Raw genomic sequence first — 57,671 nt, forward strand, 5'->3', positions numbered from 1 at the left:
TCAGCCCCGATGGCCTGAACGATCCCATCCCCCACGTCCCCGACGAGCTTGAGATCCTGACAAGACTGTCCCTGAGTGCCAATCCGGCTCCGGTGCCGGCCGCATCGCGCAGCAGGTGCGACGAGACGATGGACGCGATCAAGGCGTATATCCTGCGCGAACGCCTCCAGCCGGGCGACGTACTGCCCACGGAAACGCAGCTGTGCGACGCGATAGGCGCCTCCCGCTCCTCGGTGCGCGAGGCCGTGCGAAAGCTCGAGGCGCTCAACATCGTCAAGGTGGAGCATGGCAAGGGCACGTTCGTGGGTTCCCTGTCGCTGGATCCGATGGTGGAGACACTCGCCTTCCGATCCATGGTCTCCGTGGGCAGGAATTTCGCCGATCTGCAGGATGTAGTGCAATTGCGCCGGCTCCTGGATCTGGGTTGCGCCGACGAAGTGGTCGCCTCGCTGGCCGGCACCGAGCAGCCGCAGCTCATGGAACTGGCGGATGCGATGATCGCCAGCGCTGCGGAGGACCGGACATTTCTGGGACCGGACATCGACTTTCATCTGGGACTGCTCGATGCGCTGCACAACACGGTGGCCAAGCAGATGGTCCGATCCCTGTGGCTCGTGCACATGGCGGTGCTTCCCCAACTGGGACTGCCGGTGTCCGACGAACTCAATCGCACGGCCGACGCGCACAAGCGCATGCTGACCGCGGCGCTGGCGGGTGACGTGGACGGCTATCGCGAGGCCGTGATCGACCACTACGAGCCGATCGAATCGATTCTGCGACATCGCATCCAGGAGCAATAGTCCCCTCCGCTCAGCCCGAGCGTCCCTCCGTCATCCTGAGCGGAGCGGAGTGGAGTCGAAGGATCCTTAACCTTGTACACAAAGTCGCTTGCAACTATGCGCAGAATAGTAAGGATCCTTCGACTTCGCTCCGCTCCGCTCAGGATGACGGAGGGGCTCCATCACGCTGCGCCCAGGATGACGGTGAGGGCTCTCCGTTTCGCCAGCGACGTCACCGAAACAGCGACACCCCGCGGCGGGCCATGCAGAACGCGTTGCCCAGCCACGTGTGCCGGGAGTTCGGCCACACCGCCCCGAGTCTGGGCGCGTTCTGGCTCATCCAGATGCTCGGCACGCGGCCGTCGGCGCTGCGCGAGCCCAGCAGATTGAAACCGTTCTTCTCCTTGAGCCAGATGGGGTGCTGCGTGGCGATCGCCAGCCCCTCCTCCAGCGTGAGGGGGATGCGGCCGTCCGAATCGATCAGCTTGCGGGCCACATCGGGCTCGCGGTTGGTGTACTTGGTGCCCGTGTGTGGCTCGACCACGATGTAGAACGGGCCCTCGGGCGGCTCGAAACCATCCTGCGGCAGGAAGCTGGCGATGTCGCGCGGCGGCATGGTGGTGAAGCCGGCCATGCGGTTGATCGACGTGCGGGCGATCAGCGACTCCGGCGAGACCAGCTCACGCGTGGGCACCAGCAGGATCCGCTCGTCCAGATCGGTGTGCTCCAGCGCGGCGATCAGGGGACGGGCGAGCGATCGGAACGCGGCGGCGCTCATATCCGCCACGTCCGGGTATCCCAATGCCACAATGCGGTCCAGCTGGCGCTGCGCTTCCACGGATGCCTTCGACATGCCTCCAGTGTAGGACGGGCGGGTGCCGAAACGGACATTCCGGGCCGTCGTCGCGTCCATCCGGACACCGTCCATCCGGGCACCCGCCGCGCCTAGGGGTGCCCAATCGGACAAAAATCACCCGGGAATGTCCACAATGGCACCCATCCCCCGCGTCCGGGACGGTTTCCCCGTAGAATCGTTGGATACCGCGGTCGCCTGGAAAGGGGGCCGCCTGCGCACACCATCCCCCAAATCCAGAAGGTTGATATGTCCGAAAAGTTGAAGGTCGGCATCCTCGGCGCCACCGGCATGGTGGGCCAGCGCTTCGTGACGCTGCTCGAAAACCACCCGTGGTTCGAGGTGGTCACGCTCGCCGCGTCCGCGCACAGCGCCGGCAAGACGTACGAGGAGGCCGTGGGCGATCGTTGGAAGATCGAGACCCCCATGCCCGAATACGCCAGGCACATGGTCGTGGTCGATGGCGACGATGCCGAGAAGGTCGCCGCCGGCGTCGACTTCATGTTCTCCGCCGTGAACATGCCCAAGGACCAGATCCGCGCCATCGAGGAGCGCTACGCGAAGACCGAGACCCCGGTCGTCTCCAACAACAGCGCCCACCGCTGGACCCCGGACGTGCCGATGGTCGTCCCGGAGATCAACCCGGAGCATTTCGACGTGATCAAGTACCAGCGCCGCCGTCTGGGCACCACGCGCGGCTTCATCGCCGTCAAGCCCAACTGCTCCATCCAGGCCTACACCCCCGCACTCGCCGCGTGGAAGGAGTTCGAGCCGCGCGAGGTGGTGGTGAGCACCTACCAGGCCATCTCCGGCGCCGGCAAGACGTTCAGGGACTGGCCCGAGATGGTGGGCAACATCATCCCGTTCATCTCCGGCGAGGAGGCCAAGAGCGAAAAGGAGCCGCTCAAGGTGTTCGGCCACGTGGACGACGCCAAGGGCGAGATCGTGCCGTTCGAAGGCTCCTTGCGCATCACCTCGCAGTGCATCCGCGTGCCCGTGCTCAACGGCCACACCGCCACGGTGTTCATCAATTTCGGCAAGAACCCCACCAAGGAGGAGCTCGTCGACCGTCTGGTGAACTACACCTCCGAGGCCGCCCGTCTGGGTCTGCCGCACGCGCCGCAGCACTTCATCCAGTACCTCACCGAGGACGACCGCCCGCAGGTCAAGCTCGATGTGGACTACGAGGGCGGCATGGGCGTGTCGATCGGCCGCTTGCGCGAGGACTCCATCTTCGACTGGAAGTTCGTGGGCCTGGCCCACAACACCCTGCGCGGGGCCGCCGGCGGTGCGCTCGAATGCGCGGAGATGCTCAAGGCGCTGGGCTACATCGAGGCCAAGTGACTGGTTGCGCACCGATCAGCGCGCAACCGATCATCCTGAGCGAGCGGAGCGAGCCGAAGGATCCTTAACCGCCGCTCAACATCAACAAAGTGGGGCTTCCCGATGAACATCATCGGGAAGCCCCACTTGCGTATATGAAACGATGGAACCCGGTCCGCCGATCAGCGACCGGTGCCGCCGTACACCACGGCCTCCACCTGATCGGCGTCGAGACCATAGGCGGTATGCAGCGCGCGCACCGCGTCGTCCAGCTGGCTCAGCGGCACGAGCGCGGCGATGCGGATCTCCGAGGTGGAGATCATAAGCACGTTGATGCCCTTGTCGCTCAGCGCGTTGAAGAACTTCGCGGCCAGACCGGAATGGGTCTTCATACCCACGCCCACCACGGCCACCTTGCCCACGGTCTTGTCCACGTCGAACTCGCGGTAGTCCAGATCGTCGTGCGATTTCTGGAGCACCTCCTCGGTCTTCTTGCACGCGGTCTCCGGCACGGTGAAGGAGATGTCCGCGGTGCCGGTGGAGGCGCCGGCCTGCACGATCATGTCCACGTTGATGCCCGCATTGGCGAGTTCGGTGAACACCTTGGCCGCCATGCCCGGCTCGTTCGCCACGCCGCGCACGGTGACCAGCGCCTCGCTGCGGTCGTGCGCCACGCCGGAGATGACCGGGGCCTCGGGGCCGAGATCGGGGAACAGATCGCCCATGGACTTGTTGTTGTCGCTCATTGTTGGTTGCCTTTCAAAAGTTTCGTTTGCGGATCAGTCGAGGTTGGGCAGGGTGCGCGGGTCCACGCCTTCGGGCACGACCAGCGTGCCGGGACGGTGGGAGAACGAGGAGCGCACGTGCAGCGGCATGTCGAAGCGCTGGGCGTACTCCACGCAGCGCAGCGCCAGTACCTTGGAGCCGCAGGAGGCCATCTCGAGGATCGAGTCGTAGTCGATGAAGGGGATTCGGCGCGCGGTGGGCACAATGCGCGGATCGGCGGTGAAGATGCCGTCCACGTCGGTGTAGATCTCGCAGATGTCCGCGCCAAGGGCCACCGCGAGGGCCACCGCGGAGGTGTCCGAACCGCCGCGTCCCAGCGTGGTGGGGTCGCCGTCCTCGTTGATGCCCTGGAAGCCGGCCACGATCGCCACCTCGCCCTCGTCCAGCACCTGCTCGACGCGCTTGGGGCGCACGGCCTTGATGTGCGCGGCGCCGTAGCGGGCGTCGGTGAGGAAGCCGGCCTGCTGGCCGGTGAACGAGTGGGCCTTCGATCCGGCCGCGTGGATGGCCATGGCCAGCAGGCTCATGGAGATGCGCTCGCCCGCGGTCATGAGCATGTCCATCTCGCGCTCGGGCGGGTTGCCGTCGATGCTCATCGCCTGATCGATGAGGTCGTCCGTGGTGTCGCCCATGGCGGAGACCACCACGGCCACCTTGTTGCCCTTCTTTTTGGTTTCGATGATGCGCTTGGCCACGCGCTTGATCGAATCGGTATCGGCGACCGACGAGCCACCGTACTTCTGAACGATGAGAGCCACGACTTTCCAATCTTCTCCGGGATTTCGCCTGCGCCTACACTCCGCGCAAACGCCATAGATTATAAGGGATTGCGCCGTTTGCGGGCGAAACCGAGCCACCATTCGGACAACGAGCCCGCCATGCGCGGATGCCAGACGCCGAGCGCGGACGGCGGGCACAGCCCGCGCACACGCCGGGCGGATACCCGGTGCGATATGGTGGCGTCCCATGGATTCAGTGAAGAAGCAACGCGTGATCTTCGGCCTCCCGATGCTGTTCTGGGGCCTGTGGCTGGCCATCCTGTTCCTGTGGATGGGCCGGTTCGTCATTTCGTTCATGTCCATATACCTGGTCTCCACGATGCACGTGGACGCGGGGCTGGCGGGCACGATCGTGTCCATGTACGGCTTCGGCGGCATCTTCGGCTGCCTGTTCGGCGGGGCCCTGTCCGACCGGTTCGGCCGCGAGCCGATGATCGTGATCGGACAGCTCGGATCGGCCGCCATGCTGGTGATCCTCTCGTTCATCGACGATCCGATCGTCATGGGCGGCATGCTGCTGCTCTACGGGGTGATCTCGTCCCTGCCCACCCCGGCCGTGTCCGCATACATCGCGGACGTGGTGCCGGTCCCCATGCAGAAACGCGCCTACACACTGCAGACGTGGGCGCTGAATTTCGGCTTCGCCACGGGCCCGATCATCGCGAACCACCTGGTCAAGATCTCCTACACGCTCATGTTCTACACGGAGGCGGCCATGCTGACGGCCGTGAGCGTGATGCTGGTCGTCTTCTTCCACCGCATGGGCGTCGATCGGATGCCCTCACCCGCGACCGTCCGGGCGGCCGGGACCACCGGATTACCCGCCGGGGCCGACTCCGCCGCCGGGCCCGACCCCGCGCGCCCACGGAAGCGACCGGTCTCCATGGCGGCCAACTACCGCCGCGCGCTGACCGACTGGCCCCTCATGTCGATGGTCCTGCTCATGTTCGGCTACACGGTCGCCTACTTCCAGATGACCAGCGGCCTGCCGATCGCGATGACGCAGATAGGCCTCGGCACGGACGAGTACTCGCACGTGCTCACCATCAACGGCGGCATCCTGTGCCTGCTGCAGATCCCGGCGATCGCGGTGTTCAACCGCATGAGCAACACGCGCGTGCTGGTACTCGGCATGCTGGTGACCGCGGCGGGCTACATGCTCCAGATCGGCGCGACCTCATGGCACGCCTTCGCGATCGCCGCGGCCCTGTGGACGCTGGGCGAGCTAGGCACGTTCCCGATCGCCGCGACCACGGTGGCGGGTCTTTCCCCGGCCGACGCGCGCGGCACCTACCAGGGCATCTACAACCTCAGCGGCTCAATGTCCCAGGCCATCGCCCCACTGGTGGGAGGATGGGTGATCAGCGGCTTCGGCGCGCACTTCCTGTGGGAGGCATGCACGGCGATGTTCCTGCTGGTGGCGCTGGGACTGCGGCTCACCAAGGGAGCGCGCGAGCGCGCGATGGCGCGCAATCTGCAGGAGCGGCTGGCGTAGGAGCCCGCCGCGTCACACCTCGCGGCGGCCGGCGAGCGCGCGGCCCAGCGTGATCTCGTCAGCGTACTCCAGATCGCTGCCCACGGGCAGACCGCTGGCGAGCCGGGTGACCTTGACGCCCAGCGGCCCGAGCAGACGGCCCAAATACGTGGAGGTCGCCTCGCCCTCGATGTTCGGGTCGAGCGCGAGGATCACCTCGGTCACGCTTCCGTCCTTGAGCCGTTCGAGCAGCTGCGGGATGCGCAGGTCGGCCGGCCCCACGTTGGCCATGGGGTTGATCGCGCCGCCGAGCACGTGGTACATGCCGCGGAATTCGCGCGTGCGCTCGATGCTCATCACGTCCTTGGGCTCCTCCACCACGCAGATCACCGTGTGGTCGCGACGGGGGTCCACGCACACCGGGCAGGGGCTCGTCTCGCACACGTTGCCGCAGATCGCGCAGAACCGCACCTTGGACTTGACCTCGCTGATCGCGTCGGCCAGCGCGCGGGCCTCGTCGTCGGAAGCGCCGAGCAGGTAGAAGGCGATGCGCTGGGCGCCCTTGGGGCCAATGCCGGGCAGACGGGAGAACGCGTCAATCAGGTTCTGGATCGCTCCGTCGTATGCAAGGGCCATGGTTTACTCCTCCTCGCGGGTCTTGCGCTGGACGTTGTTGGGGTTGCGCGGGTCGTCGGCGGCGAATTCCTCCACCTTCTTGACCTCGAAGAGCTTCTTCAGGTCTTCGACGCCCATGGCCGTGGCCTGGCCGAGCACCTCGTCGTTCATCGAGTATTCGTCGTCGTCCGGGTCCACATCGGGACGCATCCCCTGCCCTGCGGCCGATTGCGGATCCGGCTGCCAGCCCGTCCGCTGCTCCGGCCCCGAGACCGGATGCCGGCCCGGATGCGTGGACGGCATCGGGGGCACGGTAGGCACGCTGATCGGCCGCGTCCATGGATCGTCCGGTTCCGGCTCATATGGCATCCCCGCGCCGTCGCCGTCGGGTTCGGGTTCGTACGGCAGCGCCGACGGGCCCTGCGCGGCGGAACCGGGTCCGCCGGCCGGACCGCCCGGGACCGGGTCGGTGGGCAGCGCAATGGGCGGAGCCGCCGGGACCGGATCCGTGGGCAATGCAAACGCATGATGCTGCGGCGGCTGGGCGGACGGCGCGAACGGATGGGTTTGCACGGCGGGGGCGGCGGGCGCATTGGGCGCAATGGGAGCAGCGGACGTCCCGGGCGTCGCCGGGGTTGCAACCGACTGCGTGGGCAGCGGCACCGGAGCCGCGACCGCCGGAGCAGGCGTGGCCCATGGATCGGTGTCGTCGCTCAGATCCGGCACGGCCACATGCTTATGGTGCTCGGGCTGGGGCGTCTCGTGGACGGGCTCGGCGGGCGCAGTCCGATGCTGCGGAGGCGTGGCCCACGGATCATCGTCGGCGTCGGAGGCTCCGGCCGCCGCGGTTCCCGACGCCGATCCCCACGCGACTCCCGCCGATGGACCGGCAGGACCTGATGCCCATGGATCGTCCGAGGGCAGAGCGGAAGAGCCGCCTCGGTGAACGTCGTCGGCGTCGGACGCCGCATGATCTTCAGCGGGTGCCGTGGCGGCATCATCCTTGCCGCGGGCCGCGCCGCCGCCCACCACCGCGGCCAATCCAGCCGCCGCGAGACCGGCGTTCATCATGGCGATCTGCGACTTGATGCGGCGCTGTTCGTCCGCCGGCAGATGGCTCAGGGGCGGGGCGACCTGGCCGTCGGCCATCTTCTCGGTGGGGGCCAGCCTCACCTGCTCGCCGAACATTTTGCGCGTCTCGGCACGCAGGATGTCCACCACCTTGCGCGATCCGTCCACCTCCTCGTCGGACATGGCGATCGCAAAGGCGTACTTGCTCAGCGGCGTGTCGAATTTGATCCACAGCTTGCCCGCACCGGTGTGCGGGTCCTGCCGCAGGTTGATGCGCGGCACCTTGGCGCGCGAGACGTACGCTGCCACATCGGACGGCAGTCCGGCCACCAGGGCGTCCCACTTCTCGTCCGGCGTGCGATTGTCCGGCGCGGCGGGCTGAGACTGAGCGGGCTGAGACTGGGCGGGCTGAGACTGGGCGGGCTGCTCCGGCTGCTCGAACTGGCCGACTTGCCCGGGCTGGGATACCGGACCGGATTGGCCGCCCATGCCAGCCTGACCGGGCTGGGCAAACGGCGCCGCCGGGGCGTTCCCGGGCACGGCGACGGACGCGGAGGCAGGCGCCGATCCGGCTGCGGAGGCATTGGCGTTTGTCTCCTGCTGCCGCGACGATCCGGCGAATCCCCCACGCGGTCTGCGCGAGGACCCCGCGAAACCGCCGCGCTGTGCCGGCACGGGGGCGGACGCACCGCCCGGCGCCGCGGAACCGGATACGCCGGCAGCCGGCCCGGCACCCACACCGGCGGCCGAGCCGCCAGCCTCCGGGGCAGCCGCCACGACCACCGGCCCGGCCAGCAGCCGCGCGGCCAGCAGTTCCAGCCTCATGCGCGGCGAGGTGGCCCCGCTCATAGCACCCAGCGCGGTGTTGATGGTCTCCGCCATGTCGGTGAGCCGCGCGAGGCCCAGCGCCTGCGACTGGCGCTTGAGATCGTCCATGTCCTCGGCCGCCGCATCGTCGCTCAACACGGATTCGGCCTTGGCGCCGCCCAGCGTGAGCACCAGCAGATCGCGCACGCGGGCCAGCAGGTCCTCCACGAACCGGCGCGGATCGAAGCCGCCCACGATCACCTTCTGCACCACTCCGTACAGCGCCTCGCCGTCGCGGCCGATCACCGCGTCCACGGCCTCTCCGATCAGCGCGTCCGGCGTGAAGCCGAGCAGCGCCACCGCGCTGTCCTGCGTGATCACGCCGTCCACAGCCCCGACCATGAGCTGGTCGAGCACAGAAAGCGTGTCTCGCACCGAACCGCCGCCGGCGCGCATGGTGAGCTTGAGCACGCCGGGTTCGGGTTTGATGCCCTCCTTGGCGCAGATGTCCTCCAAGTACGGCCCCATCACCTCGCTAGGCACCAGCCGGAACGGGTAGTGGTGGGTGCGCGAGCGGATGGTACCGATCACCTTGTCCGGCTCTGTGGTGGCGAAGATGAACATCACATGGTCCGGCGGCTCCTCCACGGTCTTGAGCAGCGCGTTGAAGCCCTGCGGGGTGACCATGTGGGCCTCGTCGAGGATGAAGATCTTGTAGCGGTCGCGCGCAGGCATGGCGGCCACGCGGTCGCGCAGCTCACGGGCGTCGTCCACGCCGTTATGGCTGGCCGCGTCGATCTCCACCACGTCGATCGATCCGGGGCCGCCGGTGGCCAGGTCGCGGCAGCTTTCGCATTCGCCGCACGGATGGGAGGTGGGGCCCTTCGCGCAGTTGACGCATCGGGCCAGGATGCGCGCGGAGCTGGTCTTGCCGCAGCCGCGCGGACCGGAGAACAGATAGGCGTGCGTGAGCTTGTTCTCGTCCAGGGCGCGCATGAGCGGCACGGTGACCTGGTCCTGCCCGATCACCCCCTCGAACGTGTCCGGCCTATACCGCCGATACAGCGCCAACGCCATGGAGTCCTCCCATAAGTTTCCGTCTTGCGAAATCCTACAAACACTACCCTCTAACCTACCGTCACCCGGCTATAGGGCGCGCATGTCCCGCCGAACGGTCCGTATGGGCCGCTCAGTCCCGCGTGAACGCGCCGGTGAACGGGTCCCGTCCGTCGCGCCGCAGCATCGCCTCCACGTCCCGATCCGTCCTGCGGGCCTCGGCCGCCGCCACCGCGGGCGGGACCAGCACCCTCAGGGCGCGGTCGCAGGCGGTCACCTTGACCGGCAGATGGCCCACGTACTCGCCGTCGGCCATGAGCACGGGCGGATCGGCACCCTCGGACGCCCGCGTGATCTCGATCTCGCGGATGCGCCGCCAGCTGAATATGCGACACCCGAGCAGCCGGTCGCCGTACGCCTTGGACACCGCCTGCGCGCATTCGGGCAGGTTCGGCATGTGGTTGATCCAGATCAGGTCCAGCTGGCCGTCCGCGAACAGCGAGTACGGGGAGACCTGGATGCCGCCGCCGATGTGACGCGAATTGGCCACGGTCAGCAGCGGCGTGACGATGTCCATCTCCTCAACCTCGCCGTCCACAGGCGTGACGCGCACATGGTACCCGTAGCTTTTGAGCCGGGTGAGTTCCACGAGCACGGCCGAAAGGTAGCGCAGGGTGCCGCTGGGCAGCCGCGAATGGTTGGCCCGGTCGTTGATGCTCGCGTCAAGCCCGCAGGACAGCATGCCGGCGTAGTACCGGTCGATCGGCGCCTCGGAATGCTCCACGGCGTCGATCTCCGCCCCCGTGCTGGGCTCCACGGCCCGGCCGCCCGGCATGGACACCACATGGCCCATGTCCACGTCGATGTGCGATCCGCGCACGATCGCGCCCACGATGCCCTCCACCGCCACCTCGACGCGGTCGATGGGCAGTCTGAGCCCGCGCGCGAAGTCGTTTCCGGATCCGATCGCCACAATGCCGAGTGGTTTGCCGCTGTTGCCCACCGCGTTGGCGCCGAGCGCGATCATGCCGTCGCCGCCCACCACCACCAGATGGTCGTAGCGGTCGGCCTCGGTCCGCGCGCGGTTCAGGGAGTCGTCGAAGCTGGTCCCGGTCAGGTCGATGACGCCGAATCCGTGGACCTCGCCGGCCCGTTCGAGCAGTTCGATCACCTGCGCGTCGATTTTGGCGCCGCGGCCCTTGTCCGAGGTCGGGTTGCCGATCACCGCCACTGTCCCGTGCTGTTGAGTCATACCGTTCAAGATAACCCAGCGGGCGCGGACCACGCCAGCCTCGCCGGATCACGCGCAGTTCTGCGGCCCGGCACGCGACTTGCCGAGCACCTCCGGCACGAAGGGGATGCCCGTGCGCGCGGAGACGGTCACCGTGGCGTCGCCGGAGGCGGCCACGTCGCATGCCGTCAACGCAACGTCCCCGTACGGCTCAAGCGCGTCCGCGGCCGCGGAACACGGATCCGCACGCCCTTCGTCCCAAGCCGTGGCCACGGCGATGGCGGCTCCCTCGGCTGCGGTTCCGGCGCGGGACCGGCACAGCAGCAGATGCCCGATCGCCGCGATCGCGCACAGCAGCACGGCGGCGAGCAGAATCAGCGCCGCGCCCACGATGGTCATTGAGCCCCGATCGGAGCGTTGCAGCGGATGCGCGCGATTCATTGCCGGAATCCGATCGCGAAACCCTCCACGGCGGCGGGGATCACGCCCAGCGGCCCCGGCAGCACGGGGCAGCGGGTGCGCACCTCGTATCGATCGCCAAGATCGTCGATCGTGAGCGTGGAGCCATCGGCGGCGGCCTGGACCAGGTCTTGCCAGTCACGGTCCGTCCCGCCGCCGGTGACGAGTTGGCGGGCAACCGTGCGGGCCGCCTCCTGGCAGTCCAGGGACACCGCGATGGTCCGGGTCAGCGCCAGCAGCAGCATGGCCATGACCATCACCGCCGGCAGCACGACCGCGAACTCCGCGGTGACCGACCCCCGATCGGACGGGTTCCGCACGGCGCCGTTCATCAGCCGACCTTCAGGGCGTTCTGGATGAGCTTGAGGAGGAGCTGCTTGATCTGGTCGGACTTGACGATGGTCAGCAGCACCACGGCGAAGGCGGCCGCGGCCACAATCACCACCGCGTATTCGGCGGTCACCGCGCCCTTCTCCGGCTCGGCGGCCACGGTCCTCAGACGGGCATCGAGCATGCATACGCGGCGATGCACGCCGTTGCGCAGACGGGTGAGGACTCCGGCCGATTGGACGGATCCGGAGGAGGTTTCGGGGGACATGGTTGCGAGGGTCATGGTTGGTCCTTTCATTGGGCTTGCCCCGGCCGGTCGACCGGAGCTACGGGCCACCATGCATGATTCGACGGTTGAATTAATTGGTTTTCGACCCATGTGGTCGAATGTGCCCCCCTATCGTGATTTCGGGCGTGTCGCGCCGGGGAAACGGTTACCAGCCGACGTCCTGATACACGTCATCCTGATAACCCACGGCCATGTTGCTGGCCACCTCGCACGCACGCACCTTCGGATCGCGCTTATTGTACGAGAACTCGTCACTCCGGCGCTCACGCTGAAAATCCTCGGCCGTATACGACTTCGGAACGACCTCGGCACGCTGCAGGCAATCGACGAATTGCACATACGGGTCCTGGTACAGGTTCGGATTGCCGATCTGCACGTTGTATACCATGGCGACATACAGCACCTCCGCCGTATGGCACGGCACGGAAACCGCGGAAAAGGCGCCCACCTTCTCACTGCTGCCGGTCAACCCTCGCTGGGCGTACAGGCCATTGGAATAGCGATCGAGCTCCGGCTCGGGCTGGCCCTTGTCCACCACGCACTGTCTGTAATTCGCCCATGTCTTCTCGTAATCGGACGCGGAAATGGAGCCAGCCTGCACGGACCGCTCAAGAATGGCGATTTGCCGATCGGAGACCCGCCCGGATTTCTTTGGCGAACCCGAGGTTCTTTTCAAGCCATTCCCGCTGCGTCGCAGCGAACCGTTCCGAGGTCTTCCGCGTGATGGTCTCCGAGCCGGACGCGGACGAAGGGGACTGACCAGCCGCGTCGCCGGCGGACGAACCGCCGGCGCAACCGGCCACGCACAGCAAGACGGCGGCAGACAACGCAGCAACTTTAACGGACTTCATTGCCGTTCCTTCCGCTTATGATCCACGAAATCGGGGTTCGCACGATCTTCATTGACGACTGACAATCCCGATGGCATCATCATAGGCGCACCGCCCATGGAGGCCGGAACCGGTATGCGCGTTTCGTTCACCAAACCCCCTCCTCCCCGGATTTCGCCATAAAATCCACACATTTGCAGGCGGCGCATCCCCACCGACTTCGCGGAAACACGGACTTGCGGCGCCGAAGCTATAGTGGATGCCAACAAAGGCGCAAAACTTGGGGAAAGGGGGTGCTATGAACACCGCAGATCGAACACGAACGGCTGCGACCCAGCGCCCAGCCACCCCGCGGCCGTTCACCATGGGCATCGTGAACGCGGACGCCCTGGCCATGCGGACCCTGCGCGAAATCATAGCGGACATGGTTGCCGAAGCGCATGTGCTGTGGACGGAAAGCAGCGGACGCGAAGCAGTGGAACATTGCCTCAGGGACCACAGAAAACCCGATCTGGTACTCATCGACCTGTTGCTTCAAGGGCTCAAAGGCGCGGACACATGCCTGCTGATCCGCCGCAAGTCGGCGCGGATCAAGCTGCTTGCCACGCAAACCTTCCCCATGGGGGATTCCCGGAGCATCGCCATACGGGCCGGCGCTCAGGGACTGGTATGCAAGGACGATGACGGTGTGATCGTAGGGGCCCTGCGAACGGTGGCCTCGGGCGGCGTGATGCCGGGCTTTCCCACCGCCGAAGAGGCGCATCATCGGGCCGTGGAGCGGCTGGGCATGGCCGACGGCCGGCTCACGGTCAAGGAGATGGAGATTCTGGACTTGATGGTGGACGACGTGGCGAGCGCGGGAATCTGCGCCTCCCTCGGCATCACCCCCGGCACATTGCGCCGGCATTTGCAGAGCATTCGCGGCAAACTGCACGCCGGCAACAACGTGCAGGCCGTTCTGACCTGGCTCAAGGGCGAATGATCCAACCGGCCCATCCCTCAGCCGAACAGTTCGAAGCCGAAGGAGGCGATGGCCGGGACGATGCCGATCAGAATGAACGAGGGCAGGAAGCACAGGCCGGTGGGCACCAGCATGCGCACGCCGAGCTTGGCCGCGGCCTCCTCGATGCGGCGGCGGGAGTCCTTGTCGATCTGCTCCGCCGCGGCCTCGATGTGCGGCAGGGGCGAGCTGCCATGGCGCCAGGAGGGCTCCAGCGTATCCGCCACCAGCATCATGAGCGGGCCGAACCGTTCGTCGCCGCAGGCCAGCGCCCACGCGTTGGGCCATCCGGCTCCCCTGTGCAGCGCCGCCGCGGTGCGGATCATGAGCCCGCCGCACTCCCCGCCCCATGCGGTTCCCACGGCGTCGAGCGCCCGCGGGATCGAGGCGCCCTGGCGGATCGACACCGCCAACATCTCCAGCAGCAGGGTGGCCGAGGGCGCCGTACGATCGCCATCATCCTGCGCGCGCTTGAGCCGCCCCGCCCCTCCATCGCCCGGCCACAGCCACATCGCGGCACCGGCGAGCGCCGCGGAGACGATCATCATGCCGTTCATCGCAACTCCCCCATGCTCGCCGCTGCCATGGCCGCAAGCAGCCGGCGCGTCCAGATCATGCCGGCCGCATAGAAGCCCAATCCCAGCCCCAGGCAGACCCACCCGAACACGGACGACGTCATCCACGCCAGCGGATGCGCGCCCATCGCCTCGCCCATGATCACGGTGAGCACCGGCAGACCGGTGAGCAACCGGACCGTGGATTCAGGCCCGGCCATCATCTCGCGGCGGCGATCGTCGAGCAGGCGGGTGCGCCGGTACGCCACGCCCACCGCCTCCAGGCATCGCGACGCCTCGCAGCCCAGTTCGTCGCTCAGCGTGCAGGCGGCCTCAAGCTGGCGGGCCGCGTCGCGGATGTGCGCCTCATCGTCATGATCGTCCGCGCGGCGGGACAGGGCTTCCCCGGCGCGGCGGGCGCTGATGCGGGGCGTCGCAAACCGGCGGCCGGCCTGTTCCTCGAACGCCTCGGTCACCGTGGCCCCGTTGCGCACGGATGCGACCATGGCGGCGATCGCCAGCGCGATTCCCAAGGCCATGGGCCGATGCCTGCCGTACCGGGCGAAGGTGTCCAGCCGGCCGGCCCTGCCGTCGCGGGCGGACAGCCACAGGCCGACCGCGAGGCCGGTCATCAGGGCCGCGAGCGCGATCATGGCCGGCGCCTTCCCGCAGCCGGCGGGGCGGGTACGGGTGCAACGGAGCGGCCGGACTGGGGCATGCCCACGCCCAGCCCCCACCGGGCGGCGAACGCGCGCCAGGACGGGTGGTATCGCGGCGTGCCCAGCCCGTCCCATGTGGCCAGCGGCACGCCCTTGAGCGCACCGGAGCCATCCGTTGCAAGGCAGCCGATGGACACCAGCCGGCGGCCCACATCCATGCGTTCCAGATGCAGCACCGCATCGAACGCACCCTCGGCGAACATGGCGAGCGTGCCCGGATCCAACCCGGCGAGCAGACCCAGCGCGGCCAATCTGGATGGTACACGGGCCACGCCGTCCGCGTGCAGGGTGGCCATGCCGCCGTGATGGCCGGAATTGAACGCGCGCAGCAGATCGGCGATCTCCTCGCCGCGGCACTCGCCGAGCACCACGCGGTCCGGTCTCATGCGCAGCGTGGCCTTGACGAGCGCGGGCAAGCCGATCGCGCCGGCGCCCTCCACATTCGCCTCGCGCGTGACCAGCGAGACATGATTGGGATGGTCGAATCCGCCCAGCTCGCGCACCTCCTCCACGGTGATGATGCGCTCGGTCTGCGGGCATTCGGCGAGCAGGGCCTTGAGCAGCGTGGTCTTGCCGGTTCCGGTGCCGCCGGTCACGAGCAGGCTTGCGCGGGCGCGGACCAGCCGGCGCAGCACGTTCATCCATGCGGCGGGCATGAGGCCGCCGGCGCACAGCTGCGTCAGATGGGCGGTGACGCGGTCGGGGAATCGGATGGAGATGGAGGCGCCCTGCGGCACGATCGGCGCGATGACCGCATGCACACGGATGCCGCCGGGGGTGGAGGCGTCGGCGATCGGGCAGGAGTCGTCCAGTCGGCGGCCCAGCTGGGAGCACAGCTGCACGGCGTATTCGCGGATCACCTGCGGGTCGCGCAATGGCAGGGCGACCTGCTCCTCGCGCATGCCGTCGCCGCGGTCCACCCACACGCCGCCATCGCAGGTGACCGCCACGTCAGTGACCTTGGGATCGTTCGCGAGCGCGGACAGCGGGCCGAAGTGCGGCAGATCGGACTCACGCCGTTCCGCGGGCATGACCGGTCTCCCGCTCAACCAGTTCGGCGAGCGCGTCATAGGTTTTCCGGTATTCGCGCGGAATCCGCTCAACGCCCATGCCGTCAAGCAGCGCGGCGCACAGGGATGGCTTGGGCTCGATCGCATCCTCCACGCGGTGATGCAGGTACGCCTCCGCCTGTCCGGCGTCCAGCCGCGGGGCCCGGCGAGGCATGCCGCGCGGGTGCACGCCCAGCAGCCACAGGGGGCCCGCCGTATCCCCCGTGCGGACGGGACCGCCGATTCCGCCGATCAGCGTGCGAGCGCGGGCCAGCCCCAGAACGGACATCTCCACCACCAGCAGTATGGCGGCGCGGGCGAGGGAGGGAACCTGCTCAAGGCCACGACCGTCGCCGCCGTCGACGACCACCAGATCGTGCACCTGCGACAGCGCGGCCACGGCGGCCTCCAACTCCCACCATTGCGCGGGCTCGCCATTCCACGGATCGGCGGCCAGCACGCTCACGTTCCCCCATTTGGGCAGCTCCTGCCTGAGCGCATCGCCTTCGAGCCTGCCCAACGGCGCCTCCACGTCGCTCATGCGCATGCCCTGCTCCCGCTCCAAGCCCAGCAGCACGTCCAGCCCACCGCGCGTGCGGTCGGCATCCATGAGCGCGCAGGCATGGCCACGTTCGGACAGAGCGAGCGCGAGCATGGAAGCGCACACGCTCAGTCCCACGCCTCCGCTGGCGGACAGGCACAGAATGATGTTGCCGTCGTCCGCCGTGTCGATAGCCGTTTCGGGCAGACGGGCGGGGTTGGCATCCGCCAGTCGCATAGGCGGGCGGACAGCGGCGGAATGGCGCGGGCCGGAGCTTCGCCCGGTTGCCGCGGATGGCGCGACAGGGTTCGCAACGGGCTGGAGGCCGGGCTGCGCGGCGCCGCGGGAGGTCTGGGATGCGCCGGACGACGGGTAATAGCGGGTCGGCGGTTTGGGGATGGAGGGGGAATCCGAGGGCTGCGGCTGTTGGCCGTACTGGGTGTATTGAGTGTTCATGCCCCGATGGAACGGCCGGGGCGACGTTGCGGGCAAGTCCGGCGGGCCTCTGTGCGCGGATGTACCCCCCGAAGGCCCTGTTTTCGGCGTGTCGCGAGACACATTCGCGCACAGAGGGGTGGTGTGGTCGAATGTGGGGCGCCGAGCAAATCGGGGCGGGAGCCGAGGTGCGGGCCAGGATCGCCTAAGCAGGATCGCCACATGAGACGCCACTTGAAACGCCACTTGAAACGAATGCCGGCAGAACGCCGGATGATTCGGGCACACTCGATTGGCCGACGTCACGACGGGATCCGCTGGATCCAACAAGTGGATCTGCCGAAGCCACCCAGTTCGCAGTACAAACTGGCATATCAGACTGGGCAGATCCAGTCATTCGATTTCCAAACTGGGCAAATCATGTCCGTTACGCGCCGAAATTGGGCCCCAGATGACCAGATCTGCCCAATTCGCAAATGTCGCGTTCCGATCTGCCCAGTTTGCGCCATGTTGGCACCCAGTCGGGGGCGCGAACTGGGCGGATCCGGCCATGTGCGCGGCCCTGCGCGGGACGGATGCGTCACGGGGTGCGGGCTGGGCGTCACCGGGAGCGAACTGCGTCACGCGGCGCGAGCGCACCCGGTGACGGGATCCGAAAACCGTTGCGGCACAAGGCCTCCCGGACGGCGTCACAGGGTGCGATCGCGCCGCGTGACGTCAATCGCGCCGCGTGACGCCCCGATCGCGCCCAGCGACGCCACGCTCGCACCGCGTGACGCCGCGACCGCCCCAGTGACGTCCGACCGCACCGCGTGACTCAAGTCGCGTCGCCCTCATCCGCACCGCGTGGGGCTCAAGTCACACCGCCCCGTCTGTCTGGCGCATGTCCAGCGCCCGCTCATGGATCGCGATAGCCGAGGCGATCATCCGCCCGCGTCCCACGCATGTCCTCACCTGCATCGCGCCACCTGCGCCCGCATCGCACCCGACCTGCGCCCGCAAAAGGACCGCGCTGTGCGATCGCACACGGCAGCGGATACGACACGCCGCTCCTCATCGGCCAATCCGCGCGCAATCGACCACAGCCGCACAGTCGCATTGGCGTCAATCGTTATATGCGCACATAAAACGATTGTCATACGATCAAAAACCACCCAATCGCACATGAAGCGGACAAGGAACGCGACGATCCGCGACTGACTTGCACATATGGCGGAGGGCGAATAATCTACCAACTACAAGGACAACTTCACAGAGCAGACCCACAAAGGTTATGGTCACGAGGACTGTTCCGTTGAGCGGGTATTGGATAGACTTACCGTTACGACGAGGATGTTGTGCAGAGATTCTGCTCATGAAAAGGGTTCTTGCATAAGAGGGCTCCCCTATCCGGGAGTCCTCTTTTTTTGTTATGCAAAGCGAGAAGCGGAAAGAGGAAAGAGGAAAGCCGTCGCATCCGATCCGCTCACTTTGCACGTCATCGGGCACGGAATGAGCAAATCCAATGTCCTACAGCCCAAAATCGGCCACAGGACAGCGAATCTGCTCACTCTACATCGAGCCGGAACCAGAATGAGCGGATCCGATGGGTGACGCACTCGATGCGCACTCACTGTGACCAGCGCACGTCAATGCGCTCCCCGCACATCCGATCCGCCCATCAGTTTTGCTCATTCCGCATGGATTCCGATGCGCAATGAGCGGATCCGATGATCGTCCTGGTCCTCGGGCTCCGCGATCCTCCGCCCAGCCCCGATCATCCAACCGCGATCTGCCCAGTTCATGGCGCAAACTGGGCAGATCGGGATCCCGGCCCAACAAACTGGGCAAATCCGGTCATCTGGACGTCGAATTGGGCCTCCAGATGGACAGATTTGCCCAGTTTGCGAAATCAGCGTTCCGATCTGCCCAGTTTGCACTGCCCAGTTTGCACTGCCCAGTTCCGGTCTGCCCAGTTCGTATGAGTATGAGCCCCAAACCCACCCACCAAACCCGCCGCCAACCGGCCGTAAGTTAAATGATGTTGAATTCTGCCGGCCCTCTGCCGTGTCACAGCCCCGAACCCCTAAAGTAAGATGTATGGCCCAAATATTCGATGCACCCTCCAAGGCGATTCTGCGATCCCAGATCGCGGAGCACATCGCCGAAACCGATAAAACCGACAAGCGCGAGTCGGACGCGGCCGAGCAGCCGCTGCCCGACAACCGCTTCTTCGACCGCGAGCTGAGCTGGCTGCTGTTCAACAAGCGCGTGCTGGAGCTCGCCGAGGACGAGACCCTGCCCACGCTGGAGCGCGCGAGCTTCGCCGCCATCTTCGCCAGCAACCTTGACGAGTTCTTCATGGTCCGCGTCGCCGGCCTCAAGCGCCGCATCGACACCGGCATCGCCGTGCCCTCCGCCGCCGGCCTGAGCCCGCGCCAGGAGCTGCGCGCGATCAGCGAGCAGGCCCATCGCCTGCAGGACGAGCACGCCCACTACGTGATCGACCACATCCTTCCGGACCTCGCCAAGGAGAACGTCGTCCTCCTGAGCTGGGACAAGCTCACCGGCCCCGAGCAGGAGCGCCTGTCGCGCTACTACCGCCAGCAGGTCTTCCCCGTGCTCACCCCGCTCGCCGTGGACCCGGCCCACCCGTTCCCGTACATCTCCGGCAACTCGCTGAACCTGGCCGTGATCGTGGAGAACCCCACCTCCGGCAAGTCGCACTTCGCCCGCGTCAAGATCCCCGGAAACCTCAACCGTCTGGTGCCGGTGGACGATCTGACGGATGAGGAGAGCCGCGAGGAGCGCTATGGCTTCATCACCATGGAGAACCTCATCATCGCGCACCTCGAATCCCTGTTCCCGGGCATGATCATCAAGGAGGCCCGCTCCTTCCGCGTCACCCGCAACGAGGACATCGACGTGGAGGAGGATGACGCCGAGAACCTGCTCAACGCCATGGAGAAGGAGCTGCTGCGCCGTCGCTTCGGACCGCCGATCCGTCTGGAGATCTCGGACAACGCGAGCCCGTTCCTCTCCCAGCTGCTGGCCGACCAGCTCGGCGTGACCGCAGACGAGGTCTACCGTCTGCCCGCCCCGCTCGACTTCACCGTGCTGTTCGAGCTCGGCGGCATCGACCGTCCGGACCTCAAGTACCGCCCGTTCATCCCGACCACGAACCGCCAGATCGCCGAGGTCGAGTCGAGCCGTGCGCAGGACATCTTCGCCGCCATCCGCGAGCACGACATCCTGCTGCACCACCCCTACGACTCCTTCTCCACCTCCGTGCAGGCGTTCCTGGCGCAGGCCGCGGCCGACCCGAACGTGCTGGCCATCAAGCAGACCCTGTACCGCACCAGCTCCAACTCCCCGATCGTGGACGCGCTGATCGACGCCGCCCACGCCGGCAAGCAGGTGCTGGCCCTGGTGGAGATCAAGGCCCGCTTCGACGAGGACGCCAACATCGCCTGGGCCCGCAAGCTCGAGCGCGCCGGCGTGCACGTGGTCTACGGCATCGTGGGCCTCAAGACCCACTGCAAGCTCATCGAGGTGGTTCGTCAGGAGGCGGACGGCCTTCGCCGCTACTGCCACGTGGGCACGGGCAACTACAACCCGAAGACCGCCCGCATCTACACCGATCTGGGTCTGCTGACCTGCGATCCGGTGGTGGGCCAGGATCTGACCCGTCTGTTCAACCAGCTGTCCGGCTACGCGCCGAAGTCCAGCTTCCACCGTCTGCTGGTCGCCCCGCGCACCATCCGCACTGGCCTGATCGCCCGCATCCGCCGCGAGGAGGATGCCGCGAAGGCCGGCAAGGAGGCCTGGATCAAGATCAAGGTCAACTCCCTGGTGGACGAGAAGACGATCGACGCCCTGTACCGCGCCAGCCAGGCCGGCGTGAAGATCGACGTGGTGGAGCGCGGCATCTGCGCCCTGAAGCCCGGCGTTCCCGGCCTGTCCGAGAACATCCGCGTGCGTTCGATCCTGGGCCGCTTCCTGGAGCACGCCCGCATCTACGCCTTCTGCAACTCCAACGGCCCGCAGATCGGCGAAGGCCCGATCTCCGGCCCCGAGGTGTGGATCGGCTCCGCGGACCTCATGCACCGCAACCTCGACCGTCGTGTGGAGGCGCTGGTGCGCGTGAGCGATCCGGAGCAGGTGGACGAGCTGATCAAGTACGTGGATCTGCAGATGGCGGACACCACGAGCTCCTGGCACATGCAGCCGGACGGCACCTACGTGCGCCACTCCACGGACGAGGAGGGCCACCCGCTGGTCGACGCGCAGGACTACCTGATCCGCAAGCACACGCGCGGTCCGCGCAGCAACCACTGATCCGACAGCGGATGCGTTCACGCCCACGTGGTCCCGTGGCTCAGCACGCACGGGCAAACCACGGCATGTGAACGCATCCGCTGAAAAAGCGCGTATCATCGGAAATACGTCAGCCTAAAGGCCGATGCCCGCAATGGGTATCGGCCTTTAGCGTACTTTGGGGCGAGGGGCAAAAACAACGTTGCTTTTCGTATAACCACGTATGTGATGAAGTAGCTGAAAGGATGATATGGCGCTGGTAGTAGAGGCGGCAGGGGGCATACTCTACCGATGGCGGGGGGATTTCCGCGGCTGGACGAAATTCGTCGATCATGATCAGACACCCGAGGGGGCATCTCCCCATGCGGTGCTGGATGAGATCGAGGTGTGCGTGGTGCACCGGCCGCGCTACGACGACTGGACATGGCCCAAGGGCAGAGTCGATCCAAACGAGACGCCGCTGCACGCGGCCGTGCGCGAGATCGGCGAGGAAACCGGTATGAACGTGGAGCTGGGCGCATACATCGGCGAGGTCGAATACGCGCTGGAGGACGAGGGCCGCAACGCCCGCCACGGCAAGGCCGCGAAACGGCTCGACACCAAGCACGTGCGCTACTGGATGGCCACGCCTCTGGACGACGAGGCCAAGCAGCGTCTGCGCACCGCATTCGGTCCCATCCGGCTCGCCGATCGCGAGGAGATCGACAGCGTGGTGTGGCTGCCCGTCTTCCGTGCGCGCCGCATCCTCACCCATCCGCTCGACCGTGACGTCCTCGACCAGTTCGTGGATCGCGTGGAGGAGGGCGCCGCATTCGCCCGCACGGTTCTGCTAGTCCGGCATGCCAAGGCCGAGGCCCGGAAGACCTGGAACGGCACCGACGCCGATCGTCCGATCACGCCACGCGGCGCGGCCGCCGCCTATGCGCTGGGACGCGAGCTCGCCTGCTACAACCCATCGCGGTTGGTCTCTTCGCCGTGGCGCCGCTGCCAAGAAACGCTCAAGATCCTCTCCTGGCAGACCGGCATGCCGCTGGAGAATGCCGATCCCCTGACTGAGGACGCCTTCGCCGCGGATCCGGACGCCGCCTGGGAGTGCTTTCTGGATCAGATCAAGCGCACCGTCGCCGACGGCCGCAACACGGCGATCTGCATGCACCGGCCGGTGATCGGCGGCATTTTCGCCCATCTGCGTACAATATGTGCCACGAAGGCCCTGGCCAAACGACTCATCTCCTCAACGCCGTACATGCCCACCGGCACCGCCATCATGTTCAGCGTCGTCGATGGGAAGGATGGCCCCGTAATCATCAACATTCAGAAAGTGACGCCGATTGTCTACTAGTTCCTCAGGTTCCGTGCACGCCGCGGGGTCGGGGTTCGCGCCCGCGCGTCTGGGCGCATCCCGTCCCGCACGACCCGCTCAACTCGACCCGGCGCTGGTCAACCAGATCGCCGGCGGGGTCGACCCCGAACAGCTCAGCGATCTGGCCCATTCCACCGCGGCCTCGCTGCTCGATCGCGTGCACCACACCGAGGATCCCGAGGTGGTGCGCCGCGTGCTCACCCTGGTGGATATGGAGGGCGTGGATCTGGTGGCCGAACTGTGGAGCCACGCCGAGCCCGATTCGCTGCCCGGCATCCTGTGGCGCCTGTACATGCTGCGCACGTGGATGACCCGCGACCGCGAATCGATCTCCCGCCTGTGGCGCATGGGCGAGCCGGTGGCCACCGCGGCCTCCGCCATCGCCGGCGTCGATCAAGCGCCCACCGAGGACGACATCGCACGCACCGCCGATTCGATCCTCTCCGGCGCGTTCACCGGCGACTTCGCGGTGGCGCTGGAGCGCGCAAGTGCGTTCTGCGACGTGATCGTGGCCGGGATCGCCGCCGAGGCCAAGCGCCGCAACGCCTATCTGGAGCACCGCACCGACGGCCATGCGCAGCGCGCCGCCATCGCCCGCATGCTCCACCACGCCGCCTCGCTGCGCCAGAGTGCCGAGGACTTCCGCCACGGGGCCATCCTGTGGAGGCGCGGCAAACTCGAATAGCACGGCGGGGCGATGCGGCTCGCCGATTCGCGCATCCGGGCGTCATGCCGTACACTATGAGGGCGCGTCGGGCCGTGCTTAAGCCCCGGGCTCCATTTTTTGCCGCTGCGAGCGGCCTTTGCGCCGACAGGCGCTTTCACGGTTCGGCGCGTTTCAACCTCATTCGTGGCTTACTCTTGAAGTATGGAACTTCATGTACTGAATCACCCGCTTGTTGAGCACAAGCTCACCGTTCTGCGCGACAAGAACACCCCGTCCAGCACCTTCCGCGAGCTCGTCTCCGAACTCGTCATGCTCGAGGCCTACGAGGCCACCCGCAACCTGTCCGTCGTGGCCAAGCCCATCGAAACCCCCGTGGCCCCCATGACCGGCAAGAAGCTGGCCGAGCCCCGTCCGATCATCGTCCCCGTCCTGCGCGCCGGCTTGGGCATGCTCGACGGCATGACCCGCCTCATCCCCACCGCCGAAGTCGGCTTCCTCGGCATGAAGCGCGACGAGGAGCATCCCACCCAGCAGATCACCTACGCCAACCGTCTGCCCGACGACCTCTCTGGCCGCCAGTGCTTCCTCATCGACCCAATGCTCGCCACCGGCGGCACTCTGGTCGCCGCCACCCACTATCTGGCCGATCGTGGCGCCAAGGACGTCACCGCCATCAACATCATCGCCGCCCCCGAAGGCATCAAGTATGTTGAGGAGCACATCGACCCCTCCATCGACTTCAAGGTCGTCGTCTGCGCCGTCGACGAGCGCCTGAACGACAAGTGCTACATCGTGCCGGGACTGGGCGACGCCGGCGATCGCCTCTATGGCGTCGTCGACTAACGGAGCGTCCCCTGCGCTGAGCCGTCAAGCGGACAGCCCGGCGGGCTGTCCGTAGACGAACACGTTGGTCGATTCCGCCGCCTTGATTTTGGCAGTGCGCATGGTCATTGCTGCGTAAAGGTTAAGGATCCTTCGCTGCGCTCAGGATGACCGGGGACGCGACTCAGGATGACGCAATGAAAATGGGGCTGCACTCGAAAGTGCAGCCCCAATCAGTTCCAGCGCCTGTTCAGTAGCGCCTCAATAGCGCCTCAGTAGCGCGAGGGGACGAACGCCTCGAAGATGAAGCGGTCGAAGTGCGGCGCGGACTCCTCCAGCTCGGCGGAGGAGCGCACAGTCCAGGAGACCGTGGTGGCGCCCATCGTGCGGGCCAGACGCACCTGCGGGGAGTCGCCGCCATGCCAGTCGTAGGCGATGAAATCGGGGCGGGACAGCCAATCGAAGGCCAGCAGGCCGGCCAGCCACTCGGTGGCGGCCTTCTTGTCCGTGCCGAAGGAGGCGGCGTCCGCGAGCTGGCCGCGGTTGACCTCCGGACGGTTCTGCTTGTACCAGTTCACCGCGCCCGGATGGAACGATTCGATCACGTACGGGCCATCGTAGGCACGCAGCAGGGCGTCGCCCTTCTCCATGAGCTCGTCGTCGCGGTCGGACCAGTCGAAGCCGTTGAACTTGTATTCCACGATCAGCGGCACATGGCCCCTGACCTCCTTGAGCACGTCGGAGAACAGCGGGACGTGCTGGTAGTAGCCATCCGGCGCGGAGGCGGCCGCGGCGTCCAGCGGCTTGGCCACCGCATCGCCGGGCTTGGCGGGGGCGGGGAACAGCGGGATCCGCGTGAGCTCGTCGTACGTGAGGTCCGCGATGCGGCGGGGATCGCCGGCCACGCGCTCCAGATCGGCGTCATGCACCACCACGACCTGACCATCGGCCGTCAGCTGCAGGTCCAGCTCGATGCCGTAGCCGGCCTCGCGCGCGGCGGCGAAGGAGGCCAGCGAGTTCTCGGGGGCGATGGAACCGGCGAAATCGGCGCTGCCGTAGCCGGCCTTCACCGCCATCTTGCGGGCGAGGGCCACGTAGTCGCCGCTCTCCTGCTCATAGCCGGCGACCAGGCCGGAGCCTGCGTCGTGCAGGCCGCGGTGGGCGTAGGGCACATCGAGGATGCCCGGCACGTTGTGCCTCGACTTGTCGAATCCCGGACGCGGGGCGATCGCCAGCACGCCGGCACCGGCGGCGACGGCGCCCGCCGCCAACAGCTTCTTGCCAAAACCCATGGTGGGCCTCCTTGGAAGACTTTGGTGCGACGGGATGATCCGCCGCAGTCATACACACCAAACTAGCACCCGCGTTGCCCCGGACGGCGGATAACCCGGCCGTCCGGGCGCGCAAACGGGCGCACGAACGGGCGCGCAGCCGGACACGCAAACGCGATCAGGCATCCACCCCTCGCGGCAGGGCCTCGGAGATGTCCATGACCTTCACGTCCTGGCGGCGCGACAGCCAGTTGGCGAAGCGCGAGATGGCCAAGTTCACGAGGATGTAGATCAGCGCGATCACCAGATACACCGGGATCAGGCTGGAGAAGTTCGCGATCAGCACCTTGGCGTTGACCATGAGCTCCGGATAGGTGACCACGTATCCGAAGGACGTGTCCTTGACCACCACCACGAGCTGCGTGACCAGCGTGGGCGTGACGATGCGGAACATCTGCGGCATGACCACATAGCGGAAGTTCTGCCAGTCGGTGAGGCCCAGCGAGACGCCGGCCTCCTTCTGCCCCTTGGGCACGGCGGCGGCGCCCGCGCGGTACACCTCCGCAAGCACGGCCGAGGCGTAGGCGGACACGGGGATCACGACCATCCAGTACGTGCTCACCTTGAGGCCCATCTGCGCGGGCACCAGGAACATGGCGTAGATGAACAGCAGGGTGGGCGTGCCGCGAAAGAATTCGATGAACGCGGTGGCCAGCCAGCTGACGGGCTTGAACTTCGAGGTGCGGCCCAGCATGAGGATGAGCCCCACCACCAGAGCGATCGCGCCGGCGCCCAGGGCCGCGCGCATGGTGCCCAACAGGCCCATGCCGATGAACTCCCAGACGTTGAGCTGGGCGAAGAAGTACCAGTACTGCGAGGCGAGCTGGCCCTTGATGTAGAAGCGGTAGACGATCCACGCCACCAGCGCCGCAAGGGCCGCGGCGGATAAGACGGTGCCGATCAGGATGCGCCGGCGGGCGCGGGGGCCGGTGGTCTCGAAGAGGGCGGCCTCGGTGGGTGTCATCGCCATATCGCGAGCCTCCTTTCAAGCCTGCGTCCCAGGAACGCAATGAGCAATCCGGTGAACACGTACATGAGGGCGGCCACAAGGAACGTGGTGACGCCCAGCGCCTCGGCGTTGTTGATCTCGGCAACCAGTCCGGTGAGCTCCTTGTGCGCGATGGGCACCAGCGAGCCGACCGAAGAGCTGATGACCACGGAGATGGCCAGCGTGACCATGGGCTGCACCACGGCTCTCAGGGCCTGCGGCAGGACGATCGAGCCGACGATCTGCCCGAACCCGAGGCCGAGCGAGCGGGCCGCCTGGATCTGGCCGGCGTCGATGGTGTTGATGCCGGTGCGCAGGTTCTCGCATGCGAAGGACGAAGAGACCAGCACCAGCGCGAGGATGGCGCTGGGCTCGTAGTCCGCCACGATGCCCAGATCCGGCAGCGCGTACACGATGAACACGAGCAGGCACAGGACCGGCATGTTGCGGAAGACCTCCACGTAGACGGTGACCGCGCCGCGCAGGGGCGGGATGGGGCTCACGCGGGCCACGGTGAGCAGGATGCTCACCAGGAAGCCGCCGACGAAGCCCAGCACCGCGATGCGCAGGGAAACCAGATACGCGGCTATGAACGATTGGCCGTATGTGGCGATGAGGTATTGGAAGTCGGCGAACACCGCGGCCTCCTTTCTGTGGGTCTGTTATGGGTTTCGGGGCGTGTGTTCCGATCGTTCCTGATCGTTCCGGTCGGTCCCGGAAACGGCCCCGAATATGGGTCGAAGGACCCTCGGGCCATTGGGCCAAGGATCCTTCGAGCTACTACGATTCGGCAAAGGGCTAAACGAGCTCACTGCTCGATTTCCGGCGGGGTGGGCACGGTGGTCACACCGGTGCGGTCGCCGATGGTGACCTTCCACAGCTTGGCCCAGGTGCCGTCGGCCTCGATCTTCTTGAGCCAGTCGTTCACGAACGCGGCGGCGTCGGAGTCCTTGGGCAGGCCGATGCCGTACGGATCCTTGTTGCCGAAGGGCTCGCCGACGATCTTGAAGTCGTTCGGGGACTTGACGAGGGTGCCCAGCTGCAGGGTCTGGTCGACCACGTAGGCGTCCACACGGCCCTGACGCAGGGCCTGGGTGGCCTCGGCGTCGGTCTGGAACTCCTGCACGGTGGCCTGCGGGGCCACGCCGGCCACGATCTGCGGGCCGGTGGAGCCGCCCTGAACGGCCACCTTCTTGCCGTTGAGCGAATCGACGCCGGTGATGTCCGTGTTGTTCTTGGAGACCAGGATGGCCTGCTGGGAGACGTAGTACGGGCCGGCGAAGGAGATCTTCTCCTTGCGCTTGTCGTTGATGGTGTAGGTGGCGAACACGCTGTTCACGGTGCCGTTCTGCAGCACGGACTCACGGGTGGAGGAGTCGACCACGGTCAGCTCGGTCTTGGCGTCGCCCAGGATGTAGCGGGCGAGCAGCTGGCTCAGGCCGGCGTCGAAGCCGCGCACCTTGTTGTCCGTGGTGGACTGCAGGGAGAACAGCTGGGAGGTCTTGGTGCCGCCCACCTTGAGGACGCCGGCCTCCTTGACGGACTTGGCCCAGGCGTTGGCCTCCACGGTGGCGGAATCGGCCACGGCGCCCGCGTTGATGATCGCGTCGTAGTCGGAGACGTTGAGATCCGTGCTGGCGGAGGAGCTGGACGAACCGCCGGAAGCGGGGGCGGAGGAGCTGTTGGCCGCGGTAGGGGCCTCGCCGCAGCCGGCCGCGAACAGCAGACCGGAGGCGACGGCGAGCGCCGCGATCTTGCGCAGCACGTTGGTCTTGAAAGTGGTCATGATGGATTCCTCTCTGTTGGTGGTCCCCACAATAGCGAATCCATATGGCGCGCGGGTTGCGGAATCCGCGATTTTCGCTCCCGGATGCTATCGCAATTTCTTATAGCGGGCTACCGCCGCCTGGCCTTGCGTCCCTTGAAGTAGATGTCGAACACGATCCATGCGGACAGCACGAAGGCCACCACATAACCCATGAAGCCCACGATCGGAATGCCGAACACCACCGGCTTGATGCCCGCGTAGTACACGATTGACGAGCCGATGAACAGGCCCACCACGATCAGGGCCATCGTCAGGCGGTTGACCATGTCGCTGAGCATGCGCATGGGCTCGTCGGCGCCCACCAGCTCGGCGTTGACGCGCAGCTGCCCGCGCGTGAGCATGCGCGTGGCCACCTTGGCCTCCCCCATCGTGGCGAGCAGGCCGTGCAGTGCCCTCATGCCCTCCACGCCCAGGGATCTGGCCTCGTCCTTGGCGAAGTCGCGCTTGGACTTGGACGCGGCGATGTGGTTCGAGATGATCTCGATCATGTTCACGTCCGGGATGAACTCGTCCAACAGGCCCTCAAGCGTCACGAGCGCGCGTCCCACCGTGGTCACCGAGCTCGGCACCTCGATGCGGTGGCGGGCGGCGAGCCCGGTGAGCGCGTTGAGCAGCGAGGCGATGTCCAGATCCTTGAGGTCGATCGTGCCGAATTCCTTGACGATCACGTCCAGATCGGCCAGCAGGGCCGGGTAGTCCTCCGGATCGGCCTCCCCGCCGGCAAAGCGCAGCAGGCCGTCGGCGAGCGCGGGCGAATCCTGCTTGGCCACGGCGAAGATCATCTCCTGCAGCACCGACCGGGTCTTGGCGTTGAGACGACCGGTCATGCCCAGATCGATCAGGACGATCTTGCCGCCGGAGACCATGATGTTGCCGGGATGCGGGTCGGCATGGAAGAAGCCGTCGTCCAGGATCTGCGTGGAATAGTTGTCCACCAGCTTCGTGCCGATCTCCTTGAGGTCGTAGCCGGCGTCGATGAGCTGGCGGGGATGGGAGACGGAGATGCCCTCGATGTAGTCCATCACCACCACGTGCTGCGTGCACAGGCGCATGTACGGTTTGGGGCAGTCCATGTAGGCGTAGGAGGCGCAGAACGCCTTGAAGTCGCGCAGGTTGCGGGCCTCCACGAGGAAGTCGGTCTCCGCCTCGAAGGTCTCCCACAGCTCCTCGACCACGCCCTGCAGGTCCACCACCTGGGCGGTGTGCACGAATTTGGTGGCGTAGCGGGCCACCGAGCGCATGATGTCCACGTCCTGGGCCATGACCGCGCGCACGCCGGGGCGCTGCACCTTGACGGCCACGTCCTCGCCGGTCACCAGCGTGGCGCGATGGACCTGCGCGAGGGACGCGGAGCCGAGCGGGGTGGGGTCGATGTGCCGGAAGATCTCCTTGATCGGCCGGCCGTACTCGTGCTCGAGGGTCTCCAGCACGGTGGCGTAGGGCATGGGATCGGCGTCGGCGCGCAGCTTGGACAGCTCGTCGCAGAACGATTGGGGCAGCATCTCCGATCGCATGGACAGGATCTGGCCCACCTTGACGAAGGTGGGGCCCAGGGCCTCGAACATGAGGCGCATCTTGACCGGGGTGAGGCCGTGCATCACGTCGAACTGCGTGCAGATCCTCCAGATCTGGCGCAGGCGCTTGAGCTTGCCGCGCCGGGTCAGGTGGTAGCGCGAGGAGAAGGAATCGTGCCGGTTCCCGAACAGTTCCAGGGTCTGCGGGGAGCGCGGGTCGTAGTCGGAAACGGGGATGTCGTTGTAGTAGCCGGCGTCCGACGGTTCGGCGCCGTTGCGATTGTGCAGGGGATCGTCCGGCATGGGCATGGTGGGGCCGAACTGGGTGGCGAGGCGTTCCGCGCCTTCGGGGAGCGTCCCTGCTGCCGTCTCGGTTGTTGTTTCGGTTGCCGCCCCATTCTGCGGATGGCCGTCCTGGGTACGACCGTCCTGGGTACGACCGTCCTGCGGGTACGACGAAACCCCGCCGGGCGCGTCGGACGTCTTCGCGGTCCCCGTCTTGGGATCGCGGACGTCCTTCGCCTTCCCGGCGGGGGTGTTGGTCCTGTGTTTCCGGTTGGAGGAGCTCACGCCTCAGGCTTGGCCTCGTCCTCATCGGCCGGGGTGGTGTCCACGACCTCCGGGGATTCGGCGGGCTTGGCCTCGCCGGCCTTGGCGACCGTCTCCTTGATGGTGTGCTTGAGCTCGGTGTTGAGGGCCTTGCCCTGCTCCACGGTCAGCTCACCCTTCTTGACCAGATCGTCGACGATCTCGCTGCCCTTCTCGTACGTGGTGGCCAGGGCGCCGACGCCCGCCAGAAAGACCTTGCGCAGGCCCTCGCCCAGATCCAGATTCGCCATGATGCGCCTCCTTGGCTTGTAGGTGACTCGTCTGTAGGTGCAGTTCCAAGCCTACCCACTCGCCGGGCGTTTGTCATTCCACACTTGGACCGATTCCGCTGATTTGGGGCTGATCTGGGGCTGATCTGGGCCGAATCGGACGTCACCGGGTGCGAGCTTGGCGTCACGCGGCGCGGATACCGTCACGCGGAGCGATCGCGCCCGGTGACGCACCCTGAAAACCCTTGAAAAACAAGGCCTCCCAGACAGCGTCACACGGAGCGGGCGCACCAAGTGACGCAATTCCGGACGGGTTGGCGGTGATCACGCGGCCCCAGTCCACCAGCACCACGCGGTCCCTGTGCCGTGGCGCGAACGCGAGGATCTCACGGTTGCTCTCCACGGCCCACGGCTCGCTGGGTGAATGGGTGCCGACGAGCACGAGGATGCGATCGGGGCCGATGATGTCGAGGACCCGGTCGAGCCTTGAACGGGAACCGCTCAGCGCGGGCGGGAGGCGGCCACGCGGCGGGCTTCGGCCGCGGCGACGTCGAGACGGGCGAGCTCGGCGCGCATGGCGTCGTCGCCTTGGTCCTCGAAGGAGCCGTAGCGGCGTTCGGCGGCCGTGCGGATGAGGAAGTCGGCGATGGCCGGGTTCTTGGGCAGCAGGGAGCCGTGCATGTAGGTGCCGATCACGTTGTTGACGCGCGCGCCCTCGGTGTGGTCCTCGCCGTTGTTGCCGCGGCCGTCCTGATCGACTCGCCCAAGGGGACTGACCCCTTCGCGCAGGAAGGTCTGGCCGGAGTGGTTCTCGTAGCCGATCACATCGCCGAAGTCGTCGGAATGCTCTACAAGGTTGCCGATCATGCGCACGTCCCGGCCCACTGTGTAGGCGCCGATCACGCCGATGCCGTCGAGCCGGGAGCCGTCCACGGTCTCGAAGTACTCGCCGAACAGCTGGTACAGGCCGCAGATCATGAGCATCGGCACGCCGTCCGAGGCAAGCGATCGCAGCAGCTCCGCGCGCTCGAAGAAGTCGCGGATGATCTTCTTCTGGCCGGTGTCCTGCCCGCCGCCGCCCAGGATCAGGTCCACATGGTCGGGCCATCGGTCGCCCTGGTTGTAGGCGTGGATGCGCGCCTCGTATCCGCGCAGCTCCAGCCGGCGGCGCACCACGAGCACGTTGCCGGAATCGCCGTAGATGTTCATGTCCTTGGGATACAGGGACACGATGTCAATGGGTTTCGCGTCGGTCATCTTCGTCTCCTTCCGTACTGATCGCCCTGATCATCCCGATCGTTCCGGCCGACCCGTCAGCGTCCCACGCCGACGTCGGCCACGTGGGCGATCTTCGCGAGCGCGGCGCGCACGTGGAGCATGGCCGTGTAGGTGCAGTAGATGTGCTTGGTGGCTCCGGGGTTCGCGGCCACGAAGGCGTTCAGCGCCGCGTCGATGTCCGGCTCCACGCGGGGCGCGGCCACCTGATCGTAGCCGAGGCGCAGGGCCATGTCCCAGGCACGCACGCCGGAGACCATCGCCACGCCGGTTTCACGCAGGGAGGTGAAGTCCACGTCCCACAGCCAGCTCATGTCGCGGCCGTCGGCGTATTCGTCGTTGATGACGATCATCGTGTCCGCGCCGGCGGGCGGGAAGCTGGCGAGCGAGAGGCGGAAGCCCATGGGGTTCTTGACCAGCAGGAGCTCCACCGGCGAGCCGTTCACGTCGATGATCTCCCCTCGGCCGAACGCCGGGGTGACGTGCGAAACGGCGGCGAGCAGCTCGTCGTCGGAGGCCTGGCGGGACGAGTCGCGCAGCACCGCGCGCACCACGGCGAGCGCGGCGGCCGCGTTGTACAGGTTGTACACACCCTCAAGGCGGACCTTGGTGGTCAGGTTCCGGCCGTCCATGAGGAAATCGGCCTCGTGGTCGCCCACGCGGGTCAGGGCCACGTCGGCCTGCAGCGGCGGATGGGCGGCGCTGACGAGGGGCGCGTGGGACGGCTCGGAGGGGATTGCGGGGACGGGCTGCGGCTCTTTGGGCTGCTCCGCGGGCTGCGGCTCCGATTCGACGGCGACCGTGGTGGCCATGTCGTCGTCCGAGGGGAAGGCCGACTTCAGATCGTCCGACAGGCCGAAGTAGCGCACACAGGTGTTCTTCGGGGCCAGAGTGGCAAGGGCGCTGATGCGCGGATCCTCGCGGTTGAGGACCACCGTGCCCGTGGTCGCGGCCGCCACATGGCCCAGCAGGCGCGCGGTGTTGTCGATCTCGCCGAAGCGGTCCAGCTGATCGCGCATCACGTTGAGCAGCAGGGCATAGCGCGGTCGGATCTGGCGGACGAAGTGCACGGCGTACGCCTCGTCGAGTTCGAGCACGGCGATGTCCGCGTCCAGGCCGTTCACCCCATGCACCTGGGTGAGCAGCGCGGAGACCACGCCGCGCGTGAAGTTCGATCCGGTGGGGTTGGTGAACACCCTGAACCCCAGTTCGGAGAGCATGGAGGCGACCATGCGCGTGGTGGTGGTCTTGCCGTTGGTGCCGGAGACCAGCACCACGCCGTACGGCAGGCGGGAGAGCGTGCGGGACAGGAAGCCCGGATCGATCCGCTCCACCACCCGGCCGGGCAGGGCCGAACCGCCGTGATGGGTCAGCCTGGACAGCGTGCGCACGGCGCGGCCGATGGCCGGCGTGGCGAAGGCGTACCACGGCGTGCGGAACACGGCCGTTTCGATGGACTGCTTGGAATCGGCGGACTGGCTGGATTCGGCAGACTGCTTGGAATCGCTGCCGGAAGCACTAGAAGCCATCTCACACCCCCTGGTTGTTGTAGTCCTGCGGCATGTCCTTGAACTTCGAGGTCGCGCCCAGGAACGCCAGATGGAAGGTCTCGGTGGGGCCGTTGCGGTGCTTGGCCATGATGATGTCGGCCTCGCCGGGACGGTCCTCCTTGTCGTAGAAGTCGGGGCGGTGGACCAGGAACACCACGTCGGCGTCCTGCTCGATCGAGCCCGATTCGCGCAGATCGGACAGCTGCGGCTTCTTGTCGTTGCGCATCTCCGGACCGCGGTTGAGCTGGGAGAGGGCCACCACGGGCACCTCGAGCTCCTTGGCGAGCAGCTTCAACGCGCGGGAGAACTCGGAGACCTCCTGCTGGCGGGACTCGACCTGCTTGCCCGAGCTCATGAGCTGCAGGTAGTCGATCACCACGAGCTTCAGGTCGTTGGTCTGCTTGAGGCGCCGGCATTTGGCGCGGATCTCCATCAGGGACATGTTCGGGCTGTCGTCGATGAACAGCGGGGCGTCGGAAAGCTTGCCCCAGAACTGGTTCAGCGTGTTCCAGCGCTCGGGGGTGATGTCGTCGGCGCGGCGCAGGGCCACGAGCGGGATGTTCGTTTCGGCGGAGATGATGCGCTGGGCGAGCTCCACCTTGCTCATCTCGAGGCTGAAGACGATCGACGTCATGCCGTGGTGCAGGGCCGCGGCGCGCGCGAAGTCGATGCCGAGCGTGGACTTGCCCATGGCCGGGCGTCCCGCGACGACGATCATCTGGCCGGGCTGCAGACCTTGGGTCAGATCGTCGATGTCGCGGAAGCCGGTGGGCACGCCGCGCTCCACATCGCCGTTCTGCAGCTTGTCGATCTGATCGAGCGCATCGTGCACCACCGGGCCGATGGCCGTGTAGTCCTGGCGGACCTTGCCCACGGACATCTCGTAGACCTCGGACTGGGCGAGATTGACCACGTCCTCGGCCTGCGAGCCCTCGGCGGTGTAGCCCAGCTGGGCGATCTTGGTGCCCGCGGCGATCACATTGCGCAGAATCGCGCGCTGGTGGACGATCTCCGCATAATACGTGGCGTTGGCCGCGGTGGGCACGGCGTTGATCAGGCTGTGCAGATAATCGGCGCCGCCCACCTTGTCCAGATCACCGCTTTTGAGCAGCTCGTTGGCCACGAGCACCGCATCCACCGGCTGGCTCTGTGAGAACAGGTTGATGATCGCCTCGTAGATGGTCTGATGCTTGGGCTGGTAGAAATCGGACACGTCGATCATCTGCGAGACCTCGCCGATCGCGTCCTTGCTCATGAGCATGCCGCCGAGCACGGCCATCTCCGCGTCGTCGTCATGCGGCGGGATGCGGTCGAACACCACATCGCCGACCGCCGACGCCGAGCCGCGCGACGCGTTTTCCGGGCGCGGGCCGCCCCAAGAAGTTCCATCTGCCATATCCACGAGTATAGGAGCAGGGTGCGGTCGGGCGGGTTGCGGGGCGCTGGTGGATGCGGCGGTGGGCGTCAGGGCGGGGCGGTCGGACAGTCAGCCGGGCGGACGGCCGGGCAGGCGGCCGGATATACAGCCCAGCGGGCATCCGGGCGTGCATCCGGGCGTGCGATGATGTGGGACGATTCGCACACCGATCATGTGCGGGTGAGCGTGCGCGACACGCGATCGAGACCCCTGTGGATAGAAAATCGAGTTATCCACATATCGGGGATATCTCGGTGGATATCCATCCGACTTATCCACCTTGTGGGGATAAATGAGTGTATAACGTGGGGATATCCACTGGCGTGCGTCAACGTTAATTTGCCGTTAGGTAAACAACGTGCTACGGGAACGTTCGTTGTGGAAAAACTACGGACTTTTCCACGATCGGACGAGGTGCCGGCGAGGGCCGAATCTGAGTTACCCACAGTCCCGCCCACATGCCGTGGATATCCTCACGGGACAAGCTCGATCCGGCCCCAAGGCCCAGCTGCGCGGGGCGCCAAAATGGACACTTTCGAGGCCCGGAATGACCATTCAGGCATCCGGCACGCGCATCGGGTGTCGAAATGGACGAATTCACCGCGAAAAGCGTCCATTTCGGCACCCCACACGCCCCGGTCACACGCCCGGTCACGGCCACTCCGCGTCGCCCTCTCATGTAGTAAAGCCGGACGATTTCGGGCTGATTTTCGTCCGGATTTACTACAGCCGCCACGTCAACAGCCGGATCTGCCCAGTTCGTGCTGGAAAACTGGGCAGATCCGGACGTCCCACCACACAAACTGGGCAGACTCGAACGCCCGCCACACAAACTGGGCAGAACAGGTCAGCTAGACCCTACAATCGGCCTCCAGATGACCGGATCTGCCCAGTTCGCAAATCCAACGGCCGGATCTGCCCAGTTCGCAAATCCAACGGCCGGATCTGCCCAGTTTGCGAGAGACGGGCTTGCGAGAGGATCGGCACCGGGCGGACACCAGGGCAGGCACCGGGCCGAAACAGCCGACACCGGGGACAGAGCATCGGAACAACCCACGCGGACAGGACATATGGGCTCGCGCAATGCGCTGATAAAGTGGCCGCGTGAGTACACAGCGCGCGCATCAGTCCCAACCCCAGCAGCCCCAATCCCAGCAGTCCCGGCAGCCCCAGCCCCAGCCCCAGCCAAACATCAATCGGCGCATCTTCGCGCTGGCCCTGCCCACCTTCGGCCAGCTCATCGCCGAGCCCACGTTCATCCTCATCGACACGGCGATCGTCGGCCACATCTCCAACGAGGCGCTGGCCGGCCTGTCGATCGGCTCCACGATCATCCTGACCGCCGTGGGCCTGTGCATCTTCCTCGCCTATTCCACCACCGCGCAAGTGGCCCATCTGCTCGGCGCGGGCAAACGGCGGGAGGGCCTGCAGGCCGGCGTCGACGGACTGTGGCTGGCCCTGGGCATCGGCACGCTGCTGGGCGTGGGACTGTTCGCGGCCGCGGAACCGCTGTGCCGGGCGCTCGGCGGGCAGGGGGCGGTGCTGGATCAGGCTGTCACCTACACGCGCGCGATCGTGCTGGGGGCTCCGGGCATGCTGTTGGTGTACGCGGCCAACGGCATCTTCCGCGGCCTGCAGAAGGTGCGCATCACGCTGATCGCGGCGGTGAGCGGCGCTGTGGTCAACACGGTGTTGGAAGTGCTGTTCGTGATCGTGTTTCGATGGGGAATCTTCGGTTCGGGCGCGGCCACGCTGATCGCGCAATGGTACATGGGGCTGTTTCTGGTGGTGCCGGCCGTGCTGTGGGCGCGCGCCGATGGGGCAAGCCTCAAGCCCAGCCTGTCCGGCATCGCGCAGGCGGGCGGCGATGGCCTGCCGCTGTTCATCCGCACGCTGGCGATCCGCGCGGCCATGGTGGTCACGGTGGCGAGCGCGGCGCGCATGGGGACCGATGTGCTGGCCGGGTTCCAGGCGGTCAACTCGTCGTGGAACTTCGCCATGAACATGCTCGATTCGGTGGGCATCGCCGGGCAGACGCTGGTGGGCACGGCGTTGGGCGCGGGGGCAATGGCCGAGGCGCGCACGCTCACGCGGGCGACCGGCAGGGCGGGTCTGGTCACGGGCGCGGTGATCGGTCTGGGCTTCGCGGTGGTGGGCCTGTTCGCCGGCCACTTCTTCTCCCCCAGCCCGGCCGTCCAGCTGCTCGTGGCGGCCGGCATGGTGACCATGGGCGTGTTCTTCCCGCTGCAGGGCTGGATGATGGCGCTGGACGGCATCCTGATCGGCGCGCGCGACTACCGCTATCTGGCCGTGAGCTGCACGGTCACCGCGGTGGTCTACATCGCGATGATCCTGCTGCTGGCGGACGGGCTCACGCCCCTGCTTCCGGGCGATGCGGCGCGCACGGTGGCTCTGTGGACGCTGTTCAACGTGGTGCTGATGGGCGGGCGCGGGGTCGCCAACGGCCTGCGCGCCCGCAGCGACCAGTGGATGAAGGCCTGATGAGGGCCTAGCGGATCGCCTCGCGCGCCGCCGCGTACATCTGTCCCACGATCGCGGCCCTCCACTTGCTCCACCCGTAGCGTTTGGTGATCGCCTCGCCCGGCGTGGCACCCAGCGACGATCCGTCCGCGCGCGTCAGATCGAACAGCATGTCGAGCAGCACCGGATCGCCGCCCACCACGGCCGCCAGTTCATGACCCACCGCCGGATCGTTGGGATCGCGGCCGGTGGCGTATTCGGACAGGGTCAGATGCTCGCGCACCAGCAGCGTGGCCCATTCGATGATCTGCGGCGCATACCCCATGCGTCTCAAAATGTACGGCACGTGACGGGCGCCCTCGGCCGCATGGTCCGTGACGCCCGGGCGCTTGCCCAGATCGTGCAGGATGCCGGCGAGCAGCAGGGCCGCATAGTGGTCGTCGTCATACCGGCCGCCGCTCGGGCTTTCCCGGCCAAGGCGCGAAACCGCCTCGACCATGTGGCGGTCGATCGTGTAGCGGTGTGCGGCGGAGGCGGATGGGCGGTTGCGGATGCCCAGCCATTCGGGCATCCAGCGGCCGGGCAGATTGACGTAGTCGAGCTCCTCCCACGTGTTCAGGAGCGCCGGACCGGTGGCGAGCAGGCGGATGAACAGCGACCGGGCCTCGTCGTCCCACACCGAGTCGCGGATCGGGCAGCGCTTGAGGTTGAGCAGGGTGCCGGGGTTCACGGGCAGCTCGAACTCGCCGGCCGCCACGCCCGCGCGCAGGGCCAGATTCGGGTCCTTCGTAGGATCGGCGCCAGGCGCGAGCACGATCTCCCCTTCATGCTTGGCGATGCCCGGCGCGATCACGTCGAACTGCGGGGCCTCGCGCTTGCCGCCGGCGCGCGGCTGGAACATCTGGAAGAAGGCGAAGCGCGGCTTCTCATGCACCAGCGAGTGCTCGGCGCGGGATGCCGTGGAATCGAGCGCGAAGGCGATGCGCCGGCCCAGTCCGGCCAGCGTGGTCTGCAGATCGTCGATCGCCTTGGCGTCGCGCTCGGCCTGCGGCCAGGTGGGATCGGCCAGGCCCATCATGGTGGCCACCTGCGGCTGATAGGGGGCGAGCAGCAGGTTGGTGTCCTTCCTGGCTGTCAGATGGATGGCGTCGCGCACATCGAGCAGGCGCTCCACGGCATCGTCATAGGTGCCGTGCGGGCGATCGGCCAGCCAGGACGTGGCGAGCGCGGAGACGAGCACCGAATCGCGCAGGCCACCGCGGGCCTCCTTGATGTCCGGCTGGTTGACGTAGGCCATCAGGCCGAACTCGTCGAAGCGCGATTTGGCCGAATCGAGCAGCTCCGGCAGGCGTTTGCGCGCGGCCTTGCGCCATCGGGTGAGGATCGAGTTGGACGTCTCCTCGATCAGCCCGGTGTCGCCGGCGAGCGGAAGCACGTCAAGCCAGCCCATCGCGGCGGGCAGATCGGAGTCGGTGACGGCCTCGCACTGCGCGCGCGTGCGGATGGAGTGGTCGAGGTCGAGCCCGGAGTCCCACAGCGGATACCAGAGCTTGTTGGCGAGCATGTTGAGCTGCTCGTCGTTGAGGGCGTGGGAATCGTAGATGACCACCAGATCCAGATCGGAGCTCGGCCCCACCTGTCCGCGGGCCAGCGAGCCGACCGCCGCCAAGCCGATGCCCCCGTCCGGCACGCGGAAGGGCACGGCGTCCAGCGCCTGTCCCCACAGTTCTTTGAGGCACGACACGGCGAGATCGGTGCGCGCCTTGCGCTTGGCCGGACCGTTACGGTACACGCCGTCCGCATCGGGCTGGCTCATGTCCATGAATCGTTGCTTAAGACCGTCGACCGCACTGGCCACGGCGTCCCCTTTCCTATAACGGCAAATCGTCGCAATGCGCTGCAACAACAACGCTGCAACAACAACGCTGCAAAACGACAGAATCCCCGTGCACAACCGAGCGCACGGGGATTCCTGTCTCATTTACCCATTCCACGTTTCCGGATCATCCGGGGACCGGGAACGGGCGTCTGGTCAGATCGCGGCGGAACCGGTCTCGCCGGTGCGCACGCGGGTCACGGAATCGAGCGGGGCGACCCAGATCTTGCCGTCGCCGATGGTGCCGGTGCCCGCCGCCTTGGCGATCACACCCACCAGGGTTTCGGCGTCGGCGTCGTCGGAGAGTACCTCCACGCGAATCTTCGGGATCAGGTCGACGGTGTACTCGGCGCCGCGGTAGACCTCGGTGTGTCCGCGCTGGCGGCCGTAGCCGTTGGCCTCGGAGACGGTCAGACCGTGCACGCCGGCGGCCGCGAGGGCCTCCTTGACGTCGTCGAGCTTATGGGGCTGGATGATGGCGGTAATGAGCTTCATCTCACTTCACTTCCTTGAGAACGGAGCTGGCGGTGCCAGCGAAATCGTATGCACGCTCGCCCTGATCGGCCAGATCGATGCCGCCGACCTCCTGGGCCTCGGTGACGCGCCAGCCGAGGGTCTTCTCGAGGGCGAAGGCGATGATCGCGGTGATCACGCCGGAGTAGAGGATGGCCACGAGCGCGATGACGATCTGGACCACCAGCTGGTGCCAGTCGCCGCCCGCGAACAGGCCGGTGTCCTGGGCGAAGAAGCCGATCAGGACGGTGCCGGTGAGGCCGCCGACGCCGTGGACGCCCACCACGTCGAGCGAATCATCGTAGCCGAGCTTGAACTTGAGGCTGCAGGCGAGGCAGGTCAGGATGCCGGCGATGCCGCCCAGCACCATGGCCCACAGCGGGGAGACCACATCGGCGGCCGGGGTGATCGCGACCAGGCCGGCGACGATGCCCGAAGCGGCGCCCATCGCGGTGAAGTGGCCGGTGCGGATCTTCTCGGTGAAGCCCCAGGTGAGCATCGCGGCGCCGGTCGCGGCGGTGGTGGACATCCAGGTGTAGCCGGCGGTGCCGTTGGCGGCGAAGGCGGAACCGGCGTTGAAGCCGAACCAGCCGAACCACAGCAGGAAGGCGCCGAGCATGACGAACGGGACGTTGTGCGGGCGGATCGGGGAGACGCCGAAGCCCTTGCGCTTGCCGATGATCAGGACGATCACGAGCGCGGCCATTGCGGCGTTGATGTGGACGACGGTACCACCTGCGAAATCATGCGCGGCGGCGCCGAGGGCGGTGGAGATCGCGCCGTCCGGGCTCAGCAGGCCGTGGTTCCAGACCATGTGGGCCATCGGCGCGTAGTCGAAGGTGATCCACAGGGCCACGAACAGCATCCAGGTGCTGTACTTGATGCGCTCGGCCAGGGCGCCGGAGATCAGGGCCACGGTGATCATGGCGAAGGTGACCTGGAAGGCGACGTCGATGGAGCCCGGGTAGCTGGGCATGTCGTCCGAGACGCTGGTGAAGTTCGCCGGATCGTTGACCGCGGTGAACACACCGTCCTTGGCGACCATGGAGTCCTTCAGCAGGAATCCGGTGGCCGGGTCTCCGAAGATGCCGCCGATGCTGTTACCCGCGTAGGCGATGGACCAGCCCCAGAGGGTCCAGACCACGGCCGTGACGGACAGGGCCGCCGCGGAAAGCATCAGCATGTTCAGCACGGACTTGGCACGGACCATGCCACCATAGAAAAACGCCACGCCGGGCGTCATGAGGAAAACCAAGGAAGCGGACGTAAGCATCCATGCGGCATTGCCGTACGTTGCTGCGACTTCGGGCAACATGGCTACCTCCCTCTCTCTGTATCAGGCGCCGGATGGGTTCCGGCGAATTCACTTCTGCGACTTCCATTGCGGGAGCCAACACCGCAATGAAACGACCGCCGGGTTTCCGAGTTTGTTACATCCTGTTACGGGGTTGTTAAAGGGCTTGGGGCGACTGGGATTCGGGGCGCGTCGATTTCGGACGCCGAATATGAAACGCGGGTCCCGGCGCATGGTGCGCACTGGGACCCGCGTGCGGGGTTGTTCGGAACGCCGCGCGCCGATCGGCTGATCGAGTGATGGCCGAACAGCCGGCACACGATCGACCGGACGACGAGCGACGGGCCGCGAACTCAGGCGAGGATGCCGTCCACGAAGCCCTCCGGATCGAACGGGGCCAGATCGTCCGGTCCCTCGCCGAGTCCGACGAGCTTGACCGGCACGCCGAGCTCCTTCTGCACGGCGATCACGATGCCGCCGCGCGCCGAACCGTCGAGCTTGGAAAGCACGATGCCGGTGATGCCGATCGCCTCGGCGAACACTTTGGCCTGGGCCATGCCGTTCTGGCCCGTGGTGGCGTCCAGCACGAGCAGCACCTCGTCCACGGGCAGGTTCTTTTCGGTGACGCGACGGATCTTGCCCAGCTCGTCCATGAGGTTGGCCTTGTTCTGCAGACGGCCGGCGGTGTCGATGATCAGCACATCGGCGTCCGACTCCTTGGCGCGGGAGGCCGCGTCGAAGGCCACGGAGGCCGGATCGGCGCCATCCTTGTCCGATCGGACCACGGGCACGTTCACGCGGGCGCCCCAGGTCTCAAGCTGGTCGGCGGCGGCGGCGCGGAAGGTGTCCGCCGCGCCCAGGACCACCGACTTGCCGTCGGCCACGAACAGGCGGGCGAGCTTGCCGGCGGTGGTGGTCTTGCCGGTACCGTTGACGCCCACCATCATGATGACGGACGGCTTGTTGGCGCCGGGCTTGCTGACGTTGAGGCGGCGGTCGGTGTCCCGGCCCACCAGATCCAGCAGCTTGCCGCGCAGCATCTCGCGCACGGCGGCCGGATCCTTCTCACCGGTCACGCGAGCGTCGGCGCGCAGTTCGTCCACCAGCTGCTCGCTGGCCTCGGCGCCCACGTCGGCCATCAGGAGGGTGTCCTCCACATCCTCCCAGTCGGACTCGCTCAGATTGTCCTTGGTGAGGATGGAGAACAGGGCCTTGCCGAAGGGGTTGGCGCTTTTGGCGAGCTTGGCCTTGAGGCGGGTGAGGCGGGAGCCCACGGATTCGGGGGCTTCAGGTTTGGGGGCGGGCTTGGGCTCGGCCGGCTGCTGGACGGCCGGTTCAGTTGACTTGGTGGGCGCGGCGGGTTTGGCGGGTTTGGCGGGCTCGGACGACTCGGCAGGTTTGGCGGATTTGGCGGGCTCGCCGGGCTTGGCCGCCGCAGGCTTGGGCTGGGCCGCGGACTGAGATTTGGGCTGCGGCTTGGATGGTGCCGCGGCGGTCGTTGCGGCGCTTGGACGGGCCGCATCCTGACTCTTGCGCGAACGGTTCCAGAAGTATCCGGCGACGATCGCCACAACGAGCACGACGGCGACGGCGACAATCGCGATAAGGGTGTTGGTATCCATGCTTAAAGCCTATGGACGCCAAGGGACAGGCCGGATCGCGGGCTATCGCATTCCCGGCAGAGGTCATCACATGGGCCCGTCACAGGGCGCGGCTGTCGCGTCACGCGGCGCGGGTGAGACATCACCGGGTGCGAATCGCGTCACGCGGCGCGACCGCTCCCCGTGATGCCGATCGAAAAGCCTTGTGCCACAACGGTTTGCGAACCCCGTCACCCGGCGCGATCGCACCATGTGACGCAGTTCGCTCCCCGTGACGAGTCTTTCGCTCCCCGTGACGTTCTTCCCGGATTTCCGCGCATGCTCCGGCCGGATCGCGGACCGAGTCAGCCCGAACCGGATGGCGGCTCAGAGATTGGGATCGATGCCTGCGGGATGGTCCTCGGACGAACCGGACGAACCGGACGAATTAGACGAACCGGATGCGGCCGGGAAGGAAGGCGATGCGGCACGATCGGCGGAGGCCCCCACGGTACCCACCACGCCACCCGATCGCGCGGGATCGTCCACGGCATGCTTGGGCTTGCGCATCGAGCGCATCTCCACCACCGTGCTGTTGGTGATGTAGACCGGATTCTCCATGGTGCGTTCCATCGGATCCTCCGGCGGCACATCGCCCACCGGACGCGTGAGCACGGACTGCGGGGCGAAGGAGGGGACCATGCCGGCCGAACGCGGCGTACGCTCGTCCTGGGCGGGCTTGGGATCGGAGCGCTTCTTCAGGGATTCGGTGAACGCCCCGCTGTGCGACTCGCCACGCGCAAGACGCAACACGAACACCACGGCGCCGATCACCAACGCCAACCACAGAAGAATCGCCAAGAGCATACGTGATATTCTGCCAACACCCCATTACCGATCGACACCGGCGTTCCGCACTGCAACACGGCCTCCTTTGTCCCCGATTCCTGGCGTTCACATCGGCATTCCCGTCGAAAAATCACTGCGAAATCGGCATGGTCCGGGCATGCGGACGTGAAACAATGGAACGCATGGGTAATTCTTCGAGGATGACGTCGTTCCAGCGCCGGGAGCAGCTGATCGAGGTCGGTCGCGCGCTGTTCGCGGCCAAGGGCTTCGAGGCGACGAGCGTGGAGGAGATCGCCACGAACGCCAAGGTGTCCAAGCCGATCGTGTACGAGCACTTCGGCGGCAAGGAGGGCCTGTACGCCGTGGTGGTGGATCGCGAGATGCAGACGCTGACCAACGCCCTGGCCACGGCGCTGGCCGAGCCGAGCGAACACCCGAGGCAGATCGTGGAGCGCGCGGCGCTGACCCTGCTCACCTATATAGAGGAGCACACCGATGGCTTCCAGGTCCTGGTGCGCGATTCGCCGAGCACCGACCCGGCCGGATCGTTCTACTCGCTGCTGGGCGATGTGAGCATCCGCGTGGAGGACCTGCTCACCGAGGCGTTCAAGAAGCAGCACCTGCCCGCGCGTGGCGTGCCGTACTACGCGCAGATGTTGGTGGGCATGACCGTATTCACCGGCCAGTACTGGGCGGACCGCCGCAAGGTGGGCAAGGAGCAGCTGGCCGCCTACATTGTGGATCTGGCGTGGCACGGCCTTTCGCGGCTCTCCCCCAGGCCCGAACTGCGATACGAGAGCGAAAAGGCCCGCCGCGAGGCTTCCCGAGCCGCCGAGCGTGCGGCGAAGGAGACGGCACGGGATGCAACCCGGGAAGCACAGCGCAACGGGGTCGCGGACGCGGGTGCGGGCACGGCCGGCACGACGGCGGCTGCGTTCTCTGACGGCCCGGCAGCGGATGATGCCTCCGCGGCCATCTCCACCGTTTCCATCGTTTCCACGAAGCCGGTCCAGCCGTCGCAACCGGCCTCGCGAACGGCCAAGGACACGGCCGGCAAGGTCCGTCATACCGAAGGCCTTACGGATTCCGATCTGCTGTAACCGGGTCGGCCGGGCGGCCCGATGATCGGGTATCCGGATTGGATCGCCCGATGATCGGCCATCCAATCCGACGTCTCAGTCCTACCGTGCGACCAGCCAGTCGCGGATCCGATCGGCCGAGCCATAGGATGCCTGCGCACCCTGACCCGTGGCCGCATAGGCGGACACCGCGGAGGCGAGCCGGACCGCATCGCGCAGATCGAACTCGGCGGCGAGGCCCGCGAGCACCGTGCCCATGAAGGCATCGCCGCATCCGGTGGTGTCCACGGCATCCACCGCCACCGGATCGACATGCGATGCCACGCCGGAATCGGCGTCGAGCACCACCGAGCCCTCCGCACCCAGCGTGACGATCGCGCGCGGGAAACCCAGGGCGGCCATGCCGGCGAGCGCCTCCTGCCAATCGAACGCGATCCAACGGCCGTTGGCGGGCTCCTCCACGTCCAGCATCATGGCCATCTCGTGCTCGTTGACGAGCAGGATGTCCGTGGCAGCCACCAGATCGGCGGGCAGATCGTGCGCGGGCACGAACGGCGAGTTGTTGAGCAGCACGGTCACGCCGGCGTCATGGCACAGGCGGGCGGCGGCGGTCACCGTGTCGATCGGGCTTTCCAAGCATAGGCCGAGCACGCGCGCGCCGGTGAGGGCATCGCGCCGGGAGACAACGTAGTCGGCGCTCACCAAGGCGTTGGAGCCGGGCGAGTAGACGATCGTGTTCTCCCCGTGCGCATCCACGGTGATCACGGTGGTGCCGCTCGCGCCCTGCGCCCGCAGCACGTTGCACGTATCCACGCCGGCCTTGCCCAGTTCGCCGAGCAGGAAGTCGGCGTTGGCGTCGGATCCCACCGCGCCGAACATGCGCACATCGGCGCCGAGCCGAGCGGCGGAGGCGGCCTGATTGCCTGACTTGCCTCCGGGCAGAACGCGAAGGGGTCCGGCGGTCACGGTCTCGCCCGGTCGGGGCAGGCGTTCGGTGACGACCGTGTAGTCGGCGTTCATGGAGCCGATCACGGCCACGGGCGCGGAAGGTTTGCCGGCTGCGGCGTCCGCGGGGGTTGCGGCGGTAAGGCGATCGAGCAGGGCGATGAGCTCCGGGGCGTTCGCGGGCATCAGACGGCCTTCGGTGCGGGGTGGGCTTCGGCGGTGGCGGAGGCGGCGGACTGCGCGGTGCCAGCGGACAGTGACGTTCCGGCGACCAGGGCAGTCCCGGCGGCCAGGGCGGTGATGCGGCGCATGAACTCGTCCAGGAAACGCGGCACGTCCACGCCCACGGCCACCCGCGCGGTCTTGACCGGGTCGTTGAGCCGTGTGTTGTCGCCGATCGTGCGGCCGCGCGTGGGGCCTTCCAGATCGACCATCATGTTGATCGGCAGCGTGGTGGCCAGCGAGGGGTCGATCGCCGCGGCCACGGCGAGCGGATCGTGCAGGCCGCAGCCGCCCAGATGCGGGGCGATCCGTCCGTACGCGCCGATGTAGTAGTCGGTCATGTCCGCCAGGAATCGGCCGGCGGACGTATCCAAGGCGCGCCACTTCGCGGTTTCGCGCTTGGTGAGCAGCGTCTGCAGGGTCACGTCGAGGCCGATCATCGTCACCTGAGCGCCGGAGCGGAACAGCGCATCCGCGGCTTCCGGGTCCTGGGAGATGTTCGCCTCGGTCCACGCGTTCACGTTGCCGGGCACGGTGAGCGCGCCGCCCATGATCGTGATGTCGCCGATCCGCTTCACCGCCTGCGGGTCCCGGGCGAGCACGGCGGCGATGTTGGTCAGGGCGCCGGTGGGCACGTAGATCAGGTCGTCGCCATAGGTGTTGGCCGCGTCAATGATGAAGTCGACGGCCGATTCGCTTTGCAGGGCGCGGGAGGCGTCCGGAATCTCCACCTCGCCGATGCCGTTGTACCCGTGGATGCGGGCCGTGGAGTCGCTCACCGCGAACCCGTCGCGCGTGGTCGGATGGGACAGTCCCGGATAGACGGGCACTTCGGGGTGCCCGAGCAGTTCGGTGACGGCGAGGGAGTTGCGCACGCCCAGATCGACGGTCACATTGCCGTACGTTCCGGTGATGCCGATGAGCTCCACCTCGGGGCTGCCCAGCGCGTAGGCGATGGCCAGCGAGTCGTCGATGCCGGTGTCCAAGTCCAGAATGAGTTTCTTCGTCATATCAGTTCACGATACCGTGATTCGGGCGCGGCACGGCCGATGGCAGGGCATCCGTCCGCTTCCGTTCGCCGGACGTTCGTGCGGCGTTTGATTTCGGCGGGTGCGGCGGGTGCCGCGGGTGCTGCGCTGGGGCGATGGAACGGGGCGCTGCGCTGGGGCGCCAGGGCGGTACTGCTGGCTGGGCGGGAGGCACAGAACGCGAGCTAGACGGGCAACCCAACCGGGCTGATTGGGCGACTTCGCCGGCGATGGTACCAATTCTGCCAGCAACCGCCTCCCGTTCCGGGTTTGCTGGCAGATCTTGCACCCTACAGCCCTCGATGGCCCTCTAAGATGCAAGATCTGCCAGCAAGACGGCAACGCGGTTGACTTCCGGGCGGATTTTGCAGAAGATCGTGCGGCCGATCGTGCGGCCAAAGCGCTCAAGGCACCCCACCCGGATCACCCGCTGCAGCCGGTATTCCCCGCTGCAGCCGGGGCAGCCGATGTTGCCGATGCCGTCTCGGGGAAGTACCCGAGATTGGCCGCCGGAACGATGTCCAAACGGCCGACGAAATGATGTCGGAACAGCCAAGGCGTCCGGCGCGTGTCCGAAGTCGCATCCCATATGGAGTTTGGTGGTGATTTCGGACTGCGACAGCCCCTCCTGTGTCCGAATTCGCAACCACTTTCGGGAATGGATGCGATTTCGGACACGAGGCACCTCGATTGCACCTCGATTGCGTCTGAAGTCGCACCCATTTTCGGGAATGGTTGTGATTTCGGACGCATGGGGGTACAAGAGCATCCGCGCTCATGTTGTCTAATGTGCTTCTCCGAAGATGACTAGCGGCTACGAGAAAACCCTTGGAATCGGCTTGATTCCAAGGGTTTCGAGGTGCCCCCTGTGGGATTCGAACCCACAACCCACGACTTAAAAGGACGCTGCTCTAACCGTTGAGCTAAAGGGGCAACATACTTAAGATACACGCGATTGCCGGACATTCCAAATCGGCACGGGCAGAAGCCCGGGCGATGCGCAAGCAAATCATGCACAAACAAAGAGAAACCCGGCGGTGGGAAGCCGCCGGGCCAGAGAAAGGAAAGGAGAGAAGAAGAAAGGTTAAGTTGTTGCGGCTTCTGCGGCCGTGATTACATATAACCGCACGAATCGCAAAGCAACATGCGGGTTGACTGGGAATAAGCTGGGAATCCGGCGGCGGCGCATAGGATGCCCACCAACGCGGGCCGCAACGGGGAGCGCACACCGGACCACATCGCGGGTGCCGTGACGTGGTGTGTGACGCGGTGCGGGTTTGTGACCGGGAGTGTGACCTGGTGCGCCCACACCCGGTCACAGCCGCCCAGAAACGTTGGAAAATGGCCGATTCCAAGTCCCCGTGACGCGGGGTGTGCACACCTTGTCACGTGGCCACACACCAAGTCACACGCCCGGTCACGCCACACGCCAAGTCATACGCCACGTCACGGTCCGCATCATAACGGGCGTCAAAACGGGCATTTTCGTGGCTCAAACGTCCATTTCGACACCCAATCCACACACCACGCACCCGCCGCGCAGCTCAGAGCCGGCTGTCGTAGTAACGCCGGGCAAGCACCGAGATCACGCAGTAGAGCACCACCGCGCCCAGGAATCCCAGACCAACGTACATGAGCGGGGAGGAATCAAGGGCAGCGGACAGCGAGAACAGCAGGATCTCCATCGCCAGACATGCGACATACATGATCAAACCGGCGGCTTCACCGGCCTTGAGCTTGACGAGCCGCTCGCGCTCATCGTCGCGCGGCACGGGGATGGCGTATTTGCCCCTGCCGGACAGCAACCCGGCGATGATCATGAACGCCGCCGCCACAAGAGCCCACACCCCGGTGGCCGCCCAGCTGCGGAATTCCGCGCTCGTCCAGCCGTACCGGATGCCGCCGCCAATGGCCCACGACACACCCCACACCAGCAGCAACCCGGCAGCGGCGAAGAACTTCAATCGGGCGCGGAACCGCTCCTTCGCCGTGGCCTTTGCGGTGAGTTTGCCGGCGCGTTCGATCGCACGGCGCTCGTCATCGGTCAGCGGCCTGGGCCAGACGAAACCCGCGACGATCAGCGCGACGCCCGCCACGGCCAGTGCCGCGCAGATCGCGATCATCGCACCCCAGCCCCAAGGGAAGACCGAAGGGCGATCCATCAGGATGCCGAAGATCGTCACGGCCGCCATGAACAGCACGAAACCGCCGATGACCGGAACCGCACGCGCCACACCGCGCGCACCGGCCGCGGCACCGGAGACGGATCCACCGGGACCACCAGAGCCACCGGCATGATCGGGATTGACATTGTAGTTACGCATATCCATTCTCCTCATCGTCGATGCGTTTGTTCTCCTCGAGCTGGCACAGGTCCTCGACGGTGGTGCCGAACACCCGCGCCATGCGGTAGGCAAGCATGAGCGAGGGGTTGTACTGACCCTTTTCGATGGAGATGATGGTGCGCGACGATATGTACACCGCGTCCGCCAGCTCCTGTTGGGTGAGCCCCGCCGCCCTGCGATATTCACGGACCCTGGTCTTCATCGACCCGCATCACCGCCTTTCGTTTCAATGCCGGAATCTGAAGTTTGCTTCATGTGAAGTTAACTTCATAATATCGCACGGGACGATCGACGCGCAACCGCACATGCCCACTCGGTCCGCAAATGGCGTGACCGGGAGCGTGACGTGGCGTGTGACGCGGAGTGCGCGCGTGACCGGGAGTGTGACCGGGTGCGCCCACACCCGGTCACAGCCGCCCAGGAACGTTGGAAAATGGCCGATTTGAAACCGGTGTGACAGGGCATGGGCACACCCGGTCACAGGGCCGCACGCCGGGTCACACACCACGTCACGGCCCACGCCGCGTCACACACCCAGCCACACGCCACGTCACACCCCGCGTCGCAATGGGTGCCGAAACGGACACTTTTGGGCCCGAAAACGTCCATTTGGACACCCGGCATCAGGCCCGGGCACCCCGGCACCCGTCCCAGGCAAAGGAAAAGCCCGGTGGGAAGCCGGGCTTTGGAGAGAAGAGAGAGGAAGGGATTCAATTATTCGGGCTTTTTGCGGCCGTGACTTCATATAACCGCATGAACCGCAAAGCAACGTACGATTTACCTGAGAAACGTATGTGAATCCGCACCTCCGCACGCGCCCAATGGGAGTACTGTGGAACCAATCGGCGCAATGCCATCGAACCATGCAGGATCAACACGAGGAGCCATGCCATGATCAACGAGGAATACAAGGCGATGCTGGGCGGCAAGTCCGTCATCCGCGAACTGAGCGAGTACGCCACCGCGCGCGGCGCCCAGATCGGCTACGAGAACGTGTACGACTACAGCCTGGGCAACCCGTCCGTCCCCGCGCCCGAAGCGTTCACCAAGACCATGGTCGATCTGTACGAGCACGGCGATCCGGTGACGATCCACGGCTACTCCCCCTCGCTCGGCATCCCGGCCGTCAAGGAGGCGATCGCCGCCAACCTCAACGAGCGCTTCGGCATGGATTACACCGGCAACCACATCTTCCCCACCACGGGCGCGGCCGGCGCGCTGGCCCACGCGATGCGCGCGGTGACCAAGCCGGGCGACGAGATCATCACCTTCGCCCCGTACTTCCCCGAATACCAGCCGTACGTCAAGGGCACCGGCGCGAAGCTCACCATCATCCCGGCCGACACCGCGAACTTCCAGATCAACTTCGAGGCCTTCGAGGCCGCCCTGAACCCGAACGTCATGGCCGTGCTCATCAACACGCCGAACAACCCGTCGGGCGCGGTCTACTCGGCCGAGACCCTCACCCGCCTGGCCGCGCTTCTGACCGCCAAGCAGGCCGAATACGGGCACGACATCTTCCTGATCAGCGACGAGCCGTACCGCGAGATCGTGTTCGACGGCGGCACGCAGCCCTACCCGTCGACGTTCTATGCGAACACGCTCAGCTGCTACTCGTGGTCGAAGTCGCTGAGTCTGCCGGGCGAGCGCATCGGCTACGTGGCGGTGAATCCGGCGGCCACGGACGCGGATCTGCTGGTGCCGATGATGGGCCAAATCTCCCGCGGCACCGGCCACAACTGCCCGCCGAGCTCCATCCAGCTGGGTGTGGCCAAGGTGCTGGACAGGACCGCGGACCTCTCCGTGTACGAGACGAACATGAACCTGCTGTACGACGCGCTCACGTCCATCGGCTTCGAGGTGGTGCGCCCCGGCGGCACGTTCTACATCTTCCCGAAGGCGCTGGAGGACGACGCGGTGGCGTTCTGCATGAAGGCCAAGGAGCACGATCTGATCCTGGTGCCCTCGGACAGCTTCGGCGTGCCGGGCTACTTCCGCATGGCGTACTGCATCGACACCGAGAAGGTGAAGCGGTCCATCCCGGTGTTCGAAAAGTTCGCGCGCGAAGTGTACGGACTGTAGGCATCAGAACTTGGTGAGCCCCGACCTGCGGATGTGATCCTCCCACGCATCGGGCCTGGGCAGGGTGACGAGCTCCTTCATCGTCACGGCCGGCAGCGCGGACGCGACGATGCACAGCCCAAGTCCCAGGGCGGCGGGCATGTAGCCCCACCGCTGCATGATCACGCCGGACAGGAACGTGATCACCGGGGCGACGACCATCTGGATCATGCCCATGCCGGCGAGCATGCGACCCATATGCTCCTGGCTGATCAGCAGCGCCTGAAACCCATTGAGCACCGCATTGCCCGCCGGGAACGCCAGCACGGAAACCGCCAGAAACGCCATGCGCACGGGAATCCACGGGGTCAGGGCCGCACCGAGCGCCCCGATCCCCATAAGCGCGTAGAACAGGATGGCGATCACGCCGCCACGCACGCGCTCGATCACCGCCGAGGCGATCAGCGACCCGACAAGCACGCCCACCGACACCGACATGTTCATGAAGCCGGCCGACACCACGTGCGATGGATCGGAGCCGATCGACAGCACCGTGATCAGCAGGAACGAGTTGAAGCACGCGAACGCCAGCGCGCTCGACAGGATCAGGCGGCGCTCGAACCGTTCGCCCAGCAGCCAGCGGAACCCGGCAAGCATCCCACGCCAGTAATGCGGCGTGGACGATGCGGACTGCGACCGGGCGGCATCGGCTTCATCATCGGCAGGGGCGCGACCCTGCGCGTCGGTTTCGTCGCCGCGATGCCAGTACCGCGTGATCCGCAGCGACGCCACGGCCTCCAGCGCATTCAGCAGCGCGTTGGCGACGAACGGCACCCACAGACCACCTCCGATCAGCACACCTCCAACCGGGGCGCCGACCATATCGAGGGCCGCATCACGTCCATTGTTCAGACTCTGTGCCTTCGGCAGCAGCTTGTCCGGCACGATGCCGCGCAGCATCGCGTTGCTCGTGCCGCCCAACAGTCCCGTGCGCACACCCAGACACACCGCCAGCACCACCAAAACCGGATAAGCCAGCAGACCGGCCCATCCCAAGGCCGCGCATGCGCCGAACAGGATGACTCCGATCAGGCCGAATGCGACCATCAGCTTCCTGCGATCGTACTTGTCCTGCACCACGCCGCCCGGCAGCTTCAGCGCCGCGGACGCCATGCTCATGATCGAATCCAGCAGCGTCGCCCGAGCCGGCGACCCGGTCAGCGCCTGGGCGATCAGCGGCAATGCGAAATCCTGAATGCTCGTGGACAGCGACGTGCACGAATCCGCCACAAACCACTTGCCGTAATCGGTGCCCCGCCACAGTGAACCGGCGTCGTCTCCATCGTTCTTCACCGCGCTGTGACCTTCATTCTCCTTGGAGGCGTCACTCATACGTCATCATCTCCCACTCCGCGTTATACCCCCCACACGACGCAGCTCAGGGGGCGGGCTCAAACTGGGCAGATCGGGACGATTGGGGGATATGGAGCGACGTGGGCCGTGACGTGGGCCGATCGTGCCGGGTCACGGACAAGTCACGGGTCACCGGATCTGGGAGCAGGCCCTTCCCGATCATCCCGAGCACGCCCCTCATCCTGAGAGGAGCGAAGGATCCTTGACTTTGTGTGCAAATTAAGGATCCTTCGACTCCGCTACGCTCGCTCAGGATGACGGAAGGGAACCTCGTCATCCTGAGCGAAGCCCGTCAGGGCGGAGTCGAAGGATCCTTGGCATTACGCACAAAGCCATAGTGCAGAAGGCTAAGGATCCTTCGCTCCGCTCAGGATGACGGGAGGGGACTGCATCTGACGGAGTAGGAAGGCCGCATCCACCCAGGACGACGGGCAAAGGCCTACACGCGCCCTGCGTTTCCGGGCTGCATGGTCATACCGGGGAACCGGGCCTGCATGAACGCGTCGCCGTAGTGGCGCTCGAAGAAGCGCGCGGCCGGGGAGTCCTGCGGCAGACCGATCGCGCGGGTGTACCAGCAATCGTACGCCATGAGGGTCATGAGCCCGTCCACGAACAGGAACGCGAACAGCACCAGAGTGGCGGAATACCGCCATTTCCAGGGGATTCTGTTGATGAGCCGCAGCAGGGGCGGCAGCGCGACCTTGATCCACAGGAGTCCCAGCAAGCCCCAGAACATCATGTACTTACCGCTGGTGCGTCCGCCGATGGACAGCCACTGGCCGGTGTAGTCCCACGAGACGATGCCGAACGCCACCTCCAGAAACCAGCTGGAGCAGTATTCGAATGCGCCGCCGATCACCGCCGAGGCCAGATAGATGAGCACGGGGTTCATGCGGTACAGCCGATTGAGGCAGATGGTGAGGATGCACGCGCCGAAGCCGTAGATGGGCGACAGCGGGCCGTAGAGCATGCCCGCGCGGTTCATCCACGTGCCGGTTTTGAGACCCACGTAGAAGAATTCGATCACCCAGCCGGCCAAGCAACCCACGAAGAAGATCCAGATGATGTTGAAGAAGTCGAGCGCCGCATAGCCGCGCCCGCTCATGTCGCGGCCCACCATGCCACGGGCGAGGGCCCGTTCGTATTCGTCCCGCTCGTCCATGAGCCGCAGGGTGAGCTGCAGCCGCCGCTCCTCGCGCAGGCCCGGATCGGCGGTCACGGAGATCACCACCAGCAGCGCCTGCTGGGCCAGCGGGATGAGCAGCTGGGGGCCAAGACCCACCAGCGCAAGATCAAGCAGCCCGTTGAGGAAGGTCGGGACCATGAGCGCATATGCCCACCGGGCCACGTGACGACGGCGGTTGGTGAGGATGAACACGCCGAAGATCACCAGTCCCACCGCGTTCGCGAAGGTCACGATCGCCTGCACGATGGCGAGGATGAACGTGAGCGATGCCGGTTCGATATCCGGCAGCCAATCCAGACCGACCTTGATGCCGACCAGCACGATCATCACAATCGTCAGCGCGAACAGCAGCACGGTGATCACGCCATCAATGAGCACGAGCACGCCGTAGACGCGCGCGAGCAGGGGCAGGCGCTGGGCGTCCAGATTATCGGAAGCGTTGTTGGACGGACCGGCGTGCGGATCGTCCGGAGCGTTGCCGGACGGGCCGCCGGACGTGCCGATCGCCGCGTCGGCTGGCGTGTTGGTCACCGCGTTGGTCATGATTCCTCCCCTCGGACTCCAGCCATTCTATCGGGCACCGCATCCCTCAGCCGGCCCCCGAAGCCTGAGCCCGAAGCCAGAATGAGTAAATCGGATGCGGAGCGACAAATCCAAGCAGCGAATCACCCCATCACACATCCAATCCGCTCACTTTGCGCACCTCCGCGATCAGAATGAGCAAATCCGATGGCCTACAGCCGAAAAACCGCCGCAGGACAGCGAATCCGCTCATTCTGCTCCGAACCGGAATCAAAGTGAGCAGATCGAATGCGGAGCGACAAAAGCAGACAGCGAATCACCCCCGCCAGGCATCCGATCCGCTCACTTTGCGAATTCACACGGCCAGAATGAGCAGATCCGATGGGTAACCACGAACCCGAGCAGCGAATCACCCCATCACACATCCAATCCGCTCACTTTGCGCACCTCCGCGATCAGAATGAGCAAATCCGATGGCATAGAACCCAAAATCGGCCGCAGAACATCCGATCTGCTCAATCTGCGATTCCGCGGACGCAGAATGAGCAAATCCGATGGGTGGCACCCCGATGCACCCCGATGCACCCCGATGCAGCCCGGCGCAACCCGACGCGCACCCCACGCACCCACGCGCTCCGCCCCGCACCAAACCCCGCGCAACCAGACAATCCGCCCGATTCTGTCGCTTACCCCACAGCCGCCCGCATGATACGCTACACACGGCGTAGCGCTACGGATCACGTAGCGCCAAACTGTGCCCAACGGTACCAAACAGTGCCAAATGGCACCAAACAGCACGCCGGCATCATATCGGCTTTATCGCAAGGGGTTACGGCATGTACAACGTGTGGCGGATCGTCAGACGCGATGTTCTGCGCATACTGAAGGTGCCCGTCTCATGGGTGATCGTCTTCGGTCTGATCGGCATCCCGGCGCTGTACGCGTGGGTGAACATCGTCGGCTTCTGGAACCCGTACAACAACACGCGGGCGATCACCGTGGCCGTGGCCAACGAGGACGAGGGCGCCACGAACGCGGTGATGGGCGAGCTGCATCTGGGCGACCAGATCGTCGATCAGCTCAAGGCCAACGACCAGCTCGGATGGACGTTCATGAACGAGACCGAGGCGATGCATGCGGTGCGCGCGGCGGACGCCTATGCGGCCATCGTGATCCCCAAAGACTTCAGCAGGAACATCAGCGACCTGGTCACCGGCGGCGGCGAACGCCCGCAGATCCAGTACTACGTCAACGAGAAGGCGAACGCGGTGGCCCCCAAGGTCACGGATGTGGGCGCGACCACGCTCGACCAGACCATCAATTCCACTTTTGTCTCCACGGTGAGCCAGACGATCGCGGGGCTCGCCAACAATGCGATCACGCAGGCCGGCCAGACCGCGGACGAGGCGCAGCAGTCGATCGCCCAGGACACCGATCAGGCCCGCGAAAAGGTCACGGGACTCAGAACCAGCCTGGCCGAACTAAACGAGAAGCTGGGCAAGACGCCGGCCAAGATCGAATCGGCCCGCCAGTCCATCGCCACGGCCGGGCAGGTGGCCAACGAGGCCGCGGACGCTCTGAACGGCGGATCCGATCTGATCGTCAACGCGCAGGGTTCGGTGGGCTCGTTCGCCGCCAACCTGGGCACCACGCTCGACCACGGCTCGCTGCTGCTCTCCCAGGCCTCCTCCGGGGCAAATCTGGGCGTCAATGCGATCAGCGGCGGGCTGGTGGAGGCCCAGCACCACATCGGCTTCGCCATCACCACCGGGCAGGCGGTCACCAAGGCCAACAGCGAGCTATTGTCCCAGCTCGAGGCGCTGAACCGCCCGGAGCTGGCGGGGCTGATCGCCAAGCTCAAGACGGAGAACAGCCAGGCCGCCGGCACGCTCAACGATCTCAACACGCTCAACAACGACGCGACCGCCGTGACCACGAATGTGTCCAACACCGCGAACGCGCTCAACACCGCCACGCAGACCACGCTGGCGGCCATGGGCGGCTCGCGCGACACCCTGTACGCCTCCGTGCTGCCGCAGCTGTCCGAGGGGCTGATCGGGCTGGCCGGCGCGGGCAGCGGGCTTTCGGCCACCATCTCCAGCCAGCAGTCGCTGATCGCGCAGACCACCACTGTGCTCGACCAGCTCGACCGGACGATCGCCACCACGCGCGAGGCCTTGAAGACCACCGACGCCAATCTGGCCACGCTTCAGAGCCGTCTCGAAACCGTGTCCACCGACGTGAACGCGCTATCCGGATCCGCCATGCTCGAGCAGCTTTTCGGCCAGAACGGCACGCTGGACGTGGCGAAGATCGCCGACTTCATGCTCTCCCCCACCGTGCTGGACACCCAGACGCTGTTCCCGCTCAACTCGTACGGCAGCGGCATGGCCCCGCTGTTCACCGACCTGTCCATGTGGGTGGGCGCATTCGCGCTGGTGGTGATCATCAAGCTGGAGGTGGACGACGAGGGGCTTGAGGACCTGCATCTGACGGCCACGCAGCGCTATATGGGCCGATGGCTGCTGCTCATGCCCATGGCCGTGGCGCAGGCGCTGCTGGTGACCGCGGGCGATCTGATCCTGGGCGTGCAGGCCGTGAGCGCGCCGATGTTCATGCTCACCGGCGTGATCTCGTCATTCACGTACCTGAGCCTGATCTACGCGCTGGCCACCACGTTCCAGCACGTGGGCAAGGGCCTGTGCGTGCTGCTGGTGATCGTGCAGATCCCGGGCGCGTCGGGCCTGTACCCGATCGAGATGATGCCCGATTTCTTCCGCCGGGCGTACCCGCTGTTCCCGTTCACGTATTCGATCGACGCGATGCGCGAGACGATCGGCGGCTTCTACGACGGCGCCTGGCTGCGCCACGTTGCCGCGCTCATGGTGTTCGTGGCACTGTCCTTCGTGCTGGGAATCGCGGTCCGGCCGTATCTGGGCAACCTCAACCGACTGTTCGCCCGGCAGATCGAGGAGAGCGACATCATCGTGGGCGAGACGTTCCACACGCCCAGCCACGAGTACAAGCTCTCGCAGGCGATCGAGGCGCTGGCCTCGCACGACGCCTACCGCGCGGCGATCGAGGCGAGGGTGGCCCGGTTCGCGGCCCTCTATCCCAAGCTCAAGCGCGGCGCGCTGGTGGCCGGCATCGCGGTGCCCGCCGTGTTCGCCGTGGTGTTCGGCATCAACACCGAATGGAAGCTCGCCGCACTGGCCAGCTGGATCATCTGGCTGCTGCTGATCATGGGCTTCCTGGTGGCCGTGGAGACCACCCGCGACCGCCTTGAGCGGCAGATGCGCCTGGGCACGCTGAGCGACGAGGCGATCCGCGAGCTCATCTACGCGAACGAGCGGGAGCGTCACGCGGCGAAGACGGCCAAACTCGCCCGAATGGCGGCGAAGGCCTCACGGGCGGCGGGGGCGCGGAAG

The 57,671-nt window shown here is 66.3% G+C and carries 46 protein-coding genes, 1 tRNA gene and 1 pseudogene (1 of these 48 cut by a window edge); 12 read left to right on the forward strand and 36 right to left on the reverse strand.

The genetic code is table 11. The features are described from left to right. Positions 1 to 14: 14 nt before the first annotated feature. Positions 15 to 800, forward strand: coding sequence for a FadR/GntR family transcriptional regulator (locus EMO90_RS05665; RefSeq protein ID WP_190972046.1), 786 nt, complete (start codon positions 15 to 17; stop codon positions 798 to 800). 211 nt (positions 801 to 1,011) lie between these two features. On the opposite strand, the gene EMO90_RS05670 is transcribed toward EMO90_RS05665, so the two are convergent. Beyond that, positions 1,012 to 1,632, reverse strand: a complete 621-nt coding sequence (locus EMO90_RS05670) for a DUF5701 family protein (protein WP_150354396.1) — start codon at positions 1,630 to 1,632, stop codon at positions 1,012 to 1,014. A gap of 249 nt (positions 1,633 to 1,881) precedes the next feature. Here EMO90_RS05670 and asd point away from each other — a divergent pair, with 249 nt between their 5' ends. After that, positions 1,882 to 2,976 (forward strand): aspartate-semialdehyde dehydrogenase, encoded by a 1,095-nt coding sequence (gene asd, locus EMO90_RS05675; RefSeq protein ID WP_150354397.1) that lies wholly within the window; start codon positions 1,882 to 1,884, stop codon positions 2,974 to 2,976. 161 nt (positions 2,977 to 3,137) lie between these two features. Here asd and EMO90_RS05680 read toward each other — a convergent pair whose 3' ends face one another. Together EMO90_RS05680 and EMO90_RS05685 are read right to left on the reverse strand one after the other, a co-directional pair. Next, entirely contained in the window at positions 3,138 to 3,701 is a 564-nt protein-coding gene (locus EMO90_RS05680) for an ACT domain-containing protein (protein WP_150354398.1), read from the reverse strand. A gap of 33 nt (positions 3,702 to 3,734) precedes the next feature. Further along, entirely contained in the window at positions 3,735 to 4,499 is a 765-nt protein-coding gene (locus tag EMO90_RS05685; RefSeq protein WP_150354399.1) for an aspartate kinase, read from the reverse strand. A 208-nt stretch (positions 4,500 to 4,707) separates the two neighbouring features. On the opposite strand from EMO90_RS05685, the gene EMO90_RS05690 reads away from it, so the two are divergent. Beyond that, positions 4,708 to 6,015 carry an MDR family MFS transporter gene (locus EMO90_RS05690; protein WP_150354400.1) on the forward strand — a complete coding sequence of 436 codons (1,308 nt, stop codon included), beginning with the start codon at positions 4,708 to 4,710 and terminating at the stop codon, positions 6,013 to 6,015. 12 nt (positions 6,016 to 6,027) lie between these two features. Here the strand turns inward: EMO90_RS05690 and recR are convergent, their stop codons facing one another. The 7 genes from recR to EMO90_RS05725 form a co-directional block, all read right to left on the reverse strand. Then, a complete protein-coding gene (recR, locus tag EMO90_RS05695) occupies positions 6,028 to 6,630 on the reverse strand; it encodes a recombination mediator RecR (protein WP_150354401.1) in 603 nt (200 codons plus the stop codon). 3 nt (positions 6,631 to 6,633) lie between these two features. Then, entirely contained in the window at positions 6,634 to 9,564 is a 2,931-nt protein-coding gene (gene dnaX / locus EMO90_RS05700; protein WP_150354402.1) for a DNA polymerase III subunit gamma/tau, read from the reverse strand. A gap of 112 nt (positions 9,565 to 9,676) precedes the next feature. Beyond that, on the reverse strand, positions 9,677 to 10,795 hold the full coding sequence (locus EMO90_RS05705; protein WP_150354403.1) for a diacylglycerol/lipid kinase family protein: 1,119 nt from the start codon (positions 10,793 to 10,795) through the stop codon (positions 9,677 to 9,679). Positions 10,796 to 10,843: 48 nt separating this feature from the next. Next, positions 10,844 to 11,173 (reverse strand): pilus assembly protein TadE, encoded by a 330-nt coding sequence (locus EMO90_RS05710; protein WP_190972043.1) that lies wholly within the window; start codon positions 11,171 to 11,173, stop codon positions 10,844 to 10,846. 38 nt (positions 11,174 to 11,211) lie between these two features. Continuing rightward, complete coding sequence (locus tag EMO90_RS05715) at positions 11,212 to 11,565, reverse strand: TadE/TadG family type IV pilus assembly protein (RefSeq protein WP_150354405.1); 354 nt, start codon at positions 11,563 to 11,565, stop codon at positions 11,212 to 11,214. Beyond that, on the reverse strand, positions 11,565 to 11,846 hold the full coding sequence (locus tag EMO90_RS05720; protein WP_150354406.1) for a DUF4244 domain-containing protein: 282 nt from the start codon (positions 11,844 to 11,846) through the stop codon (positions 11,565 to 11,567). Before EMO90_RS05720 ends, EMO90_RS05715 begins: the two co-directional genes overlap by 1 nt. 151 nt (positions 11,847 to 11,997) lie before the next feature. Then, positions 11,998 to 12,528, reverse strand: a complete 531-nt coding sequence (locus tag EMO90_RS05725) for a hypothetical protein (RefSeq protein WP_150354407.1) — start codon at positions 12,526 to 12,528, stop codon at positions 11,998 to 12,000. Positions 12,529 to 13,055: 527 nt separating this feature from the next. On the opposite strand from EMO90_RS05725, the gene EMO90_RS05730 reads away from it, so the two are divergent. Beyond that, positions 13,056 to 13,664: a LuxR C-terminal-related transcriptional regulator gene (locus tag EMO90_RS05730; RefSeq protein WP_190973679.1), complete on the forward strand. Its 609-nt coding sequence runs from the start codon at positions 13,056 to 13,058 to the stop codon at positions 13,662 to 13,664. A gap of 17 nt (positions 13,665 to 13,681) precedes the next feature. Here EMO90_RS05730 and EMO90_RS05735 read toward each other — a convergent pair whose 3' ends face one another. From EMO90_RS05735 to EMO90_RS05750, 4 genes are read right to left on the reverse strand one after another with little or no spacing between them, the layout of a single operon-like run. Next, complete coding sequence (locus tag EMO90_RS05735) at positions 13,682 to 14,239, reverse strand: type II secretion system F family protein (protein ID WP_150354409.1); 558 nt, start codon at positions 14,237 to 14,239, stop codon at positions 13,682 to 13,684. Further along, positions 14,236 to 14,889 (reverse strand): type II secretion system F family protein, encoded by a 654-nt coding sequence (locus EMO90_RS05740; RefSeq protein WP_150354410.1) that lies wholly within the window; start codon positions 14,887 to 14,889, stop codon positions 14,236 to 14,238. Before EMO90_RS05740 ends, EMO90_RS05735 begins: the two co-directional genes overlap by 4 nt. Continuing rightward, the gene (locus tag EMO90_RS05745) at positions 14,886 to 15,986 is read right to left on the reverse strand and encodes a CpaF family protein (protein ID WP_150354411.1); all 1,101 of its coding nucleotides are present in this window, start codon (positions 15,984 to 15,986) and stop codon (positions 14,886 to 14,888) included. The genes EMO90_RS05740 and EMO90_RS05745 overlap by 4 nt, the downstream gene beginning before the upstream one ends. Then, positions 15,967 to 17,001 carry a P-loop NTPase gene (locus EMO90_RS05750; protein ID WP_150354412.1) on the reverse strand — a complete coding sequence of 345 codons (1,035 nt, stop codon included), beginning with the start codon at positions 16,999 to 17,001 and terminating at the stop codon, positions 15,967 to 15,969. The genes EMO90_RS05745 and EMO90_RS05750 overlap by 20 nt, the downstream gene beginning before the upstream one ends. 2,058 nt (positions 17,002 to 19,059) lie before the next feature. On the opposite strand from EMO90_RS05750, the gene EMO90_RS05755 reads away from it, so the two are divergent. The 4 genes from EMO90_RS05755 (at position 19,060) to upp (ending at position 24,149) form a co-directional block, all read left to right on the forward strand. After that, positions 19,060 to 21,297 carry an RNA degradosome polyphosphate kinase gene (locus tag EMO90_RS05755; RefSeq protein ID WP_150354413.1) on the forward strand — a complete coding sequence of 746 codons (2,238 nt, stop codon included), beginning with the start codon at positions 19,060 to 19,062 and terminating at the stop codon, positions 21,295 to 21,297. A 229-nt stretch (positions 21,298 to 21,526) separates the two neighbouring features. Beyond that, the gene (locus tag EMO90_RS05760; protein ID WP_150354414.1) at positions 21,527 to 22,618 is read left to right on the forward strand and encodes an NUDIX hydrolase; all 1,092 of its coding nucleotides are present in this window, start codon (positions 21,527 to 21,529) and stop codon (positions 22,616 to 22,618) included. Then, a complete protein-coding gene (locus EMO90_RS05765; RefSeq protein ID WP_150354415.1) occupies positions 22,608 to 23,324 on the forward strand; it encodes a hypothetical protein in 717 nt (238 codons plus the stop codon). The genes EMO90_RS05760 and EMO90_RS05765 overlap by 11 nt, the downstream gene beginning before the upstream one ends. Positions 23,325 to 23,507: 183 nt before the next feature. Then, positions 23,508 to 24,149: a uracil phosphoribosyltransferase gene (gene upp, locus EMO90_RS05770; protein WP_150354416.1), complete on the forward strand. Its 642-nt coding sequence runs from the start codon at positions 23,508 to 23,510 to the stop codon at positions 24,147 to 24,149. Positions 24,150 to 24,400: 251 nt separating this feature from the next. Here the strand turns inward: upp and EMO90_RS05775 are convergent, their stop codons facing one another. The 9 genes from EMO90_RS05775 to dnaB form a co-directional block, all read right to left on the reverse strand. After that, entirely contained in the window at positions 24,401 to 25,420 is a 1,020-nt protein-coding gene (locus EMO90_RS05775) for a glycerophosphodiester phosphodiesterase family protein (protein ID WP_150354417.1), read from the reverse strand. 157 nt (positions 25,421 to 25,577) lie between these two features. After that, positions 25,578 to 26,429, reverse strand: coding sequence for an amino acid ABC transporter permease (locus tag EMO90_RS05780; RefSeq protein ID WP_223849787.1), 852 nt, complete (start codon positions 26,427 to 26,429; stop codon positions 25,578 to 25,580). Continuing rightward, entirely contained in the window at positions 26,420 to 27,085 is a 666-nt protein-coding gene (locus EMO90_RS05785; protein ID WP_223849788.1) for an amino acid ABC transporter permease, read from the reverse strand. Before EMO90_RS05785 ends, EMO90_RS05780 begins: the two co-directional genes overlap by 10 nt. Before the next feature lie 170 nt (positions 27,086 to 27,255). Beyond that, positions 27,256 to 28,233, reverse strand: coding sequence for a glutamate ABC transporter substrate-binding protein (locus EMO90_RS05790; protein ID WP_150354418.1), 978 nt, complete (start codon positions 28,231 to 28,233; stop codon positions 27,256 to 27,258). Between the two features lie 110 nt (positions 28,234 to 28,343). After that, positions 28,344 to 30,092 (reverse strand): ABC1 kinase family protein, encoded by a 1,749-nt coding sequence (locus tag EMO90_RS05795; RefSeq protein WP_150354442.1) that lies wholly within the window; start codon positions 30,090 to 30,092, stop codon positions 28,344 to 28,346. A gap of 263 nt (positions 30,093 to 30,355) precedes the next feature. Continuing rightward, entirely contained in the window at positions 30,356 to 30,628 is a 273-nt protein-coding gene (locus EMO90_RS05800) for a phasin family protein (protein ID WP_150354419.1), read from the reverse strand. A gap of 480 nt (positions 30,629 to 31,108) precedes the next feature. Next, positions 31,109 to 31,864 carry a type 1 glutamine amidotransferase gene (locus tag EMO90_RS05805; protein ID WP_150354420.1) on the reverse strand — a complete coding sequence of 252 codons (756 nt, stop codon included), beginning with the start codon at positions 31,862 to 31,864 and terminating at the stop codon, positions 31,109 to 31,111. A 56-nt stretch (positions 31,865 to 31,920) separates the two neighbouring features. Then, positions 31,921 to 33,411 (reverse strand): Mur ligase family protein, encoded by a 1,491-nt coding sequence (locus EMO90_RS05810; RefSeq protein ID WP_150354421.1) that lies wholly within the window; start codon positions 33,409 to 33,411, stop codon positions 31,921 to 31,923. A 1-nt stretch (position 33,412) separates the two neighbouring features. Next, a complete protein-coding gene (gene dnaB / locus EMO90_RS05815; RefSeq protein WP_223849789.1) occupies positions 33,413 to 34,828 on the reverse strand; it encodes a replicative DNA helicase in 1,416 nt (471 codons plus the stop codon). Positions 34,829 to 36,040: 1,212 nt separating this feature from the next. Between dnaB and EMO90_RS05820 the strand changes: the two genes are divergently transcribed. After that, positions 36,041 to 37,351, forward strand: a complete 1,311-nt coding sequence (locus EMO90_RS05820) for an MATE family efflux transporter (RefSeq protein ID WP_223849791.1) — start codon at positions 36,041 to 36,043, stop codon at positions 37,349 to 37,351. Between the two features lie 7 nt (positions 37,352 to 37,358). On the opposite strand, the gene EMO90_RS05825 is transcribed toward EMO90_RS05820, so the two are convergent. The 5 genes from EMO90_RS05825 to EMO90_RS05845 form a co-directional block, all read right to left on the reverse strand. Beyond that, the gene (locus EMO90_RS05825; protein WP_150354423.1) at positions 37,359 to 39,188 is read right to left on the reverse strand and encodes a [protein-PII] uridylyltransferase family protein; all 1,830 of its coding nucleotides are present in this window, start codon (positions 39,186 to 39,188) and stop codon (positions 37,359 to 37,361) included. A 174-nt stretch (positions 39,189 to 39,362) separates the two neighbouring features. Next, positions 39,363 to 39,701, reverse strand: coding sequence for a P-II family nitrogen regulator (locus tag EMO90_RS05830; RefSeq protein WP_150354424.1), 339 nt, complete (start codon positions 39,699 to 39,701; stop codon positions 39,363 to 39,365). A 1-nt stretch (position 39,702) separates the two neighbouring features. Continuing rightward, complete coding sequence (locus EMO90_RS05835) at positions 39,703 to 41,034, reverse strand: ammonium transporter (RefSeq protein WP_150354425.1); 1,332 nt, start codon at positions 41,032 to 41,034, stop codon at positions 39,703 to 39,705. 332 nt (positions 41,035 to 41,366) lie between these two features. Next, positions 41,367 to 42,635 (reverse strand): signal recognition particle-docking protein FtsY, encoded by a 1,269-nt coding sequence (gene ftsY, locus EMO90_RS05840; protein ID WP_150354426.1) that lies wholly within the window; start codon positions 42,633 to 42,635, stop codon positions 41,367 to 41,369. A gap of 345 nt (positions 42,636 to 42,980) precedes the next feature. Then, the gene (locus EMO90_RS05845; RefSeq protein ID WP_150354427.1) at positions 42,981 to 43,460 is read right to left on the reverse strand and encodes a hypothetical protein; all 480 of its coding nucleotides are present in this window, start codon (positions 43,458 to 43,460) and stop codon (positions 42,981 to 42,983) included. A gap of 182 nt (positions 43,461 to 43,642) precedes the next feature. Here EMO90_RS05845 and EMO90_RS05850 point away from each other — a divergent pair, with 182 nt between their 5' ends. Next, positions 43,643 to 44,542: a TetR/AcrR family transcriptional regulator gene (locus EMO90_RS05850; protein ID WP_190972050.1), complete on the forward strand. Its 900-nt coding sequence runs from the start codon at positions 43,643 to 43,645 to the stop codon at positions 44,540 to 44,542. An 81-nt stretch (positions 44,543 to 44,623) separates the two neighbouring features. Here the strand turns inward: EMO90_RS05850 and EMO90_RS05855 are convergent, their stop codons facing one another. The 6 genes and pseudogenes from EMO90_RS05855 to EMO90_RS05880 all read right to left on the reverse strand — a co-directional run bounded on the left by EMO90_RS05855 (position 44,624) and on the right by EMO90_RS05880 (position 49,263). Continuing rightward, positions 44,624 to 45,652 carry a ribokinase gene (locus tag EMO90_RS05855; protein ID WP_150354429.1) on the reverse strand — a complete coding sequence of 343 codons (1,029 nt, stop codon included), beginning with the start codon at positions 45,650 to 45,652 and terminating at the stop codon, positions 44,624 to 44,626. A 101-nt stretch (positions 45,653 to 45,753) separates the two neighbouring features. Further along, a pseudogene (locus tag EMO90_RS05860) lies at positions 45,754 to 46,698 on the reverse strand (nucleoside hydrolase); the annotation flags it as partial. 328 nt (positions 46,699 to 47,026) lie between these two features. Next, a complete protein-coding gene (locus EMO90_RS05865) occupies positions 47,027 to 47,305 on the reverse strand; it encodes a hypothetical protein (protein WP_150354431.1) in 279 nt (92 codons plus the stop codon). A 271-nt stretch (positions 47,306 to 47,576) separates the two neighbouring features. Continuing rightward, positions 47,577 to 47,649 (reverse strand) — tRNA-Lys (locus tag EMO90_RS05870). Positions 47,650 to 48,260: 611 nt separating this feature from the next. Next, positions 48,261 to 49,040, reverse strand: a complete 780-nt coding sequence (locus EMO90_RS05875; protein ID WP_150354432.1) for a hypothetical protein — start codon at positions 49,038 to 49,040, stop codon at positions 48,261 to 48,263. Next, positions 49,033 to 49,263 (reverse strand): helix-turn-helix transcriptional regulator, encoded by a 231-nt coding sequence (locus EMO90_RS05880; protein WP_150354433.1) that lies wholly within the window; start codon positions 49,261 to 49,263, stop codon positions 49,033 to 49,035. Before EMO90_RS05880 ends, EMO90_RS05875 begins: the two co-directional genes overlap by 8 nt. Positions 49,264 to 49,952: 689 nt before the next feature. Here EMO90_RS05880 and EMO90_RS05885 point away from each other — a divergent pair. Further along, complete coding sequence (locus tag EMO90_RS05885) at positions 49,953 to 51,143, forward strand: pyridoxal phosphate-dependent aminotransferase (RefSeq protein ID WP_150354434.1); 1,191 nt, start codon at positions 49,953 to 49,955, stop codon at positions 51,141 to 51,143. A gap of 3 nt (positions 51,144 to 51,146) precedes the next feature. On the opposite strand, the gene EMO90_RS05890 is transcribed toward EMO90_RS05885, so the two are convergent. Continuing rightward, the gene (locus EMO90_RS05890; protein ID WP_150354435.1) at positions 51,147 to 52,514 is read right to left on the reverse strand and encodes an MFS transporter; all 1,368 of its coding nucleotides are present in this window, start codon (positions 52,512 to 52,514) and stop codon (positions 51,147 to 51,149) included. Positions 52,515 to 52,974: 460 nt separating this feature from the next. After that, positions 52,975 to 54,264, reverse strand: a complete 1,290-nt coding sequence (locus EMO90_RS05895) for a putative ABC transporter permease (protein WP_150354436.1) — start codon at positions 54,262 to 54,264, stop codon at positions 52,975 to 52,977. Positions 54,265 to 55,079: 815 nt separating this feature from the next. Between EMO90_RS05895 and EMO90_RS05900 the strand changes: the two genes are divergently transcribed. Next, positions 55,080 to 57,671, forward strand: partial view of a YhgE/Pip domain-containing protein gene (locus EMO90_RS05900; RefSeq protein ID WP_150355107.1) — the 5' portion only. 45 nt of this gene lie beyond the right edge of the window; the window shows 2,592 of its 2,637 coding nt (coding positions 1-2,592); it begins with the start codon at positions 55,080 to 55,082; its stop codon lies off the right edge, out of view.

Origin of the sequence: Bifidobacterium vespertilionis, assembly GCF_008698145.1 — a bacterium.
Lineage (GTDB): Bacteria > Actinomycetota > Actinomycetes > Actinomycetales > Bifidobacteriaceae > Bifidobacterium > Bifidobacterium vespertilionis.

Excerpts from the sequence above, each read along its gene's own strand:
- EMO90_RS05850 (WP_190972050.1), top strand. The coding sequence starts at position 43,643 with ATGACGTCGTTCCAGCGCCGGGAGCAGCTGATCGAGGTCGGTCGCGCG.
- EMO90_RS05680 (WP_150354398.1), bottom strand. The coding sequence starts at position 3,701 with ATGAGCGACAACAACAAGTCCATGGGCGATCTGTTCCCCGATCTCGGC.
- EMO90_RS05715 (WP_150354405.1), bottom strand. The coding sequence starts at position 11,565 with ATGAACGGCGCCGTGCGGAACCCGTCCGATCGGGGGTCGGTCACCGCG.
- dnaX (WP_150354402.1), bottom strand. The coding sequence starts at position 9,564 with ATGGCGTTGGCGCTGTATCGGCGGTATAGGCCGGACACGTTCGAGGGG.
- EMO90_RS05735 (WP_150354409.1), bottom strand. The coding sequence starts at position 14,239 with ATGAACGGCATGATGATCGTCTCCGCGGCGCTCGCCGGTGCCGCGATG.
- EMO90_RS05800 (WP_150354419.1), bottom strand. The coding sequence starts at position 30,628 with ATGGCGAATCTGGATCTGGGCGAGGGCCTGCGCAAGGTCTTTCTGGCG.
- EMO90_RS05890 (WP_150354435.1), bottom strand. The coding sequence starts at position 52,514 with ATGAGTGACGCCTCCAAGGAGAATGAAGGTCACAGCGCGGTGAAGAAC.
- EMO90_RS05760 (WP_150354414.1), top strand. The coding sequence starts at position 21,527 with ATGGCGCTGGTAGTAGAGGCGGCAGGGGGCATACTCTACCGATGGCGG.
- EMO90_RS05805 (WP_150354420.1), bottom strand. The coding sequence starts at position 31,864 with ATGACCGACGCGAAACCCATTGACATCGTGTCCCTGTATCCCAAGGAC.
- EMO90_RS05830 (WP_150354424.1), bottom strand. The coding sequence starts at position 39,701 with ATGAAGCTCATTACCGCCATCATCCAGCCCCATAAGCTCGACGACGTC.
- EMO90_RS05835 (WP_150354425.1), bottom strand. The coding sequence starts at position 41,034 with ATGTTGCCCGAAGTCGCAGCAACGTACGGCAATGCCGCATGGATGCTT.
- recR (WP_150354401.1), bottom strand. The coding sequence starts at position 6,630 with ATGGCCCTTGCATACGACGGAGCGATCCAGAACCTGATTGACGCGTTC.
- EMO90_RS05790 (WP_150354418.1), bottom strand. The coding sequence starts at position 28,233 with ATGACCACTTTCAAGACCAACGTGCTGCGCAAGATCGCGGCGCTCGCC.
- EMO90_RS05755 (WP_150354413.1), top strand. The coding sequence starts at position 19,060 with ATGGCCCAAATATTCGATGCACCCTCCAAGGCGATTCTGCGATCCCAG.
- ftsY (WP_150354426.1), bottom strand. The coding sequence starts at position 42,635 with ATGGATACCAACACCCTTATCGCGATTGTCGCCGTCGCCGTCGTGCTC.
- EMO90_RS05705 (WP_150354403.1), bottom strand. The coding sequence starts at position 10,795 with ATGACTCAACAGCACGGGACAGTGGCGGTGATCGGCAACCCGACCTCG.
- EMO90_RS05740 (WP_150354410.1), bottom strand. The coding sequence starts at position 14,889 with ATGATCGCGCTCGCGGCCCTGATGACCGGCCTCGCGGTCGGCCTGTGG.
- EMO90_RS05775 (WP_150354417.1), bottom strand. The coding sequence starts at position 25,420 with ATGGGTTTTGGCAAGAAGCTGTTGGCGGCGGGCGCCGTCGCCGCCGGT.
- dnaB (WP_223849789.1), bottom strand. The coding sequence starts at position 34,828 with ATGGCAGATGGAACTTCTTGGGGCGGCCCGCGCCCGGAAAACGCGTCG.
- EMO90_RS05880 (WP_150354433.1), bottom strand. The coding sequence starts at position 49,263 with ATGAAGACCAGGGTCCGTGAATATCGCAGGGCGGCGGGGCTCACCCAA.
- asd (WP_150354397.1), top strand. The coding sequence starts at position 1,882 with ATGTCCGAAAAGTTGAAGGTCGGCATCCTCGGCGCCACCGGCATGGTG.
- EMO90_RS05745 (WP_150354411.1), bottom strand. The coding sequence starts at position 15,986 with ATGCCCGCGGAACGGCGTGAGTCCGATCTGCCGCACTTCGGCCCGCTG.
- EMO90_RS05720 (WP_150354406.1), bottom strand. The coding sequence starts at position 11,846 with ATGACCCTCGCAACCATGTCCCCCGAAACCTCCTCCGGATCCGTCCAA.
- EMO90_RS05895 (WP_150354436.1), bottom strand. The coding sequence starts at position 54,264 with ATGACCAACGCGGTGACCAACACGCCAGCCGACGCGGCGATCGGCACG.
- upp (WP_150354416.1), top strand. The coding sequence starts at position 23,508 with ATGGAACTTCATGTACTGAATCACCCGCTTGTTGAGCACAAGCTCACC.
- EMO90_RS05865 (WP_150354431.1), bottom strand. The coding sequence starts at position 47,305 with ATGGGATGCGACTTCGGACACGCGCCGGACGCCTTGGCTGTTCCGACA.
- EMO90_RS05780 (WP_223849787.1), bottom strand. The coding sequence starts at position 26,429 with ATGGCGATGACACCCACCGAGGCCGCCCTCTTCGAGACCACCGGCCCC.
- EMO90_RS05750 (WP_150354412.1), bottom strand. The coding sequence starts at position 17,001 with ATGAACACTCAATACACCCAGTACGGCCAACAGCCGCAGCCCTCGGAT.
- EMO90_RS05885 (WP_150354434.1), top strand. The coding sequence starts at position 49,953 with ATGATCAACGAGGAATACAAGGCGATGCTGGGCGGCAAGTCCGTCATC.
- EMO90_RS05690 (WP_150354400.1), top strand. The coding sequence starts at position 4,708 with ATGGATTCAGTGAAGAAGCAACGCGTGATCTTCGGCCTCCCGATGCTG.
- EMO90_RS05875 (WP_150354432.1), bottom strand. The coding sequence starts at position 49,040 with ATGCGTAACTACAATGTCAATCCCGATCATGCCGGTGGCTCTGGTGGT.
- EMO90_RS05810 (WP_150354421.1), bottom strand. The coding sequence starts at position 33,411 with ATGGCTTCTAGTGCTTCCGGCAGCGATTCCAAGCAGTCTGCCGAATCC.
- EMO90_RS05845 (WP_150354427.1), bottom strand. The coding sequence starts at position 43,460 with ATGCTCTTGGCGATTCTTCTGTGGTTGGCGTTGGTGATCGGCGCCGTG.
- EMO90_RS05710 (WP_190972043.1), bottom strand. The coding sequence starts at position 11,173 with ATGACCATCGTGGGCGCGGCGCTGATTCTGCTCGCCGCCGTGCTGCTG.
- EMO90_RS05670 (WP_150354396.1), bottom strand. The coding sequence starts at position 1,632 with ATGTCGAAGGCATCCGTGGAAGCGCAGCGCCAGCTGGACCGCATTGTG.
- EMO90_RS05795 (WP_150354442.1), bottom strand. The coding sequence starts at position 30,092 with ATGCCGGACGATCCCCTGCACAATCGCAACGGCGCCGAACCGTCGGAC.
- EMO90_RS05855 (WP_150354429.1), bottom strand. The coding sequence starts at position 45,652 with ATGCCCGCGAACGCCCCGGAGCTCATCGCCCTGCTCGATCGCCTTACC.